Source organism: Halococcus salifodinae DSM 8989, assembly GCF_000336935.1.
GTDB classification, from domain to species: Archaea; Halobacteriota; Halobacteria; order Halobacteriales; family Halococcaceae; genus Halococcus; species Halococcus salifodinae.
In genome coordinates this window covers 122022-177956 of record NZ_AOME01000051.1, presented here as the reverse complement: position 1 = coordinate 177956, position 55935 = coordinate 122022, and the positions used below count along the sequence as shown (strand labels likewise).

General features: G+C 66.0%; 54 protein-coding genes and 1 pseudogene (1 of these 55 cut by a window edge). 21 read left to right on the top strand and 34 right to left on the bottom strand.

Annotated elements, in window-relative coordinates; genetic code table 11:
* Positions 1-3 precede the first annotated feature (3 nt).
* Positions 4-447, top strand: coding sequence for a DUF5518 domain-containing protein (locus C450_RS08135; protein ID WP_005042482.1), 444 nt, complete (start codon positions 4-6; stop codon positions 445-447).
* A 111-nt stretch (positions 448-558) separates the two neighbouring features.
* Here the strand turns inward: C450_RS08135 and C450_RS08130 are convergent, their stop codons facing one another.
* The 5 genes from C450_RS08130 to C450_RS08110 all read right to left on the bottom strand — a co-directional run bounded on the left by C450_RS08130 (position 559) and on the right by C450_RS08110 (position 6793).
* Positions 559-1284, bottom strand: coding sequence for a ribosome assembly factor SBDS (locus C450_RS08130; protein ID WP_005042480.1), 726 nt, complete (start codon positions 1282-1284; stop codon positions 559-561).
* Positions 1285-1339: 55 nt separating this feature from the next.
* A complete protein-coding gene (locus C450_RS08125; protein WP_005042478.1) occupies positions 1340-3052 on the bottom strand; it encodes an acyl-CoA synthetase in 1713 nt (570 codons plus the stop codon).
* Between the two features lie 84 nt (positions 3053-3136).
* Entirely contained in the window at positions 3137-3784 is a 648-nt protein-coding gene (gene tpiA, locus C450_RS08120) for a triose-phosphate isomerase (protein ID WP_005042476.1), read from the bottom strand.
* A 124-nt stretch (positions 3785-3908) separates the two neighbouring features.
* Positions 3909-4688 carry a CDP-alcohol phosphatidyltransferase family protein gene (locus tag C450_RS08115; RefSeq protein ID WP_005042474.1) on the bottom strand — a complete coding sequence of 260 codons (780 nt, stop codon included), beginning with the start codon at positions 4686-4688 and terminating at the stop codon, positions 3909-3911.
* The gene (locus C450_RS08110) at positions 4685-6793 is read right to left on the bottom strand and encodes an aldo/keto reductase (protein WP_005042472.1); all 2109 of its coding nucleotides are present in this window, start codon (positions 6791-6793) and stop codon (positions 4685-4687) included. Before C450_RS08110 ends, C450_RS08115 begins: the two co-directional genes overlap by 4 nt.
* Before the next feature lie 164 nt (positions 6794-6957).
* Here C450_RS08110 and C450_RS08105 point away from each other — a divergent pair, with 164 nt between their 5' ends.
* Positions 6958-7326, top strand: coding sequence for a DUF7475 family protein (locus C450_RS08105; RefSeq protein ID WP_005042470.1), 369 nt, complete (start codon positions 6958-6960; stop codon positions 7324-7326).
* A gap of 96 nt (positions 7327-7422) precedes the next feature.
* Here the strand turns inward: C450_RS08105 and C450_RS08100 are convergent, their stop codons facing one another.
* Genes C450_RS08100 through hisC form a run of 4 tightly spaced genes read right to left on the bottom strand, consistent with a single transcriptional unit; the run spans position 7423 to position 10291 of the window.
* Positions 7423-7950 (bottom strand): multiprotein bridging factor aMBF1, encoded by a 528-nt coding sequence (locus C450_RS08100; protein WP_005042467.1) that lies wholly within the window; start codon positions 7948-7950, stop codon positions 7423-7425.
* Positions 7951-7996: 46 nt separating this feature from the next.
* Positions 7997-8614: a CDP-alcohol phosphatidyltransferase family protein gene (locus tag C450_RS08095; protein WP_005042465.1), complete on the bottom strand. Its 618-nt coding sequence runs from the start codon at positions 8612-8614 to the stop codon at positions 7997-7999.
* Positions 8615-8633: 19 nt separating this feature from the next.
* Entirely contained in the window at positions 8634-9203 is a 570-nt protein-coding gene (locus C450_RS08090) for an adenylate kinase family protein (protein ID WP_005042463.1), read from the bottom strand.
* The gene (gene hisC / locus C450_RS08085) at positions 9200-10291 is read right to left on the bottom strand and encodes a histidinol-phosphate transaminase (protein ID WP_005042461.1); all 1092 of its coding nucleotides are present in this window, start codon (positions 10289-10291) and stop codon (positions 9200-9202) included. The genes C450_RS08090 and hisC overlap by 4 nt, the downstream gene beginning before the upstream one ends.
* Before the next feature lie 169 nt (positions 10292-10460).
* Here hisC and C450_RS08080 point away from each other — a divergent pair, with 169 nt between their 5' ends.
* Positions 10461-11720 (top strand): inorganic phosphate transporter, encoded by a 1260-nt coding sequence (locus C450_RS08080; RefSeq protein ID WP_005042459.1) that lies wholly within the window; start codon positions 10461-10463, stop codon positions 11718-11720.
* A 115-nt stretch (positions 11721-11835) separates the two neighbouring features.
* Positions 11836-12807, top strand: a complete 972-nt coding sequence (locus C450_RS08075) for a deoxyhypusine synthase (RefSeq protein WP_005042457.1) — start codon at positions 11836-11838, stop codon at positions 12805-12807.
* A gap of 103 nt (positions 12808-12910) precedes the next feature.
* Here C450_RS08075 and C450_RS08070 read toward each other — a convergent pair whose 3' ends face one another.
* The 4 genes from C450_RS08070 to C450_RS08055 form a co-directional block, all read right to left on the bottom strand.
* Positions 12911-14200 (bottom strand): HflX GTPase family protein, encoded by a 1290-nt coding sequence (locus C450_RS08070; RefSeq protein ID WP_005042455.1) that lies wholly within the window; start codon positions 14198-14200, stop codon positions 12911-12913.
* A 234-nt stretch (positions 14201-14434) separates the two neighbouring features.
* Entirely contained in the window at positions 14435-16021 is a 1587-nt protein-coding gene (locus tag C450_RS08065; protein ID WP_005042452.1) for a GMC family oxidoreductase, read from the bottom strand.
* Positions 16018-16587: a gluconate 2-dehydrogenase subunit 3 family protein gene (locus C450_RS08060; protein WP_005042450.1), complete on the bottom strand. Its 570-nt coding sequence runs from the start codon at positions 16585-16587 to the stop codon at positions 16018-16020. The genes C450_RS08065 and C450_RS08060 overlap by 4 nt, the downstream gene beginning before the upstream one ends.
* A gap of 87 nt (positions 16588-16674) precedes the next feature.
* Positions 16675-17442, bottom strand: a complete 768-nt coding sequence (locus tag C450_RS08055; protein ID WP_005042448.1) for a fumarylacetoacetate hydrolase family protein — start codon at positions 17440-17442, stop codon at positions 16675-16677.
* A gap of 109 nt (positions 17443-17551) precedes the next feature.
* On the opposite strand from C450_RS08055, the gene C450_RS08050 reads away from it, so the two are divergent.
* Together C450_RS08050 and C450_RS08045 are read left to right on the top strand one after the other, a co-directional pair.
* Complete coding sequence (locus tag C450_RS08050) at positions 17552-18259, top strand: metal-dependent hydrolase (RefSeq protein ID WP_005042446.1); 708 nt, start codon at positions 17552-17554, stop codon at positions 18257-18259.
* 119 nt (positions 18260-18378) lie between these two features.
* Complete coding sequence (locus C450_RS08045) at positions 18379-18771, top strand: OsmC family protein (protein WP_049910011.1); 393 nt, start codon at positions 18379-18381, stop codon at positions 18769-18771.
* Positions 18772-19060: 289 nt separating this feature from the next.
* On the opposite strand, the gene C450_RS08040 is transcribed toward C450_RS08045, so the two are convergent.
* Together C450_RS08040 and C450_RS08035 are read right to left on the bottom strand one after the other, a co-directional pair.
* Positions 19061-21151 carry an OB-fold nucleic acid binding domain-containing protein gene (locus C450_RS08040; RefSeq protein ID WP_005042442.1) on the bottom strand — a complete coding sequence of 697 codons (2091 nt, stop codon included), beginning with the start codon at positions 21149-21151 and terminating at the stop codon, positions 19061-19063.
* Between the two features lie 49 nt (positions 21152-21200).
* Entirely contained in the window at positions 21201-21464 is a 264-nt protein-coding gene (locus C450_RS08035) for a hypothetical protein (protein ID WP_005042440.1), read from the bottom strand.
* A gap of 153 nt (positions 21465-21617) precedes the next feature.
* Here C450_RS08035 and C450_RS08030 point away from each other — a divergent pair, with 153 nt between their 5' ends.
* Both C450_RS08030 and C450_RS08025 read left to right on the top strand, forming a co-directional pair.
* A complete protein-coding gene (locus tag C450_RS08030) occupies positions 21618-22010 on the top strand; it encodes a hypothetical protein (protein ID WP_005042439.1) in 393 nt (130 codons plus the stop codon).
* Between the two features lie 98 nt (positions 22011-22108).
* A complete protein-coding gene (locus C450_RS08025; protein ID WP_005042437.1) occupies positions 22109-23431 on the top strand; it encodes a sulfite oxidase in 1323 nt (440 codons plus the stop codon).
* On the opposite strand, the gene C450_RS08020 is transcribed toward C450_RS08025, so the two are convergent.
* The 3 genes from C450_RS08020 to C450_RS08010 all read right to left on the bottom strand — a co-directional run bounded on the left by C450_RS08020 (position 23432) and on the right by C450_RS08010 (position 25431).
* Positions 23432-24031 carry a YIP1 family protein gene (locus C450_RS08020; protein ID WP_005042435.1) on the bottom strand — a complete coding sequence of 200 codons (600 nt, stop codon included), beginning with the start codon at positions 24029-24031 and terminating at the stop codon, positions 23432-23434.
* 76 nt (positions 24032-24107) lie between these two features.
* Positions 24108-24605 (bottom strand): hypothetical protein, encoded by a 498-nt coding sequence (locus C450_RS08015; RefSeq protein ID WP_005042433.1) that lies wholly within the window; start codon positions 24603-24605, stop codon positions 24108-24110.
* Positions 24606-24849: 244 nt separating this feature from the next.
* Positions 24850-25431 carry an NADPH-dependent FMN reductase gene (locus C450_RS08010; RefSeq protein ID WP_005042432.1) on the bottom strand — a complete coding sequence of 194 codons (582 nt, stop codon included), beginning with the start codon at positions 25429-25431 and terminating at the stop codon, positions 24850-24852.
* A 173-nt stretch (positions 25432-25604) separates the two neighbouring features.
* On the opposite strand from C450_RS08010, the gene C450_RS08005 reads away from it, so the two are divergent.
* Positions 25605-26783 (top strand): MFS transporter, encoded by a 1179-nt coding sequence (locus C450_RS08005; RefSeq protein ID WP_005042430.1) that lies wholly within the window; start codon positions 25605-25607, stop codon positions 26781-26783.
* A 48-nt stretch (positions 26784-26831) separates the two neighbouring features.
* Here C450_RS08005 and C450_RS08000 read toward each other — a convergent pair whose 3' ends face one another.
* On the bottom strand, positions 26832-27749 hold the full coding sequence (locus C450_RS08000) for an A/G-specific adenine glycosylase (protein ID WP_005042428.1): 918 nt from the start codon (positions 27747-27749) through the stop codon (positions 26832-26834).
* 94 nt (positions 27750-27843) lie between these two features.
* Between C450_RS08000 and C450_RS07995 the strand changes: the two genes are divergently transcribed.
* The 5 genes from C450_RS07995 to C450_RS07975 all read left to right on the top strand — a co-directional run bounded on the left by C450_RS07995 (position 27844) and on the right by C450_RS07975 (position 32750).
* Complete coding sequence (locus C450_RS07995; protein WP_005042426.1) at positions 27844-28173, top strand: hypothetical protein; 330 nt, start codon at positions 27844-27846, stop codon at positions 28171-28173.
* A gap of 152 nt (positions 28174-28325) precedes the next feature.
* Positions 28326-28994 (top strand): O-methyltransferase, encoded by a 669-nt coding sequence (locus tag C450_RS07990; protein WP_005042423.1) that lies wholly within the window; start codon positions 28326-28328, stop codon positions 28992-28994.
* Positions 28995-29095: 101 nt separating this feature from the next.
* A complete protein-coding gene (locus C450_RS07985) occupies positions 29096-30751 on the top strand; it encodes a long-chain fatty acid--CoA ligase (protein ID WP_005042422.1) in 1656 nt (551 codons plus the stop codon).
* A 104-nt stretch (positions 30752-30855) separates the two neighbouring features.
* Positions 30856-32001 (top strand): acyl-CoA dehydrogenase family protein, encoded by a 1146-nt coding sequence (locus C450_RS07980; protein ID WP_005042420.1) that lies wholly within the window; start codon positions 30856-30858, stop codon positions 31999-32001.
* 101 nt (positions 32002-32102) lie between these two features.
* Positions 32103-32750, top strand: a complete 648-nt coding sequence (locus C450_RS07975) for a nitroreductase family protein (protein ID WP_005042418.1) — start codon at positions 32103-32105, stop codon at positions 32748-32750.
* Positions 32751-33161: 411 nt separating this feature from the next.
* Here C450_RS07975 and C450_RS07970 read toward each other — a convergent pair whose 3' ends face one another.
* From C450_RS07970 to C450_RS07955, 3 genes are all read right to left on the bottom strand, one after another.
* On the bottom strand, positions 33162-34436 hold the full coding sequence (locus tag C450_RS07970; protein WP_005042415.1) for an NRAMP family divalent metal transporter: 1275 nt from the start codon (positions 34434-34436) through the stop codon (positions 33162-33164).
* Between the two features lie 388 nt (positions 34437-34824).
* The gene (locus tag C450_RS07960) at positions 34825-36237 is read right to left on the bottom strand and encodes a class II fumarate hydratase (protein WP_005042411.1); all 1413 of its coding nucleotides are present in this window, start codon (positions 36235-36237) and stop codon (positions 34825-34827) included.
* Between the two features lie 114 nt (positions 36238-36351).
* Positions 36352-36603 carry a BolA family protein gene (locus C450_RS07955; protein ID WP_005042408.1) on the bottom strand — a complete coding sequence of 84 codons (252 nt, stop codon included), beginning with the start codon at positions 36601-36603 and terminating at the stop codon, positions 36352-36354.
* Positions 36604-36772: 169 nt separating this feature from the next.
* Here C450_RS07955 and C450_RS07950 point away from each other — a divergent pair, with 169 nt between their 5' ends.
* Positions 36773-37309: a GNAT family N-acetyltransferase gene (locus C450_RS07950; protein ID WP_005042405.1), complete on the top strand. Its 537-nt coding sequence runs from the start codon at positions 36773-36775 to the stop codon at positions 37307-37309.
* A gap of 95 nt (positions 37310-37404) precedes the next feature.
* Here the strand turns inward: C450_RS07950 and fen are convergent, their stop codons facing one another.
* Positions 37405-38382: a flap endonuclease-1 gene (gene fen / locus C450_RS07945; RefSeq protein WP_005042403.1), complete on the bottom strand. Its 978-nt coding sequence runs from the start codon at positions 38380-38382 to the stop codon at positions 37405-37407.
* 80 nt (positions 38383-38462) lie between these two features.
* A complete protein-coding gene (locus C450_RS07940; RefSeq protein WP_005042400.1) occupies positions 38463-39038 on the bottom strand; it encodes a GNAT family N-acetyltransferase in 576 nt (191 codons plus the stop codon).
* 74 nt (positions 39039-39112) lie between these two features.
* Between C450_RS07940 and C450_RS07935 the strand changes: the two genes are divergently transcribed.
* Together C450_RS07935 and C450_RS07930 are read left to right on the top strand one after the other, a co-directional pair.
* Positions 39113-39685 carry an SAM-dependent methyltransferase gene (locus C450_RS07935; protein ID WP_005042398.1) on the top strand — a complete coding sequence of 191 codons (573 nt, stop codon included), beginning with the start codon at positions 39113-39115 and terminating at the stop codon, positions 39683-39685.
* A 38-nt stretch (positions 39686-39723) separates the two neighbouring features.
* The gene (locus C450_RS07930) at positions 39724-40149 is read left to right on the top strand and encodes a DUF3054 domain-containing protein (RefSeq protein WP_005042396.1); all 426 of its coding nucleotides are present in this window, start codon (positions 39724-39726) and stop codon (positions 40147-40149) included.
* Positions 40150-40167: 18 nt separating this feature from the next.
* On the opposite strand, the gene C450_RS07925 is transcribed toward C450_RS07930, so the two are convergent.
* The 7 genes from C450_RS07925 to C450_RS07895 form a co-directional block, all read right to left on the bottom strand.
* On the bottom strand, positions 40168-40518 hold the full coding sequence (locus C450_RS07925) for a 2Fe-2S iron-sulfur cluster-binding protein (RefSeq protein WP_005042394.1): 351 nt from the start codon (positions 40516-40518) through the stop codon (positions 40168-40170).
* Entirely contained in the window at positions 40502-41899 is a 1398-nt protein-coding gene (locus C450_RS07920; RefSeq protein ID WP_005042392.1) for a selenium-binding family protein, read from the bottom strand. The genes C450_RS07925 and C450_RS07920 overlap by 17 nt, the downstream gene beginning before the upstream one ends.
* A gap of 138 nt (positions 41900-42037) precedes the next feature.
* Positions 42038-43930, bottom strand: coding sequence for a S9 family peptidase (locus tag C450_RS07915; RefSeq protein WP_005042390.1), 1893 nt, complete (start codon positions 43928-43930; stop codon positions 42038-42040).
* A 703-nt stretch (positions 43931-44633) separates the two neighbouring features.
* Positions 44634-45704: a methionine synthase gene (locus C450_RS07910; RefSeq protein ID WP_005042388.1), complete on the bottom strand. Its 1071-nt coding sequence runs from the start codon at positions 45702-45704 to the stop codon at positions 44634-44636.
* The gene (locus C450_RS07905) at positions 45701-46723 is read right to left on the bottom strand and encodes a 5-methyltetrahydropteroyltriglutamate--homocysteine methyltransferase (RefSeq protein WP_049909949.1); all 1023 of its coding nucleotides are present in this window, start codon (positions 46721-46723) and stop codon (positions 45701-45703) included. Before C450_RS07905 ends, C450_RS07910 begins: the two co-directional genes overlap by 4 nt.
* A gap of 178 nt (positions 46724-46901) precedes the next feature.
* On the bottom strand, positions 46902-47948 hold the full coding sequence (locus C450_RS07900) for a tyrosine-type recombinase/integrase (RefSeq protein WP_005042384.1): 1047 nt from the start codon (positions 47946-47948) through the stop codon (positions 46902-46904).
* On the bottom strand, positions 47938-48336 hold the full coding sequence (locus tag C450_RS07895; RefSeq protein WP_005042382.1) for a DUF5805 domain-containing protein: 399 nt from the start codon (positions 48334-48336) through the stop codon (positions 47938-47940). The genes C450_RS07900 and C450_RS07895 overlap by 11 nt, the downstream gene beginning before the upstream one ends.
* Positions 48337-49325: 989 nt before the next feature.
* Between C450_RS07895 and C450_RS07890 the strand changes: the two genes are divergently transcribed.
* Both C450_RS07890 and C450_RS07885 read left to right on the top strand, forming a co-directional pair.
* Positions 49326-49583, top strand: a complete 258-nt coding sequence (locus C450_RS07890) for a hypothetical protein (RefSeq protein WP_049910009.1) — start codon at positions 49326-49328, stop codon at positions 49581-49583.
* 292 nt (positions 49584-49875) lie between these two features.
* Positions 49876-51435, top strand: a complete 1560-nt coding sequence (locus C450_RS07885; RefSeq protein ID WP_005042378.1) for an aldehyde dehydrogenase family protein — start codon at positions 49876-49878, stop codon at positions 51433-51435.
* 131 nt (positions 51436-51566) lie between these two features.
* Here the strand turns inward: C450_RS07885 and C450_RS07880 are convergent, their stop codons facing one another.
* The 3 genes and pseudogenes from C450_RS07880 to C450_RS07870 all read right to left on the bottom strand — a co-directional run bounded on the left by C450_RS07880 (position 51567) and on the right by C450_RS07870 (position 53958).
* Entirely contained in the window at positions 51567-52679 is a 1113-nt protein-coding gene (locus tag C450_RS07880; RefSeq protein WP_005042375.1) for a FecCD family ABC transporter permease, read from the bottom strand.
* Positions 52680-52969: 290 nt separating this feature from the next.
* A pseudogene (locus tag C450_RS07875) lies at positions 52970-53443 on the bottom strand (helix-turn-helix domain-containing protein); the annotation flags it as partial.
* 200 nt (positions 53444-53643) lie between these two features.
* On the bottom strand, positions 53644-53958 hold the full coding sequence (locus tag C450_RS07870; RefSeq protein ID WP_005042370.1) for an FUN14 domain-containing protein: 315 nt from the start codon (positions 53956-53958) through the stop codon (positions 53644-53646).
* A gap of 191 nt (positions 53959-54149) precedes the next feature.
* Between C450_RS07870 and C450_RS07865 the strand changes: the two genes are divergently transcribed.
* Together C450_RS07865 and C450_RS07860 are read left to right on the top strand one after the other, a co-directional pair.
* A complete protein-coding gene (locus C450_RS07865) occupies positions 54150-55466 on the top strand; it encodes a dicarboxylate/amino acid:cation symporter (protein ID WP_005042368.1) in 1317 nt (438 codons plus the stop codon).
* Positions 55467-55650: 184 nt separating this feature from the next.
* A protein-coding gene (locus tag C450_RS07860; RefSeq protein ID WP_049910007.1) for a DEAD/DEAH box helicase crosses the window boundary here: on the top strand, positions 55651-55935 show its 5' portion. It continues 1410 nt past the right edge of the window; only the first 285 of its 1695 coding nucleotides appear in the window; it begins with the start codon at positions 55651-55653; the stop codon falls past the right edge of the window.

Genomic DNA, 55935 nt, shown 5'->3' with positions numbered 1-55935 from the left:
CGAATGTCCTCGTCGCTCGTTCGCACCCACACTCTCCCACCGGCATGGCGGTACGCAGTGATCGGCGCACTCGCGTCACTTCCCCTCGCAGTCGTCGTGAACTGGTTTCCGTACTCCGAAGGGGATTTCGCGGGCGGTATCATGATTTTCGGCGCGTTCATCGCGGGACTCATTGCCCCAACACGCTCGGCAGAACCGGATGCCGCCGGATTCCGTACTGGTGTTCTCGCTGGAGCTGTCGGAATACTTGCACCCATAGCAGCAGCTGCTGGTACCGCCATCGAGAATGCTGTGTTGGCATGGCCGACGACGGCCGAAATGGTGTTTTTCGTCGGGGCTAGTGCCGTAATACTGTGTCTTGCGCCCGTTTTCGGGTTAGTGTGCGGCCGCGTCGGTGGCTGGACGGCGAAGAGGGTCGCCACGCGATGGACAGCGGACGCGTCGTAGCAACGTTACAGGAACTGTTCACCATACGCTCCGTGTCCGTCACATCGATTACTTCGGGGACCACGAGAAGAGATCCACAACACACTCGCGTCGAAAGCAACACACCGCCGGCTACCGCGTCCGGATGTCCTCCTCGTCCCTGACTTTCTTGGTCTCGCCCTCGCCGCTGGACTGCTCGCTGACGAGTTCGTAGAAGTCGTTCTGGAGGCCCGCCGGGAACTCCACCACCCCGATCCACGAGCCGTCGTTCTGCCACTCCTCACGAACGAGGTCGCCGAACTGCCGGATCTGGGCTTGGGCGCTGCCGGCGTGGTCGGCGGGGATCTGGGCGGCCATCGTGACCTCCTCGAACCGGATCGGGATCACAGGACGAAGCGCGTCGAGCGCCTCGTCGATCTGGTTCTCTACTGTGTCCATCGGATCGATCCGGAAGTCGGTCTCCTCTAGCGCGGACTCGATCCGGTCCGGCGGATGAGGCGCGCCGTCCATCTGTGGGTTGACGGCGTTGCGCGCGATGGTGTTGATGAGCTGTCGTCGCTTCTGTTCTTGCATCTCGCGGCGCTGCTCGGCGGTGATCTGAATCTCACCCTCCTGAATCACCTCGGGGATGATCTCTAGAGGTTCGGTCGTCCCGAACACCTCCTCGACATCGGACTCTGCAGGACGATCCCCGCGGGAAGCGTTCTCGAAGACGTCCTCGGCGGCGATCACGTCCTCCAGATCGCCCTCGAACTCGTCGCGTTTGATCTCGAGCGCGGCGTCGGGATCGATCAGGACCTCGAAGCGCGCGCCGTGGGATTCGAGACGCGCCGTCACCGCCTCGTCAAGCGATATCATGCCCGGCCGTGGGGGCCGGAGCTACAAGTCGTTTCTCCCCGACGGCGAGCGGCGATCAGTCGCCCGCGGTTGGGTCGACAGTTTGATCGCGGAGCTCGGTCCGGCGGATCTTTCCCGTGACGGTCTTCGGGAGATCGTCGACGAACTCCACTTCCCGCGGGTACTCGTGGGCCGAGAGCTCCTCGCGGACGTGGGTCTTCATCTCCTCGGCGAGTTCGTCGCTGGCGTCGTGGTCGTCGGTGAGCACGACGTACGCCTTGACGATGTTGCCGCGCTCCCGGTGGGGTTTCGGGACGACCGCGGCCTCGGTCACTGCGGGGTGTTCGCCCAGCGATGACTCGACCTCGAAGGGACCGATCCGGTAGCCCGACGAGAGGATCACGTCGTCGGCCCGGCCCTCGAACCAGAAGTAGCCGTCCTCGTCCATGTGCGCGAGATCGCCCGAGAGATACCACTCGCCATCCGATCCGTCGACGAAACACGCGTCGGTTTTCTGCTGGTTCTCCCAGTAGCCCGCGAAAAAGCACGGGAACTCGCCGCGATGGGCGATCTCGCCAGTCTCACCAGGTGAAAGCACCTCGCCGGTCTCAGGATCGACGATGGTCGACTCGACGCCCGGCAGGGGTTTGCCCATGCTCCCCGGCCGGAGCTCCATCGTCGGGTAGTTGTTGATGACCATGTTCCCCGTTTCAGTCTGGCCGTAGGTGTCGAGGATCGTGACGCCGAGGGCGTCCTCGCCCCACTCGACCACGCCAGCGGAGAGTGGTTCGCCGATCGAGAGCGCGTGGCGGAGGTCGAGATCCACGCCGTCGAGCAGGCCCTCGTTCGTCCGGAGCATTCGGTAGGCCGTCGGCACGCTGAAAAGGACGGAGATCGGGAACTCGTCGAGCAGGGTGGCCCACTCCTCGGGATCGAACTCGCCCTCGTAGGTGAACTGGCTCGTACCCCAGAACCACGCCCCGAGGACGTTGATCGGGCCGGTCAGCCAGCCGAGATCGGCGGTCGACCAGTACAGGTCGTCGTCGGTGAGATCGACCGCGAACCGCTGGGTGGCCGCGACCCCGGCGACCCACCGGTGTTTGTGGCGGACGCCCTTCGCGGGGCCCGTGGTGCCGCTGGTGTAGTAGAGCAGCGCGTCGTCCTCCCCGTTCGTTCGGACCGTCTCGTACTCCGCGCTCGCGGCGGCCATTGCGTCGGCGTACCCTACGTCGCCGTCGGCGATGGCGTCTTCGTTCCCACCAGCACTGCCGTCTCCCTCGCCGTCGTCCCGATCGACCGTGATGACCGTCGCCACGGAGGGGGCGTCGTCGAGCGCGCGCTCGACGGTGTCGCGGTTGGCTGCGGTCGTCAGCACGGCGGTCGCGTCGCAGTCGTCGAGCCGGTAGGCGATACCGTCGGGACCGAAGCGCTCGTTGACGCCGCCGAACACCGCCCCGTGCTTCAGGGTGCCGATCAGCGCGACGTAGTGGGCGGGAATTCGGGGCATGTACGTGAACACCCGATCGCCCCGCTCGACGCCCTCGTTTTCGAGCACGTTCGCGAACCGGTTCGACCGCTCCGCGAGTTCGTCGAACGTCACCGTCTCGCGCTCGCCGTCGGTGCCGGCGTACTGGAGTGCAACTCGCCCAGTACCGTCGGCGTATCGGTCGCAGACCTCGTGGCCGACGTTCAGTTCGTCGGGTGCGTCCCAGTCGGCCTCAGCGTAGATGTCGCCCCACGCGAACTCCTCGCGCGCGGCCTCGTAATCGGGCAGGTTGTGTGCTGCCATGTGCAGCACCATCGCACACCAACGTTATCAATCATGTTGTTACTCGGAGGACACGCCGTACGATCGAGGAGTAGACGGCGAACCCTATGCGAGCGGTTCGACCAGATCGGTGAGTGCCGCCCGCGGATCGTCGGCCTTCGCCACGCCGCTCGCGAGCAGAACGCCGGACGCGCCGAGGTCACCGGCGGCCGCGAGGTCCTCGCCCGCGGAGATGCCTGCGCCACAGAGCACGTCCACGGAATCGTCGACTGCCGCGGCGGCCGCGACCGCGTTCTCCACGATCCCGGGATCGGCCTGACTCACCGAAACGTCGCCGCCGATGAGTGCGGGTGGTTCGACAGCCACGCCATCGGGCCCGAGCGCCGCCGCCGCGCCGATCTGGTCGGGGTTGTTCGCACAGACGATGGTTTCGAGCCCGGCGCGGTCGGCCGCATCGAGCGCGCCGTCGATGTCGGCGAGCCGCAGCCGGCGCTCGGAGTGGTTCAGGAGTGTGCCGACCGCGCCCGCGTCCGCGACCGCCTCGGCGAGCGTGCTTCCGGTGTGGCTGCCGTGTTCGACGGGCGAAACGTGTTGGGCCCACGTCTCGACGCCCGTCTCGGCCACTCGTCCGATGTCTGCGGCCTGGGGCGAAACGGCGATCCGAACGCCCGACTCGTCGGCGACGTCGCGCGCCACGGTGGCGATCTCGACCGGATCGGACGGGTACGCCTTCAGGTTGACGAGAACGAACATACCCGGTTGGCGCTCGCCGCGGACAAATAGGTTGCGAGACTACCGGGCCGACGCTACCCGACGAGGCGGGCGACGTACGGCGGCAGCCGTTTTCTGACCAGCGCGTACGTCGCGCCGACGCCGATCACGGGGAGCCGTCCGTCCGAAGCCGGCCGGAGACGACGAGATAATCCCGGGCGAACACCGCGAGCGACGGGACGAGGGCGAGCGTGGCCGCAACGTGGACCGTCGGCGCGGGGAGCACGGGGAGCAGCGCCAGCGTGATGAACGCCATCTGGCCTGCCGCGAGCGGGCGGCGAGCCCGACTCTCGGGGAGGTCGTACACCGGCCGTCCTCGGTGTCGCCGCCCGGCCCGTGCCGCCTTGAAGACGTACCGTGCGAACGAGAGCGCGAGATACCACACGGGAAGCCGTCCCCAGACGACGCCCACGAGCGGGGCGACGAGGAACCCGAGCGTGTCGAATGCGTGATCGAGCGTCGCCCCGAGCCGCGTCACCCGTCCGATCGTCGTGGCGATCCGGCCGTCGATCCAATCGAGCGCCGCCCCCACGCCGTAACAGACGCCGGGCAGCCACGCGACCGCCGGCGTTGGCGGAACGAACACGAACCCCGCGACCGCCGCGTACAGCCCGCCCCGCACCAGCGTCACGGCGTTCGCAGGACCGAGCGTCTCACAGAGCCGCCCCTCTGCGGTGCGGTTGCGGTCGAGGTGACGCGTCAGAAACCACAGTTCGAACCCGAGCACCGCCGTCGTCGGCAGCACCCACTGACGGGCGATCGCCATGTCGAACTCGCGGAGCGCGTCCCAGCCGAGCACGACCCCGACCGCGGCACAGACTGCGGCCAGGAGCCACTGCCGCCGGAGTCGGACGGTCGGCCCGAGCGTGCCGCTGCCTTCGCTCACCGTTCGTCCCCGGCCAGCTCGTCCCCGCTTCCGTCCCCGGACAGCGCGTCGAGACGGTCGTACTCCGCTTGCGAGAGCCGGACGGCGGCAGCCGCGGCGTTCTCCACGATGTGCGCCGGTTCCGTGCTGGACGGGATGGGAACGACCCCGTCCCCGACGTTCCACGCGAGCACGACCTGGGCCGGCGACAGCCCGCGCTCGTCGGCGATCTCCTCGACGACCGGCTCGGTGAGCACCGACGCCGGGAGTGGCGAGTGGGCGACAACCCTGATGCCGCGGCGGTGACAGAACGCCACGAGGTCCTCGCGGGGCGTGTGTGGATGGTGTTCGATCTGGACGAGCGCGGGCGGAACGCGGGCGAGCGAACACACCGATTCGAGCTGCTCCATCGAGACGTTACAGATCCCGATCGTCCGCGTGAGACCGCGATCCACGAGACGTTCGAGACTCCGCCACGCCTCTTCGAGCGTGACGGCCACGGTCTCGATCTCGCCGTCGGCGTCGCGGGGGAACGTCGCTTTCTCTTGGGCCTCGATCGAACGATCGGCGAGGTTTTCGAGGGGCCCTTGGTACGCCCACGCCTCGGGCCAGTGGAGCAGGTACGAATCGAGCGCGTCGAGACCGAGCGCGTCGAGCGTCGTTTCGCAGGCCTCCGCGACGTGGCCGTGGTTCGTGTTCCACACCTTGCTCGTGACGTGGAGCGACGACCGATCCGGCGCGCCAGGCGCGGCGAGGAGGTCGCCGATCCGCGCCTCGTTCCCGTAGAGTTCGGCCGAGTCGAGCAGCCGATAGCCCGCATCGAGCGCCGTCGCGATCGACTCCCGCCGGTCGACGTACTCGTCGCCGCGGTAGCGCGAACAGCCGAACCCGATGGAAGGCAGCCGTATCGCCGCGTCCGTCCGTGCGCGATCCGGCCGGACGACGGGCGCGCGCCGACGAGTCGTCGCGGCTCCGAAATCCGGACCGCCGGCCGGGTCGTCCCGACGGGCGGCCCTCCCGCCGCCGTCGACCTCGATCGTCTCGTCCCGATCGGCAGGTGTCCCGACCACTGCTCCGGCGGCTGTCCCGGTCACCGCTTCGGCGGAAGGTTCGATCACAGTTCTGCCGGCTCCAGCACCCCCGGCCACATCCTCGATGGCGTTGCAGGCGGCGACGACATGTGCGCCCCGGCGGGCGCTTTCCCGCGGCGTGCATCCCTCACGGATGGCCGCCGCGAGCCGAGCCGGCCCGTCGATGTGGCTCCTGTCCGCCGCGGGGGACTGTGGCGGGACAGCCGTGTACCCGCGTCCGACCCGGCCGAACGCCACACCCTCGTCGCCGTCGACGAGGGCACCGGCGTCCCGGAGGTACACCGAGCCGTCGTCGCCGTGGAGTTCGAGCCCGTAGAACTCGCGACTCCGGTGTGGGACGTAAAGGCTCGCGGTGAGTCGGACCAACGGTCCCGCCGCGAACGAGAGCGTCGCCTCGACGTGGGTCGGTTTCTGGGGTTCCGCTTCCGAGCGATCCGGCCACGGCGCGGCGGCGTCGGCGCTCCGAACACGCTCGACGGGGCCGAACCACGCGACGAGCAGCGAGAGTGGGTACACCGCGCCGTCGTACAGCGGTCCCACGTCGAAAAACGACTGCGGACGGTCGTGCCAGTCGGTCACCCGGCCGACGTGGGCGTGGGCAGACGCCATCCGCACTGGCCCCGTCCGCCCGTCGGCCAGCATGGTGGCGGCCCGCCGCTGTGCGCCACACCGGTGGTTGATCGGGGCGCAGGCGAGGCCGAGACCGCGCCGTTCGGCCAGCGCGACGAGGTCGGCCGCGACCGCGGCGTCGGTCGCCAGCGGTTTCTCGCTGAAGACGTGGCGGCCGGCGTCGAGGGCGGCCCGGGTCACGCTGGCGTGGGCCGCGTGGCTCGTCAGGTTCACGATCAGCGGGCTCGGCTCACGGTCGAGCAGCGTTGCCACGTCGCCGTAGGCGGTCGCGTCGTGGGCATCGGCGACCGCTGCGGCACGGTCGCGGTCGTGGTCGCAGACGGCGGCGAGCGACAGCGACGTGTCGTCGATACCCGCGAGGTACTCCCCCGCGACCGAGCCCGCGCCCACGAGCGAACACTTCATGATAGTATGGAGTGATGTGTCGACAAAAACCGTTCGCCGTCCACGAAAACCGCCGCCAGCACGTTCTTTTCTGTCCACGGCGAGGCTCGTGGAACCCACACGACGGTGGACATCGTTGCCCGAGCGAAGGATAGGTTTACGGGCCGGAGGCCACAGCATGTACTATGGGAACGAGCACCGATACGGATACTGGGATCGGCTCGCTTGCCGGCGCTCCGCTTCGGTCGGTCGGGATCGTTCTCGCGGCGATCACCGGCGTCATCCACCTCTATCTCGGTGTGAGCTTCATCGATTCCCCGCTCGGGTGGAGCTTCCTCGTCGCAGCAGCGGGGTTCGCGGTCGGCATCGTCGGGGTGCTCTACGGCTATCGCCGCACCCTCCTCTACGTGCTCGGAATCCTCTTCGTCGTCGGACAGATCGTCGTGTGGTACGTCGTGAACGCCCCCGATTTCGGCACGCTCGGGTACGTCGACAAGGCCATCCAGGCCGTGTTGATCGTCGTCCTCGTGTTACTCTATCGTCGTGCCGCGTGAGGATCGCATCGTCGCTTCCGGTGTTGATGGTCTCCATCCAGAACGTTCGCCGTTCGCGAGCCGCGGTCGTTCGCGATGTCCGCGCCGAATGCGGAGTCAGGAGTCCTTTCGCTGCACCACGTCGCCGAGGGTGTACTCGCCGCTCGCGGAGCCACCCTCCCACTCGGTGTCATCGACGCCGCCCTCGGTGAGCGTGATGTCGAGCCGGCGTTCGAGTTTGCTCTGGACGCTGTCGCTCGGCAGCATCGAGCCGTGTTCGAGCTTCCGGATGAGGCTCGCCTTCTCGTTCAGTTCCTTTGCGAGATCTTCTTGGCTCATGTCGGTCGCCTCGCGCGCGCTCCGGATGCGCTCGTCGTAGTCCTGGACGACCTCCTCCATGTCGTCGAACATGTCCGGTCCGCGCGAGGTCGAGCCACCACCGCTCGATCCGCTCCCACCGGACGACGCACTCGCCCCGTCCTCCGAGGAGTCCGTCGAGTACTTCGTGGACGTGCTCTCGGACGCGGGCTGGCGGACTTCGGTCCCGAACTCGGCGCAGTCGTCACAGACGTCGATCTCCGCGCCTTCGATCTTCACCGTCGTCGGAGAATCGGTCTCCGCACCGCACATCTCACACTGGACCATATCGCAGCGAAGGCCGTCCCTGCGTATAAAACGTCCGCCACCCGCCTCACTCCTCGGCGGCGAGCGCCTGGAGTGCGTAGTAGAGTCGCTGGAGTGCGGTCAGATGGCCGACGACCGCAAAAACGACCAGCAGCCAGCCGACGGGCCCCAGCCCCGCGACCGCGGGCCGGACGAACGCCGCGATCCCGGTCACGATGCCGATCAGCGCGAGCCGGTCGGCCCGTCCGAGCAGGCCACCGTACACCCGATCGAGGTCGACGGCCTGGGCCTGCGTGCCCAGATACGAGGTCAGCAGCACGCCCGTCACGGCGGCGAGACCGAGCGTCGGGCGATCGATCCCGAGCGCGAGGCCGACCACCAGCAGGACGTCGGCGTACCGATCGAGAACGTGATCCAGCAGGTCGCCCGCGCGCGAGGCGGTGTCGAGCCGGCGCGCGAGCGCGCCGTCGAGCAGATCGAGCGAGCCGTTGAGTCCCACACAGACCGCACCGGCGAGATACCACAGCGCCTCGCCGCCCGCGAGGACGTACGCCACCCCCGCCGCGACCGCGAACACGAACGCGACGACGCTCACGACGTTCGGCGTCAGCCCCGCCCGAGCCGCGAAGCCGACGAACGGCTCCAGCAGCCGGTCCGCGGTCGAGCGGTACCCATCAAGTGTCATGGCTGATCGGGATACATGGTCAGAGGTACTCGACGAACGAGACGGTTCCGGCGCTCGGCTCGCGCTCGCCGGCGACGACCGCCCGAATCGCGCCGGCGACGCCCTCGGGCGTGCGATCGGTTGCGTCGATCTCGTACACCGCGTCGCGGCCGTGGCGCTCGACCGCCTCGGCGAGGATCACGTCGAGCGCTTCGCTCTCGGCATTTTCAGCCACGCTGGCGTCGGACTCTCCGCGGGCGGCGAGCCGGTCTTCGAGTTCTTCGGGGTGACATCGGAGGACGACCACGCGATCGGCGTCGAGCCGGTGGGCGAGGTGGGATTCGACGAGGGTGACTTCGGCGCTCGTCGGACGATCGTCGAGCCAGTCCTCGACGCCGTCGAGGTCCGCCACGAGACTGTCGCGATCGGTGTCGGTGCCAGTCGACAGTCCCTCTTCGCGGATCACCTCGTTCAGGTGGACGACATCGAGAGTCCCCTCGACACCGCCAGAACTCTCAGGGGCGCTGTCGGCGTCTCCGCCGTCCCCGACGAGCCGGTCGGTCGCGGTCGTCTTGCCGGTGCCCGGCGTTCCGGTGACGGCGACTCTCACCCCGCGAGCACCTCGTTCAGCACGGAGACCGCGCGCTCGGTCTCGGCGCGGGTTCCACACGAGATTCGGATACACTCGGGGAGGCCGAAACTCGTACAGTCCCGGACGATCACGCCACGGCGTTGGGCTGCGCTCGCAACCGCGCTCGCATCCCCCACCTCAGCGAGTACGAAGTTGCCCTCGCTCGCGTGGGTTCGGGCATCCAGTTCGCTGTCGAGATACTCGCGCGCCCACACCGCCGACTCGACGGTGCGCTCGACGTGCTCGCGGTCGTCGAGCGCGGCGAGGCCGGCGCGACAGGCGACCGTGCTCGCTGCGAACGGCGTGTTCACCCGTGTGTAGGCGTCGGCCCAGGGTTCGGGCACGACGGCGTAGCCGAGTCGGAGCCCCGCGAGACCGTAGGCCTTCGAGAAGGTGCGAAGCACCGCGATATCCTCGCGGGCGTCCCATCCCTCACGTCCTTCGACCAATCGGACGGCACTGGGGGTTTCGGCGAACTCGCCGTAGGCCTCGTCGACGACCACGAGCGTGTCCTCGTTCGTTTCCGCGGCGATCCGTTCGACGGCCGCGAGGTCCACCGTCGTGCCGGTCGGGTTGTGCGGGCTGGTGAGGTAGACGATCCGCTCGCCGTCGTAGACATCGAGCACCGCGTCGGCGCTCTGGGTGAACCCGTCCTCGGTCCGAAGCGAATAGCTGCGAACCTGGCCGTGGTGATAGCGCGCGCTCATCCCGTAGTAGGCGAAACCGGGCTCGGGAACGAGCACCGCCGCGCCGGGATCGAGCAGCGCGCGTGAGAGGTAATCCAGCGCGCCGTCGCCACCGTTGGCGAGCCACACCTGGGCCGGCGCGACCTCCCACTGGTCGGCGATCGCGGCGACGAGATCGGAGTGGGCCGATTTGGGATAGACGTGGACCTCGCTTGCGGCCTCACTGATCGCCGTCATCGCTGCCGGACTCGGACCGTGCGGGTTCTCGTTCGAGGAGAGCTTCACGAGGTCGTCGGGATCGAGTCCCAGCTCGCGTGCGACCTCCTCACTCCCCTCGCCGGCCCTGTAGACGGCGTGCTCGGAGAGATCGCGTGTCTGCATACCGGGACGAACGGTCGCCGGGGCTTAAGCGTGCTCACACGGCCACAGCCCGCGGTCGACTGTGTTCGGGTGACGCGACGACCGCGGCGGACGTTGACGACCGTGGAGGCGGGTGCGGGCGTGAGTCGAAAGCGGCACTATTTAGTCTGAAGGGCTCAATAAGTTATTCATGGTTGCTGCCGTTCTTATCATTGGGCTTGCGGTCGCGGTCTTCGTCGGGTTCAACATCGGCGGCTCCTCGACGGGGGTCGCGTTCGGCCCCGCGGTGGGGAGTCGACTCGTCTCGAAGACCGGCGCTGCCGCGCTGTTTACGGGATTTGCGCTGCTCGGCGGGGCGACGGTCGGCACGGAGGTCATCGAGACGATGGGTGGTCGGATCGTCCCCGCCGATCAGTTCACGCTCGCGGCGAGCGTCGGCGTGCTCTTTTTCGTCGGGCTCGCGCTGTTGATCTCGAACCTCTTTGGAGTTCCTGCCTCGACCTCGATGACCGCGGTCGGCGCGATCGCGGGGCTCGGCGTGGCGAGCGGGAGCCTCGATTACGCCGTGATGTTCGAGATCGTCTCCGCGTGGATCGTCGCCCCGGTGCTCGCCTTTTGGATCTGTGCGGTCGTCGGCCGCTACCTCTACCCCTATCTCGACGCGTGGTTCGGGATCGATCGTTCCGACGGCGCGCTGTTCGTGATCGATCGCTCAGGTTCGATTCCGCTCCCGCGCCTGGCCGAGGACACCACCCGAAAGGAGGGGTTCTGGAGCGCGGTCGTACTCGCGATCAGCTGCTACATGGCCTTTAGCGCGGGTGCGTCGAACACCGCGAACGCGGTCGCGCCGCTCGTCGGCGGTGGCGCGATCAGTATCACTCAAGGTGTCGTCCTCGCGGCGGTGGCCATCGGTCTCGGCTCGTTCACGATCGCGCGACGCACCCTCGACACCGTCGGCAACGATCTCACCGATCTCCCGCTGCTCGCGTCCCTCGTGGTCGCCATCGTGAGCGCCACGATCATCACCGTGCTCTCCGAACTCGGGATTCCGGCGAGTCTCGCGGTCAGCGCGACGATGTGTATCGTCGGTCTCGGCTGGGGACGGGCGACCCGCACGACCACCGTCGCCACCGCGGCGACGGCCGCCATCCAGGGTAGCGAGGAAACGACGACCATCTCGACGAACGCGCTCGCCGCCGACGCACCTGCCGAGACCGCTGCCGGCGACGTGGCTGGTGACGCCACCGACGATACCGCGAACGGTGGCGTCGCCGGCACGGAGAGCGTACCGGGCATCGGTGAGGAAGAACCCGACGAACTCTCTGCCAACGACTTGTTCGACCCCGCGACGACGGGACGCGTGATCATGCTCTGGATCATGACCCCGTCGCTGTCGGCGGCCGCCTCGTTCGTCCTATTTGAACTCTTCCCTGTCTACGGCGGCGCGTAGCCGCTACCGCGACACCGCCAGTCCAAGCGAGGGTGAACTCGATTCGCGAACACCCAGCCGACGCCGCGAGCGTCCGTTTCGAGCGATTCAAACCCCGCCTCGGTCTATCGGTGGTATGGACGAGGCAGATTCACACGAGAACGTCGTTCCCGGCAGCGACGAGGAGCTTTCGACGCCGGACGTACACGGCTACGAGTTCCGCGACGGGTTCGATTTCGGGGAGCTGTTGGAGTCGTACGCCACGACGGGGTTTCAGGCGAGCCAGCTCGCCGAGGCCATTGACATCGCCGAGCAGATGCGAGCGGCCGACGCGACGATCTACCTCACCTGCACGTCGAACATCATCTCCTCGGGGCTGCGCGAGGTCGTCGCGGCGCTCGTCCGCGAGGGTCACGTCGACGTGCTCATCACCACCTCCGGCGGGCTGACCGAGGACGTCATCAAGACGGCCAAACCGTTCAAAATGGGCGAGTGGGACGCCGACGAGGCCGCACTCCGCGAGCGCGGGATCAACCGACTCGGCAACATCTTCGTACCCTCCGATCGGTACGTCTGGCTGGAGGAGTACCTGTATGACTTCTTTGAGGACTTCTTCGCCGACGAGTCGCTGCGGACGCCGACGGCGTTCGCGCGCGAGCTCGGGGCGACCCTCGACGACGAGAACTCGGTGTTGAAACAGGCCGCCGACAACGACGTTCCCGTCTACTGCCCGGCGCTGACCGACGCCGAGGTGGGCAACTTCCTCTACTTCTATCGCCAGCAGCACGACGCCGACATCGATATCACGCTGCTCGACGACTACGAGCGCCTCATCGACGGCGGACTGGCCGCCGACACGACCGGGCTGATCGCGGTCGGCGACGGCGTCCCCAAACACCACGCGATCATGACCAACCTCTTCCGGGGCGGAGCCGACTACGCGGTCTACATCTCGACGGGGATGGAGGGCGACGGCTCGCTCTCGGGTGCGCCCCCCGACGAGGCGGTGTCGTGGGGGAAGATCAAGGAGGCCGACACCAACTACACCCAGGTCGAGGCCGAGGCGACGCTCGTCTTCCCGCTGCTCGTCGCGGGCGCGTTCCAGTAGCACCCCGACCGCCTGACTCCCGGTCTCCGTCGCCGATTCGCGCACTCTCGCCGACTCACGCGCTCTCTTCGATCACGTGCTTTCGATGTCGATCGACCCCCAATCAGTCATCGACACCGCCGACGGCCGCCGCCTTCGCTCGCGCCCGCTCGACGACCGACGGCCGCGCCGCGAACGCGACCGTAACCCGATCACCCGCCGCCCCGTAGCTCACGTCGGCGACGTTCGCGTGATCGTAGAGCCACGACACGACGCTCATTGCCTCGTCGACGTTCGCCATTGCGACCGTGGTGCGTTCGGTCGGCAGTCCGTCCTCGATCCGTCCTACCAGTCGATCGAGGTTCGTGCCCTCTTGGACGCTGATCGGCAGCGGTGACGGGGCAACGTCGGCCGCGGCCGCCAGCCGCTCCTCGCGCTCCTCGGCGTCGAGCAGATCGATCTTGTTGAGAGCGGTCACGATCGCCTCGCGCGGAACGTCCTGCGCATCGAGCACGTCGAGCGAGACACGGAGCTTCTCGCGGAGTTCGTCGGGCGGGTCGCTCGCGTCGGCAACCAACACCACGCGATCGGCCGCCGCAGCCTCCGAGAGCGTGGCGCTGAACGATTCGACCAGCCAGTGGGGGAGGTCCGCGACGAACCCCACCGTGTCGGTCAGCAGGACGGGACGGCCGTCGAGCGTCGCCCGTCGCGTGGTGGTTTCGAGGGTCTCGAACAGCCGATTTTCGATCGTTGCCGTCGCGTCGCGGTCCGCGTGGTCCGGCTCGGTGTCCGCGAGCGTCAACTCGTCCGCGAGGCGGTGGAGCAGCGTCGACTTGCCGGCGTTGGTGTAGCCCGCGATCGTCACGAGATCGAACCCCTCCTCGCGCCGGCGCTTGCGGAACTCCTCGGCGGGGTCGGGGAGGTCGTCGAGCTTGGTTTCGAGCCGATCGATCCGGTCTTCGGCGTCGTACAGCGGCGATCCCTTCTCGGCGCGTTTGTTGAACCAGCCCGCGTCGGCCGTCTCCCGCATCCGTGGGAGGTCGTAGCGGAGTCGCGCCAGCTCGACCTGGAGCTGTGCCCGCCTCGTGCCTGCCTGATCGCCGAACACGTCGAGGACCAGTCGGTAGCGGTCGTGGACGCGGGTTCCGTCCGGTAGCGATTCTTGGAGTCCGTGACTTTGCGATGGCGTGAGTTCGCCATCGACGATGACGACCTCGGCCCCCGTTTCGGTGACCCGGGCCGCGAGCTGTTCGACTTTCCCGCTGCCGAGATGCGTCCCGGGGTCCTCGGCTCGAACCTGCGTCACCTCCTCGACGATCGTGTAGCCGGCGGCTGTGGCGAGCGCTCGTATTTCGTCGGTCGCGGGCGTGCCGCTATCGACGCGCTGTGCAACGATTGCGTTCGTGTCTGTCATGTGTAGTGATGGTGTGTCGTCTATGAGCGATACGGCCGGCTCGGCGGTCACCGAGCGCTCGATGACGGAGCCGCCAGCCGACGCTGTCGAACCAACGACAGGTCGGGAAGCGGCGGCCCGGTCAGAAAACGAATTGGGTGGTCATCGGTCGACCTCTGTTAGCACTCTCACGAACCAGGGACAAAAGCGTTGTCCCGAAGCCACTGTCGACCGCCGCGCCACCGCAACCGCACCTCAGAGCGCCACATCGACGTGGTCGGCCGCCTTCAGCGCGAGTGCGGCGATGGTGAGCGTGGGGTTCATCGCGCCGCCGGTGACGAACACGCTGCTGGAGGCGACGTGGAGATTCTCGACGTCGTGGGTCCGTAGTTCCGGGTCTACGACGCTCGATGCCGGATCGGTCCCCATCCGTGTGGTGCCCATGTGATGGAACGCCGGCCCGGTGTTCTCGGGGCCGACGGTCCACTCGATTTCGGCCCCGAGTTCGTCGAGGATCGATCGCTGGATACAGTTCGCCCGCCGGATGCTTTTTTTCGTACGGTCGCCGATCGACCACCGGACGTCGGGCACCGGATTGCCGTGATCGTCGGTTTTCGTGCGATCGAGCGTCACGCGGTTTTCCTTTCGTGGCACTTGGCCGATCAGCCCGCCGACGGTGACGTGGGTTCCGTAGGCGTCCCGGAGCGAGTCGAGGAGCGCGTCGCCCCATTCGTCCCCCGAGAGCGCCGTCTCGACGGGCGACGGGCCGGCGTAGTTGAAGAACTCGAGCTTGATCGGGTTCGTTCCCTCGGCGTCGTAGAACTGGTGGCTCTCGGTGGTGTTGAACCCGACGTGCTTCTGGCGGGTCGCCCGATCGAGCCGGCCGCCGACGCCCGCGAAGCAGTGTTCGGTGAAGTACCGGCCCACGAGACCGCTCGAATTGGCGAGTCCATCGGGATGGTCCGAGGAATCAGAGAGCAGGAGGAGGCGAGGCGTCTCGACGCCGCCGCAGGCGATCACGAACCGGCGTGCCTCCTGGCTGTGTTCGCCGTCGGGCGTCGCGTACACCGCGCGCGTCACTCGTCCCTTGCCGTCCGTTTCGAGGCGCTGGACCGGAGCACGGTCGATGACGCGCACACCCGCCGCCTCGGCCTTCCGGATGTGGACGGTCGCGTCGTACTTCGCCCCCGAGGCGCAGACGGGTTTACAGGTGCCGTAGCCGACACAGGCCGACCGGCCGTCGTAGGGCTCGGAGTTGCGTGCGTTCGGTACCGAGTGGGTGGTGATTTCGAGCTCCTCACACGCCTCGGCGAAGATCGAGTCGCTGTAGGAGGGCGGGAACGCCGGGAGGGGGTACGGCTCCTCGCGCGGCGGCGCGAACGGGTTGTCGACGGCCCCCGCCACGCCGAACGCGCGCTCGGCGGCCGCGTAGTACGGCCGGAGGTCGGCGTAGTCGATGGGCCAGTCCGCGGCGACGCCGTCGCGGCTCCGTCGCTCGAAGTCGGCCTCGTGGAGGCGCATCACCATCCCCTGCCAGTGGAGGCTCGTCCCGCCGACGCCCTTCACCCGCGAACGGTTCAGCGGGTACGACCGCGGGCCGGTCGAGGCGTAGGCGTCGCGCTCGCCGCCCATGTCCCAGACGCTCCGGTCGTCGTCGCCAGGCCGGATCGCGCGCTCCATTCGCTCGGGGCGATCTTCGAACGAAAAGCGGGGCCCCGCTTCGAGGATCACGACGTCGTGACCGCGCTCGGCAAGTCGATGAGCGCAGAGCGCGCCCGCGGGGCCCGCCCCGATCACGCAGACGTCGGGCGCGTCCGAGGGCGTCCGGTCCGCATCGCTCATCGTGGTCCGTGCTGGTAGCTCTCGTGCCCGCCGGGATGGCCCTGAGGGTTCTCGATCCCGACGAGCTCCCCGCCCGCGGGCGAGGTGTAGAGCGCGTATAGCAGCTCGTTCACCACGTAGTACCGCACCCGTTCGGCGGCCGACCCATCAGGAACGGGATCGGCGGTGTCGGTCCCCATCTCGCGCAGCACCGCGTCCCGAGTCTCGGCGTCGAGGCTCGCGTATCGCCCGCCGTACCACGATTCCGCGCGGTCGTCCATCGCGGCGACCGCCCGTTCGACACCGTTTCGATACTCAGCTCGCTCCTCGATACGCCCGAGTGCGTAGGTTTCGACGAACGTCTCGATCCCCGTGATCTCGTCGGGGTAGACGACGTGCGCGACCGCGACGAGAGGGTCACGCACCGCCGAAAACGACGCATCCGCCACGTTCGACGATCCGTCGTCCGTCTCCGTTTGCGCCCCACTCGTCGCTTCTCCGTTCCGTCCGATCGCCGCCGCTCCACCGCCACCGACGACGCTGCCGCCGGCGAGCGCCGCGAGCGCGTCCCGGCGCGTGAGTTCCATGTACGGCGCGCGTTAGGCAAGCCTAATCTTAGGGATTGGCATCCGCACCGACCGAGTTCGTGGCCGACTCTGGATCGTCGGCGTGGCTCAGGGGATCGTGACCGAGTGCGAGAGCGTGCCGATCCCTTCGATCTCGACTTCGATCTCGTCACCGTCGGCGAGCGGGCCGACGCCAGCGGGCGTGCCAGTCGAGATCACGTCGCCGGGTTCGAGGGTCATGTACGTCGTGATCTCCGCGATCAGTTCGGGCACCGAGAAGATGAACTTCTCGCGCGAGGAGCGCTGTTTCGTCTCGCCATTCAGGCGGAGTTCGATCGCGGCGTCGGCGGGAACTTCGTCGGGCGTCGCGAGCACGGGTCCCATCGGCGCGGCCCCGTCGAACGCCTTCCCACGGACCCAGTTCTGCTCGATCCGCTGGTCGTCGCGGTTCGAGAGATCGTTCACGCAGGTGAACCCAGCAACGACGTCCATCGCGTCGTCGACATCGACGCCCCGGCACTCCCGACCGATCACGACGCCGAGCTCGGCTTCGTACTCGATACGTTCCTTCCCGGCAAGCAGTTCTACCGTCTGTTCGTGGCTCGCGACGGTGTTTGGTCCCTTCAGGAAGAGCAGCGGACGGTCGGGGAGCTCCTTTCCTTGTTCGGCAGCGTGGTCCTCGTAGTTCAATCCCACACAAACGATCTTCGTTGGCTCCGCTGGCGCGAGCACGTCGACTTCCTCGGGCGAGAACGTGTCGTCGGGGAACGCGACGCGCCCTGTCGGCCCGGCGTTCGCGCTGATCGTCGCTTCGTCCGCAAGCCACTCGCCAGTACGGAGCTCGCCGTCCGGATCACGGAATCGTACGCGGTGCATGCTCGGGTGTCGTCGCCACGTCGGATAAACGTACACGAACGCGCTATTGCCTCTCTTTCGCACGGCCGCCTACACAACTAAGTACGCGACGCGAGTACGACGAGATGCAATGGAACTCACCTGGCACGGTCACTCGACGTGGTTCGTTGAAGTCGGCGACACCAGCCTGCTGATCGACCCGTTTTTCGATAATCCGCACACCTCGATGGAGCCCGCGGACATCGAGACGCCCGACTACGTCCTTCTGACCCACGCCCACTCGGATCACATCGCCCACGCGGGCGAGTTCACCGATTCGACGATCGTCGCGCCGGTCGAGGTCGCGGCCTATGTGGAAAACGAGATGGGCGCGGATGACACCGTCGGCATGAACATCGGCGGTACGGTCGAGTGCGGTGACGCCCACGTCACGATGCATCGGGCCGACCACACCAGCGGCGTCGATCTCGACTACGAGTACGAACTCGGCAATCCTGCGGGATTCGTCGTGAGCGACGAGCAGCCGGGCCCCGACGGCACCGGCACCGCGTTCTACCACGCTGGCGACACCGGACTGATGTCGGAGATGAAAGACGTGATCGCGCCGTACCTCCAGCCCGACGCGGTCGCGCTCCCGATCGGCGATCACTACACGATGGGCATCTGGCAGGCCTCGATCGCGGCCGAGTGGCTCGATGCGGATCACGTCTTCCCGATGCACTACGACACGATGCCGCCGCTCGAAGCCGATCCCCAGGAGTTCGTCGATGCGGTCGGCGAGCGCGCACCCGACTCCGAGGTTCACGTGCTCGACGACGACGGTTCCTTCGAGCTCTGAGATCGGGACCGAAACGACGACTCGTTGTCGATCGTTCCGGCGAGCACTCGACCGCGATGGCAGCCTCGACACACGAGTGGGCAATGCTTAGGGGCGTGGCGGTCGTCGATCCGATCGCAATGGCAGATATCGAAGTCAGTAGCACGTCCGAGGAGGGATTCGTCACCCGAAGCCGCGTCGGCGGCTTCGAACTCACCGTCGACGCCACCGACGAAGAGGGACCGAACCCGAACGCCACGCTCGTCGCCGACTACGCCTCCTGTTACATTCCGGCCTTCCGCGTCGGGGCCCAGCAGCGCGACTACGACGACCTCGGGAAAATCGAGATCGACGCCGAGGCCGACCTCGACGACGATGACGATCTCTCGGCCATCCGGTTCGACATCCGCGTCGAGGCCGACATCGCTGGCGACGAGGACGAACTCGTCGAGCGCGGCGAGGACATCTGTCACGTCCATGCGGCGCTCCGCGAGGAGCTCCACGCCGACATCTCGGTCGAAGGCAACGCCTAAACACCCACCTTTTTACTTCGGGGGTTCGCGCGCTCGCTCCGCTCGCGCGCTCAACCCCTCGTAAAAATCTGGACCAAAAACACCCGCTCGCTCGGCCTACGGCCTCGCTCGCGGTGGGGTCACTGGCACTCTACGCACCACGACCGCACAGCACCGTCGAAGCCCTCGGCCCGCAGAGCGGGCCTCGCCCTTCATCCGCCAGGAGAGCAAAGCTCTCCAGAGCCTCGACTCGCTACGCTCGTCGAGACACCAGGAACCGCACCGCCCAGCAACCGCTACAACCGCAAAATCAGCCGAACTGCTCGCCGACTGCTGCGACCGCGGCATCGAGCACGGCGTCGCGCTCGCCGAGCAAGAATTCGATCCGGTCGTCACGGGCCGCTCGCGGAGTCACACCCGCTTCGGGGGCGCGCTCGGCGACCACATCGGCCACGCTATCGAGATCGAGATCGCCGGTGTGTCGAAGCAGGAGTTCGTCCTCGCCGAGCCCGAGGAGCACAGGTGTGTCCTCGCGGGTCCGGCGATGGAGTTCGTCACACAGCAGGTCGGTCGGCGGGAAGTCGTAGCGGTGGGTGAACGCGTCGGTGTCGAGCACCGCCACGGTGACGCCATCGGCCTCCCGGTGGTCGAGATGAGCCTCGGCAGTCTCGATCGCCGCGTCGAGCTTCTCGCGGAACTGAGTCGCGAGGCGCTCTGCGAGCGACTCACTGCCGTCGAACAGCAGGTCGGCGATCAGCTCGCGCTTGTCCTCGTAGGCCTGGTAGTTCGCCACCAGTGCGATCGCCTCGCGGACGTCGCGCGTCCGGTCGGCGTCGGCACCCGCCTCGCTCGCGAGGTCGGCGTACGCGTCGGGTGCGTCCTCCCAGTAGCTCACCGCAGGGAGACCAACGAGATCGTCGCGAACGTCGGCGTTAACTCCTGCCGCGACGTTCGCCGCGAGCGCGGTCGCGGTCGTCGTGGCTGTCCCGGCGTCGCGGTCGGCGGGCGTGACGTGTGCCGCGAGATCGTCCGCGTCGAGTGCGCGAGCGCCGATCGCTGCCCGCTCGGTCCCGTAGATCGAGAGCAGCGAGAGGCCGTCGCGCGACTGGGCGCTCCCGACGCCGCAGAACACGAACAGCGGGAACTTCTCGTCGTGGCGCTCGTTGGCGTCGAGCATCGACGTGACGTCGCGCGTCGCGGCATCCATGTCGTAGATCCCGTCCTCGACCGGCCGGCGGTCGAAGTAGTGGTACTCGGCGTCGTCACGGGCGTGCTCCTCGCGCACCAAGGGCAGCGTGGCGCGCTCGATCGCCGCACCCGCGACGTAGCCGTCGACGCTCGCGTCGTGACGCACGACGACGGGCCGGGATTCGAGCACCGCCCGCCGGATCAGCCCCGCGAGGTCGTGAATCTCTTCGCTGAGATCGTCGATCGCGGGATCGTCGGCCAGCGGTTCGATCGTGTCGGGCGCAGCCTGCTCGGCGAGTGCGTCTTCGAGTCGGGTGGTGACCGCATCCCGCTCCTCACCGTCGAGCACTGCGAGCCCCGCAGTCTCGACCTGGAGATCGTCGCGGTGGCGTTCGACCTCGCCATCGATGGCGACGACCGCATCCGTCTCGACGTCAGGGTACGCGCGGACGCCCGCTTCCTCGAACGCCGCACAGTCCACCGTACCGGATTCGTCGCGGAGTTCGAACACCGTCGGGCCGCCGGTCTGACGAACGCTCACGACCGTGCCCTCGATACGGACGTGATCACCGACGCGGGAATCGAGATCCGCGATCGGGACGCGCTCGCGTTCGGACTCGACCAGCGACGCGCTTCCCGCCTCGGACGGGACGGCCGTCCGGGTGTCGTCGTCGTTTACCGAGGCGTCGCCATCGGTCCGCGCTCCGGTGGTCTCGTCCGTGTCGGGCTCGTCCGCGGTACCGATGTCGGTCACGGGTTCGGCCGCCGACTCGGCGGCCGCGCGCTCATTTGGGTCGGTCGCCTCCGCCGCCCCGGATTCGGAGTCGGCCTCTGCCTCAGCGAGCCGGTCGCCCTCGGGGTCGTCGACGAGCTCGCCGCGGAAATCCGACGGTTTCTGACGGATCGACCACGCGAGATCGACGTTGCCGTTGTCGTGAACGTCGGTGACCTGGACGTAGACGGTCTCGCCCGAATCCCAGTCGAGACTTTCGAGCCGGGTGTCGAGCTCGCTCCGGTGGAGCAAGCCGGTGACGCTGTCACCGACATCGACGAACACGCCGAACTCGGCGAAGCCGTCGACGGAGCCGCGGTAGAAGCGACCGGGGGTGAGCTGATTTGCGCGCGATCCTTCGAACTCGAAAACGACGTCCTCCTCGTGACTCCCACAGATGTGGCCGTCGACGGAGGTGCCGCAGATGATACAACTACCCATTACCGGACCGAACGGCCGGGGACTAAAACGGTTGTCGAAACGCGGACGCTTACTCGAACACCGGACTGTCGTCTTCGAGTGCCTCGATATCACGCGCAACCTGGCTCGCATCGTCGGGAAACAGCGCGACCTGGACCTCGTTGCCCTCGTCGTCTTCGAACACGAGCTTCACGCGCTTGTCGCCGAACGCGCGCGCCTCCGCCGAGGCGACATCGAACAATTTCGCTTCCGCGGACTTGTTCGCGGGACCCACGTTCTTGAGCGCGCCGTCCTTGAGTTCGAGCATGAACTCGTCGATGTTCAGGTTGAGCACGCCAACGCTACGCTCACCCGGAGGGTTAACCCTCCGACTTGGCGGCAGCGAACGGGGCCTCCGACTGTCACGACCGAACGAGACGTACTCGAACGTCACTCGTGGTGTGAACTATGGAAACACTTATTTGTTCTGCCAGTATAGCTGTCGAGAATGGGGCGAACCGTTCCACTACTCGGCGGTCTCGCACAGGCGGCCGTCTTCGTCGTTCTGCTCGTCGCCATCCAGCCCCCGACGTATCTCTATCTCGCGACACCCGCCGTCGCCGGCCTCGTCGGAGCCCTGCTGAGCGATCGGTTTCAAAAGGAGTTCGTCGACGCCGGTGCAGCGGGGCTGATCGGCACACTACTCTCGCTTTGCCTCGCTCTCGTGATCGTCTGGACCAACACGGCGTCGCTGCCGCTCGACGTCCAGATCGATCTGGCCTTCCTGACGCTCCTGCTCGGACTGTTCGTCGTCATCGTTCTGCTCCCGGTGGCGATGGGTATCAGCGTCGTCGTCGGTCAGCTAGCCGTCATCGCCGTGGACGGGCAGACGAACCCCTGACGTCGGACCGCCGGAGAGTCAGTGACGATGACGTTCGCTAGTCCGTGGTATCGACACGAGCGGGAAACGGTTATGCGGAATCCGCACGACTGGCCCGTATGAGCGAAACACGCGAGGGACGACGCGAAGAGATCGATGCGATCCTCGACCGCAAACCGGGCGCGAGCGAGGCCCGCGACGAGGCCGACCGTTACACCGTCGTGGGGGCGGCGAGCCGGGAGACGTTCGCGAACTGGCTGACGCCGATCGAGGAGCATTTCGTCTGCCACCGGAACCCGATGCCCGATGGCGACGCCGACGCGTGGACGATCGACGTCGCCGGAACGGCGGGAGACGAGGCCGAACTCTCCCTCACCGACATCGTCGAGGACCTTCCCACGGTCGCTGTCGCACACACGATGGAGTGTGCGGGCAACGGCCGCGGCCAGCACGACCCCGAGACGGGGAGCGTCCAGTGGGACTGTGAGGCAGTCGGGACCGCCGTCTGGACCGGGACGCCGGTGCGGTCGGTGCTGCGAGCGGCCGGTCTCGATACGGGCGAGGCAGTGGGCGACGCGGACAGCGGGACGGCGAACGACCCGACGAACGACGAGGATCGCTGGCTCACCGCGATCGGCGACGACGGCACCGAGGAGGAGACGTTCGCCCGATCGATCCCGCTCTCGAAGGCACTCGACGATTGCCTCCTCGCCCACGGAATGAACGGCGAGGCGCTCCCCACGGAGCACGGCCATCCGGTGCGGCTCGTTGTACCGGGATGGTACGGCGTGAACAGCGTGAAGTGGCTGTCCGAACTGCGCGTGATGGATGGAATGGTCACCGAGGGCTCGCTCGACCGGCCCGGGACTCACGCCCGGTGGCAGCAGGACGACTACCGTATCCATCCCGCGGGCGCGACCCCGGAACACGCCGACACCGTTCCGACGGCCGATACGTGGGACCAGCTCGAACCCTCGGCGGTCGATCACCCCTACACCTTCGACGAAACCGTGATGTCGCTGATCGGTCGGCCGACCGGCGAGGAGCCTGTCACGCCTCACGAGGGCGGAGAGAACGACGAGGACGGGGTCACGGTGCGCGGCGTCGCGTGGGCGGGCGACGACGAGATCGCGGGTGTCGAGATATCCACTAACGGAGGCGAGACGTGGCACGACGCGGAGCTGTTCGGCCCCGACTACGCCGGTGCGTGGCGGCTGTTCGAGTACGACTGGGAGCCGGAGCCGGGAACCTACACCCTTGCCTCGCGCGCGACCGACGAGCGCGGACGGGTGCAGCCGGCGTCCATCGGAACACCGGAGGACGGACTCGACGCTGTCGAGAGCGGCCAGTTCCCCTGGAACGAGGGTGGATACGCCGCCAACGCGTATCTGCCGAACGCGATCGAGGTCGAAGTCACGAACGAGGACGACGGCGCGGCGTGATCAGCCGAGCACGCCGAGCGCTTCGATGGCTGCAAATCCGCGGAACGTGTAGGCGTAACCGAAGACGAACGCTGCGGGGAGCGCCCCTGCGACCGCCGCGCGAACGAGGCTCGTCCCGTGTACTTCGGCGATCCCGACGACGAGCAACACGGCACCGTAGGCTGTGCAGACGACCTGGAGTGGAGGGAAGGGTACGCCGGCGAGAACGCAGGGTGCGGTCGCGTAGGCGATCACCTGCACCGTCTCGCTGACACCGGCGCGATCCTCGACGAGCGGGACGAGTCCGAGAGTCGCGATCGCGGCCGCGAAGTGGAGCGCGAGCGGCGCGACGAACCCGGTCGCGACGACGAGCGCCACGACGCCCGAGACGAGTTCCTGATCCGCGACGACTGGGTATGCGCTGGGGACGAGCGCGAAGCGAGTCGCCTCCTCGATGGCGACTACGGCCATCACGAACACCAGTCCAGGAGCCTGATCGCCCGGTGCGACCCCCGCCGCGAAAAACCGGCGTGGACGCACCAACACTTCGAGCCACGCGCGGGCGAGCGCTATCGGTCCTCTGTCGCGCCCGCCGGTCGGGTTCTCGACCCACTGCGTCACTGTCGTCGGTAGCAGAGCAGCCCCTATCTCGGTTTCGACACGCCGGTGTCCGGCAGCTTCCGTCGATCGGTGACAGCTACTGACCGGCGCGATCCAGAGCGATGGACCCGTTCACGACGTCGTCGGGAAGACGGGACAGGATCTCGTCGAACGCAGCACTCTCCTGCCGAGTGAAGAACCGGTACCAGTCGTCGTTGGCCCGGATTTCGAGGACATCGAGCGTCCCTCGCTCCATTCTGTAGAACATCACGAACCCGTACCAACAGAGACCGGCCGAAAGGAACGATCCGCCGGCAATGGGGGTGAAGAGCACGCCTGCCAGCACGAACGGAACGATCATGAACGAGAACACGAGCCCGAACGCTGCGAACGCGTAGCCGATCCGTTCGAAACCTGCTTGAGACTTGTCGACATCTCGTCTGATCTCCGAGATTTCGTCGATCAGGATCGTTTCGATCGACGGTTCCGCCCGTTCGCGATTGACGTGGCGGAGCTCCTCGTCAGTGCAAGTGATCCGCTGTTTGTCGCTCTCGCTGGTGTAATCACCGAGATGGACGTTAGTTGCTTCGTACACGGGCCACCAGCCTCATAGAAACAGTTGCTGATGACGATACTTCAAATTCACACACACACACACACACCAACCGTCTCGGTCACCACCTGTTTCTCAATCAACATCATATCGATAGCTATGCCAAAGATATCTCACGATCCCTCGTGGTCGGCGGGCTGACGAGAACTGTACTGACACTAGCCGAATAGCCTGAACGGTAGCAAAGACGGCCCTTCGACGCTGTTCGACGCGATCCCTCCAGCGATCAGTCGTCCGCGCCGACGTTTTCGGTGCTTTCGAGACAGGGCGGATCGGGTTCGATAGTGGCGTACTCGACAGCCCGCTGGCCCAGCGTCGCCACACGCTCACACGAACTCTCGTCGGTGAGTTTTCCGTCCTCGAACTTCCCGCTCGCTTTCGGGACGGCGGCCTGATGCGGGATGACCCACGCGTTGAGCGCTCGGGCGACCGATCGGAGGTGATCGAGTGGGGTAATCGGGAACGCCCCGCCGGAGACCGACAGCAGGCCGACGGTGGTGTTTTCGAACTCGTCGAACCCGCAGTAATCCAGCGCGGTCTTCAGCACCGAGGAGTACGAGCCGTGATAGGAGGGCGTCCCAAGAAGGACGCTGTCGGCCCGCCGGACGCGTCGCGTGAGTGCGAGCGCGTCGCCGACCTCGCGTGCGTCGGCGTCGAACACCGAGAGGTCGAGATGCCGGAGGTCGATCAGGTCCGTGCTTGCGCCGCGTTCCTCGGCCTCGTCGAGTGCGTGCTGGAGGGCGATCCGGGTGTAGCTATCGTCGCGCAGGCTGCCGGCGAGCGCGACGACGTGGGGTCGATCTGGCATAGCCGTTTCGAGAACAGCGACCCCCAAAGCACCAGCGGTTCCGGCCGGAACACGCCGGTCTCCCGGTAGTGTCGTCCACCGGCCGCGGGATTGCCGCTTCGCAAAGGCTTGACCCACCCTGCCCCGTCCGCCCGGTAGTGTCACGCCAGCAGCTGTTCGGCTCGATGTGTACGATGGTGCTGTTGGTCAACCTCGCGCGGGTCGTCTTCGCACCGCTGCTGGAACCGATCCAATCCGCGTTCGGGGCGTCGGCGGCGGCGATCGGACTGCTGGCGACGCTCGCGTGGCTCGGCAGCGCGCTGCCGCGGCTGCCGACGGGCTACCTGCTTACCTTCGTGCCACGGTACGCCGTGATCCTCGCCGCTGGGACGATCCTCGCGGCCGCGCCGCTGCTCGCCGCGACCGCCACCTCCCTTCCGGTGCTCTGGGCGAGCGCGTTCCTGATGGGGATCTCAAGCGGTGTCTACTTCATCGCGGCGAAGCCACTGCTGAGCGACCTGTTTCCCGGCGCTATCGGACGCGCCGTCGGCATCCACGGGACCGCGAGCCAGCTCGCCGCAGCCGGTGCACCGCTTTTCATCACCGGCGTCCTCTGGATCGAGGGCTCGGCGATCCTCCCGGTCGAGGGATGGCGGCTCGCGTTCGGTCTCATCAGCGCGTTCGCAGTCGTGGCGACCATCGTGTTCGGGGCGATCGCCCGAACCACGACCTTCCCGCCCGGCGAGGAACTCGACCGGGAATTTCTGGGGGCGGCACGCCGGCAGTGGCCCGTCATCCTGAGCGGGGTCGCGCTCGCGGGTCTCGCCGGCCTCGCGTGGAACGGCGTGTTCAACTTCTACGTCTCGTATCTCGTCGCGACGAAGCCGATCACGGCAAGCACTGCGCGCGAACTGCTCACGGTGGTCTTCGCTGCTGGCGTGCCCGCCTTTGCGATCGCCGGACGCCTCGCCGACCGGGTGGCGTATATCCCGTTGCTGCTCGGGATCGTCGGGGGGTTCGCCGGCTGTCTGCTCGCGCTCACGCTCGCCTCGGGATTCTACGGCCTCGTCGCCGCGAGCGCCGCGCTCGGGTTCGTGATCCACGGCCTCTTCCCCACGATGGACACCTACGTGCTCGACTCGCTGCCGGACGCCCACCGCGCGAGCGCCTACGCCGTGTTCAGCGCGGGGATCATGCTGCTCAACGCGCTCGGGAGCGTTGTCGTCGGCACGCTGATCGATGTGGGGTACGGCTACACCGTGATCTTCCGATCGTTCGCGGTCGGGGTGTTGGTGCTCGCCGCGCTCCTGACGGCCGTCCACCTCACGATCGGGTTCCCGACCGGCCGGCGGTCGGCCCAGCAGGGGGCGTGACCGCCGTGAGCTGAGTCTGCGCGATCGATTCGGGCGGCGAGCGCACGATCACCGAGACAGTCGGACGACGGTATCGTTGTCGCGTTCCTCGACCGCGACCAGTCCGTCGTCGTCGAGATCCGAAACGAGTCCTCGGAGCCACTCGCGACCGTGCTCGCCGTCCGGCGTGTAGTCGACGCGCACGCGAGGCCCGAGATCATCGAGCACGAGTTCGTCGTACTCCCCGAGTACGCGCACGACGCGCCCGCGGAACTGCCGGCGACTCCCCTCGAACGGCGACTGGGTAGGAACATCTGGAGCGGAGAAGTCGCCGGTCGCGTAGGCGTCACACCACGTGCGCCAGGGGCATTCGGCCTCGTCGCACGACGGTGTCTTCGTACACGCAACCCCGCCGAGCTCCATGATCGCGTTGTTCCAGACCCGCGACTCGCCGGTGGGCATCATCTCCTCGGCCGCTTCCTCGAACGCTGCGTCGTCGTCCGGCACGTCGAACGCCCGGTAGAGCACTCGCTTGACGTTGGTATCGACCACCGCATTCCCCTCGTTGAACGCGAAGCTCGCCACCGCGTTCGCGGTGTAGGGGCCGACACCCTGCAACTCCTGGAGTTCGTCGGGCGTCTCTGGGAACTCGCCGTCGAACTCCGAGGTGATCTGACCGGCAGCCTCGTGGAGGTATCGGGCACGGTTGTTGTACCCGAGGCTGTGGTCGCTCCAGAAACTCACTACCTCGGCCCGGTCGACAGCCGCGAGCGTCGCCGCGTCGGGCCACCGTTCGACGAACTCCGCGAACGCGTCGACGACGCGATCGAGTTGGGTTTGCTGACTCATCACTTCCGATACGAGGATTTCGTAGGGATCGGTGGTCTCACGCCACGGAAACGATCGATGGTCGTCCTCGTACCACTCGACCAGCGCCCGGCGGACGGCAGCGCGGTCGTCGGGGGACGAGAACGCGGACTCGCTCATCGAACGAGGTAATCCTGCGCTCGGCATACGCGTGGCGGTCCACGCCGGCAGAGGAGCCGAAAGCGGTTTCCCGAGTCGCTCCCCATCCCGGCGCATGAGTCTCGACGACCTTACGGAGGAAATCGAATCGCGCTACGACGATCTCGGCGACGAGACAACCGTGGGTCTCGACCGCGAAACCCGCAACGAACTCGCCCTCCTCCAGAGTGCGTTCGACCCCGACGACGCCGACGAACTCCTCCGTCGGGCGGTCCACCAGTTCTTCCAGACCACCGTCGAGACCGGCCGGCTCGACTTCCACCTCCGGAGCGGCTACGACGTCACCTACGACGAGTATCTCTCGGGGATGACGTACGACGAAATGACCGGCGATGTCGGGCTCTCGGACCAGGCTCAAGACGACGTCCAGCGCTACCAGTACTGAAAGCCCTCGCTCACGCTCGGACGCGCTCACGGCCACCGCTTCGCACCGCTACTGCAACCACACCGCTCCGTAACCCCTACGCAGACCGCTCCGACCTGAGCCGGATCGAGCAGGGGAGAAGCCTTTACTCGCCCCCGTACGAGGCGGCTGGTATGTCCGAACTCGTCTCCGACGACGTCACTGACTTCGTCCGCGCGGTCGGTCCTCAGCCCGACGAGGTTCTGACAGAGATGGACGAATACGGCGAGGAGATCGGCTTTCCGACCGTGGGCCCCGCAGTCGGCGGCTGGCTCGCCACGCTCGCGCGCCTCGTCGACGCAGAGCGGGTCTTCGAGTTCGGCTCCGGCTTCGGCTACTCGGCGTACTGGTTCGCACGGGCACTCCCGCCCACGGGCGAAGTCGTCCTCACAGAGATCGACGCCGACGAACTCGACCGCGCCCGCGAGTACTTCGACCGCGGCGATCTCACCGAACGCGCGACGTTCGAACACGGCGACGCCATCGAGACCGTCGACGACTACGAAGGACCGTTCGACGTCGTGCTGATCGACAACGAGAAGGATCGGTACGAGGAGGCTTTCGACGCCGTTCGCGAGAAAGTCGCTCCCGGTGGCGTGGTGATCGCCGACAACGCCATGACGAGCACCTCTGTCGACTTCGAGACGGTGCTCGAACTCGTCGAAGGCGAGACGGTCAAGGACGCGAACGAGTCGACCCGCGGCGTCGCGGCGTACCTCGAACGGGTCCGCGCCGATCCCGACTTCGAGACCGCCGCGATCCCGCTCGGCGAGGGGATCGCCGTGAGCCACCGCACCGAGTGACGTCGAACCGTCACGACGAGACACTGAGATGCCGACGAGGCACGGGTGAACGATCGCCGTTGGTGGGAAGAATCATTACGGACCGGCCATTGTGAGATTGTATGCCACGAGGCACACCACAGACCCTGCGACCGTTCCGCTGGCGCGCGGAACGACTCTACCCCGATACCGAGATCGTCTCGCGCACCGCCGACGGGATCGAACGGTACGATTATTCGGAGTACGGCGACCGCGTCGCCCGTCTCGCGAACGCGCTCGATGACGCCGGCATCGATAACGAGGCCCGCGTCGGCACGTTCTGCTGGAACCACCACCGTCACTTCGAGACGTACTTCGGCGTTCCCGACTCGGGCCGCCAGCTCCACACCATCAACCCCCTCCTGCCCGACGAGCACATCCAGTACATCGTCGAGAACGCGACCGACGAGCTCCTGTTCGTCGACCCCTCGCTCGCCGAGAAGCTCGCCGGCGCGTACGACGCCGATTCGTTCGGGAGCGTCGAGCAGTTCGTGGTGATGGCCGACGAGGTTCCGGAAATCGACCTCGATCCCGTCACGGACTACGAGTCGTTTATCGCCGAACAGGGAACCGAGTACGACTGGCCCGCGATCGAGGAGGATCGCGAGGCCGGGATGTGTTACACCTCCGGCACCACCGGGCGGCCGAAAGGCGTCGAGTACACCCAGCGAATGCTCTGGTCGCACACGATGGCCACGGTGACGCCCCAGGGCCTCGGCATCGAGGATACGGACGTCGTGATGCCGGTCGTGCCGATGTTCCACGTCAACGCGTGGGGGATGCCCTTCTCGTCGACCGCCGCCGGCGCGAAACATGTCTACCCCGGCCCGTCGCCCGATCCGGCCGACCTCGCCAAGCTCATCGAGGAAGAGGGCGTCACGATCACTGCTGGCGTCCCCACGGTGTGGCTCGGACTGCTCGAATACGTCCAGAACAACGATGTCGACCTCTCCTCGCTCGAAGAGGTCGTCATCGGCGGGAGCGCCGCCCCGAAGTCGGTCATCCGTCAGTTCGACGAGCTCGGCGTAGATGTCCTCCACGCGTGGGGAATGACCGAGATGAGTCCGATCGGCTCGGTCGCACGGCTCAAGCCGGGCATGGACGAGTGGGACGCCGACGACCGGCACGAAAAGCGCGGCAAACAGGGGCTGATGGTGCCCGGCATCGAGTTCAAAGTCATCGACGAGGACGGCAACGAGGTGCCGTGGGACGGCGAGGAGTTCGGCGAGCTCTGGGTCCGTGGCCCGTGGGTCACCACCGAGTACTTCGAGCGTCCCGAGGCCAACGAGGAGGAGTTCGAGGACGGCTGGCTCAAGACCGGCGACGTGGTCTCGGTCGATCCTGATGGGTATATCCAGATCGTCGACCGCGCGAAGGACGTCATCAAGTCGGGCGGCGAGTGGATTTCGAGCGTCGAACTCGAAAACGCACTGATGGCTCACGACGACGTGGCCGAAGCCGCCGTCGTCGGCGTCCCCCACGAACGCTGGCAGGAGCGCCCGGTCGCGTTCGTGGTGCCTGGCGACGACGCCGACAGAGACGCACTCGCCGACGAACTCCTCGGAATGATCGCCGAGGAGTACCCGAAGTGGTGGGTTCCCGACGACGTGGAGTACATCGACGAGGTGCCCAAAACCGCGACCGGGAAGTTCTCGAAGAAGGACATCCGTGAGGAGTACGCCGACGCCTCGCTGGTTGAGGGTGCGGCACCCGCGGAGGCCGCTCCCGAGGACGAGTAGCCGTCACCGCGGTGACGGAGCAGCGGAGCAGCAACCCGAACAACCCTCGGCGCACGGTTTCCGGTTTACGCGACCTATTTGGGCGTCGCGCTCCCATCGAGGGTATGGAGCTACTCGACGAGTCGATCGTGCCCGAGCACGCACGCGAGGTCAAAGCCGAGGCCCGTGAGTTCGCTGACGAGCACATCGCCCCCAACGCCGAGGAGTACTTCCGAACCGGCGAGTACCCGTGGGAGATCCTCGAAGCCGGCCAGGACGCGGGCCTCGTGGCCCAGGACATCGGCGAGGAGCTCGGCGGCCGCGATCTCGGCCTCGAAGCAATGCTCGCGATCGCCGAGGAGTTCTATCGTGCGGACGCCGGGATCGCGCTCACGCTCCAGCTCGCGAGTTTCGGGGCCGAGATCGTCGAGAAGTACGGCAACGACGACCAGCACGAGGAGTTCCTCCGCCCGGTCGCCGAGTGCGACCAGATCACCGGACTCGCAGTCTCGGAACCCCAGACCGGCAGCGACCTCGCGGGGATGACCACGAGCGCGGAAAAGGACGGCGACGAGTGGGTGCTGAATGGCGAGAAGTACTGGGTCGGCAACGCGGTCGAGGCCGAGTGGCTCACTCTCTACGCCAAAACCGGCGACTCGGACGATCGCTACTCGAACTACTCGATGTTCATCGTCCCGACCGACGCACCCGGCTACGACGCCGAACACATCCCCGAGAAGATGGGCTTTCGCGCCTCCAAGCAGGGCCACATCGAACTCGACGACTGCCGGATCCCCGAGGAAAACCTCGTCGGTAACGAGGGCACCGGCTTCTACATGCTCGCGGAGTTTTTCAACCACGGCCGGATCGTCGTCGGCGGCCACGGGTTGGGTCTCGCTGCGGCCGCCATCGAGGAGGCGTGGGAGTTCGTCCACGACCGCGAAGCGTTCGGCCGGGACGTGAGCGAGTTCCAAGCCGTCCAGCACGACCTCTCGGACATGCTCATCGAATTCGAGCGCGCCCGCGCACTCAACTGGCGCGCCGCCGGCAAAGTGGCAGATCAGGACAACGCAGGCTACTGGGCTGCGCTCGCCAAGGCCAACTCCACCGAGGCTGCCGTCGAATGTGCCGAGCGTGGGATGCAGCTCCACGGCGGTCGGTCGGTGCTGACCGAAAACCGGATCGCTCGTGTCTACCGCGACTGTCGGATCCCGGTGATCTACGAGGGCGCGAACGCGATCCAGCGCAACCTGATCTACCGCCAGCGCTGACCGCTGATTCGTCCTGTCTCGCGAAACTGCTGTCATCCATCGAGCACTCGATTTGCCGTTCGGTAGGTTTGTCCGTGTGTGACGTCTCTTGTCGTATATCGATGCAACAGCAAAGCGATAGCGACAGCGAGTTCGACGGTTCGACCGTCGACGGCCTCCGCGACCCGGTCGACGAACACCGCGATCCCGCATACGATATCGATCCGCTGTTCGTCAACCGGTGGTCGCCGCGGTCGATGACCGGCGACACGCTGCCGGAGGACGATCTCCTCGCGCTGTTCGAGGCCGCCCGGTGGGCCCCGTCGTCGTACAACAACCAACACTGGCGGTTCGTCTACGCGACGCCGGACGACGATCCGTGGGACGATTTCGTGGATCTGCTCGCCGAAGGCAACCGCGAGTGGGCGACCGACGCCGCGGCGCTCGTCGTCGTGCTCTCGAAAACCACGTTCGACCACAACGGCGAGCCTGCGCCCACCCACTCCTTCGACACCGGCGCAGCAACGGAAAATCTCGCGCTGGAGGGGGCGCGCCGTGGTCTCGTCGTCCACGGGATGCAGGGGTTCGACTACGACGCAGCCGCCGAACTGTTCGATCTCACCGACGAGTACGCGGTCGAGGCGATGACGGCCATCGGCGAACGCGACGAGGACGCGATCGCTCCGGGCGACGCCGATGACGGCGAACACCCGAACCAGCGCAAGGATCTCGACGAGATCGTCTTCGCTGGCGACTTCACACCGAGCTGAATCTTCGGCGTAGCGTGCCGTCATCCGGAACGCTGTTTCGACGGGACGGAAGGGACGATGCCGACGAGAACAGAATGTATCGGTTGAACCGGCCGCCAGAGTAACTCTCACCGAGCAATAGCAGGCTGTTTCCGAAATCCCGACCCGTCACTGTCCATCGCTGCCCACTGCCAGAACGTTCAAATGTCCGCACTCAGTACGCAGCGGACGTCGACCAAGAGAATGATTGGAGCCGACCGCCACGACGGAACAGTCGCTAACGCCGATCGAAATAACGATACCGACGCCACCGAATCGAGAGCACAGCACGTTCTCAAGCGGGTGCTCGCCCGCATCGACGCACCCATGATCGATTCCGCATACCAGCTCTCACGAACCGGGACACGCCCACGACCCGAGCGCGAGCGGTGGTTAAAGCCCCCCGGAGAGGAGTGCGTCGACGACGCCCGGCAGCGAGGTCGTCGCTGACACGACCGCTAACACGACGAGTGCGGCGTTGAGAACCGAGAGCAAGCGTGTGTTTCGGTGCTCGCCCATCGTGTTCTCGTCGTTGACCGCCCAGAACAGCAGTGCGGCCGTGATCGGGAGCCCGACGATGGCGTTGTACGCCGGGAAGAGGATGATCATGTCGATCACGCCGAGACCGAAGAATATCGTGATCAGCGGCGAGAGGCCGCTGATACTGACGAGAAGTGCGTAGATGGCTTTGAAGCTCCGGGAGGCCGAATCGGCCTCGGTTCCGCGGGCGTGCTGGAAGAGATACGACGGCGTCCACATGATCGGGATGATGCTGTTGAACGCCGCAGCGACCGCGCCGACCAGGAACACCGTTCGCGCCCACTCGCCAATGACGTTCCCGAGCGCGCGTCCCGGGGTGAGAAACGTCTCGAGTTCGGTGTAGCCCGCCGGCCGGAGGACGGCGGCCGCGAGGACCAAGATTGCGATCGTGGTGATCCCGCCGACCGCGTAACCGATCCCGAGATCCCGCCGCATCGGGGTGATGTCCGATCGTCCGGACCAGCCTTTCTCCGCGACGAGGTTCGATTCGAGGAAGAAGTTGGGCCAGAGCGCGGTCGTGCCGAGAATCGACGCCACGAGCGTGAGCGCGCCGACACCGGGAACGCTCGGCACGAACCCGGTGGCGATCGCCGATAGCGGCGGGGCGGTCGTGCCGGTGACGAAGAGATAGACGACCAGCAGTCCGATCATCATCGCAGTCATCAGCTGCTCGATGCCCTCGTAGTTCAACAGGCCGACGGCGACGGCAGCAAATCCCGTGAGGACGGCGAGCGGCATCCAGCCGACCGCGCCACCGACCAGCAGCGAGAGTCCTTTCCCGACCGCAGCGGTCAGCTCGAACGCCCAGAGCAAACAACCGCTCGACAGGACGACGGCGAGCACGGTCGCGATCCGTCCGCCGAGCTTCTTCCGCACGAACACCATCAGCGGCTCGCCGAAGATGCCGAGCCGGGCGCTCATGTCCTGTGCCATGAAGCCGAGCAACGCTGCACCGACGACCGCCCACAGCAACGCATACCCGAACCGGACGCCGGCCGAACTGGCGATGAATATCGATCCGGAGCCGAAGTAGCTAGCAACCATCACGAACGCCAGCCCGTACTGCTGGAAGAAGCCGGACGTCGTGTCACGAACCCGCTCTCGATACGATGTAGTAGTACCTGACATGTTTTCTCCAAGAACGTCGATCGCTCGCACTACAGTCCGCGCCGCAACCGGGATTTTCCGCCATCCATCGCCGCAGTGACTCTGACAACAGTATGGCAGGTCGCTTGCCACCTAAGGGCGTTGCTTGCAGACGACTCGTTCCACGGCGATGTGGTGGTTCAGTGTTCGTCGAACGACGACGGAAACTACCGTCGACGAGGTGTTTCTGTGGAGTGCGGAGCGAACGATACCGGTGAATCGCCGGCCATCGCCGGAGGAGGACGCTCGTCCCGAGGCTCCGCTGTGGAATCGATCCTCGTCATCGCCGATACTGAACGGGTCTCGTCACCGGCCACTGGTGGATCGGTCGCGGACGGCAACCGATAGTGGGGACAGAACCGAGAGCGCGCTACTCTTCGCGGCCCGGAATCCCGCGTTCGGTCATCGCGCGCGCATCGAGGACCTCGTCGGCTTCTTCGGTGTCGAGATACCCCTTCTCGACGACGACCTCGCGCACGGTCTTGTCCTCTTTGAGTGCTTCTTTCGCCACCTCGCTCGCCTTGTCGTAGCCGATGTGGGCGTTCAGCGCGGTCGCGAGCGCCATGCTCTGCTCGACCTGCTCCTCGCAGTGCTCGCGGTTGGCTTCGAGGTTATCGACGAACTTCTCGGCGAAGGTCTCGCTGGCGTTCGCGAGCAGCGCGATCGACTGGAGGGTGTTGTGAGCGATGACGGGTTTGTAGAGGTTCAGATCGATCTGGCCGTTCGCCGCGCCGGTCGACACCGCGGCGTCGTTGCCGACGACCTGGACGTGAACTTGATTCACGGCCTCGGCGACGACGGGGTTGATCTTCCCGGGCATGATCGACGAGCCGGGCTGGTTCTCGGGCTGGTCGATCTCGCCGAGCCCGTTGCGGGGGCCCGACGCCAAGAGTCGGAGATCGTTGGCGATCTTGTTGAGCGACCCCGACACCGTGCGGAGCGCGCCGTGGGCTTCCGCCATCGCGTCGTGGGCGGCCTGGGCCTCGAAGTGGTCGGTGGCCTCCTCGAACGGTAATCCTGTTTCTCCGGAAATGCGTTCGGCCGCGCGCGCGGGGAACTCGGGATGGGTGTTCAATCCCGTGCCGACCGCGGTCCCGCCGAGCGCGAGCTCCGAGAGATTGCGCGTGGTCTTGTTCACGCGGGTGATTCCCTTGTCGATCTGGGCCCGGTAGCCGCCGAACTCCTGGCCCAGTCTGACGGGGGTGGCATCCTGAAGGTGAGTCCGCCCCGTTTTGACAACGGTGTCGAACTCGGCTTCCTTCTCGCCGAGCGCCGTCCGGAGGCGTTCGAGCGCGGGCACGAGATCGCGCTCGATCGATTCGAGCGTGGCGACGTGCATCGCCGTCGGGATCACGTCGTTCGAGGACTGGCCGAAGTTGACGTCGTCGTTCGGGTGGACCGCCCGCGATCCAACCTCGTCGCCCTGGATCTCGCTCGCGCGGTTCGCGATCACCTCGTTGGCGTTCATGTTCGTGGAGGTCCCCGATCCCGTCTGGAAAATATCGACCGGGAACTGGCCGTCGTGCTCACCGGCCATGACCTCCTCGGCTGCCGCGACGATCGCTTCTGCGGTTTCGTCGTCGATCAGATCGAGGTCGCGGTTGGTCTGTGCGGCGGCCTTCTTCACGATCCCGAGCGCGCGAACGAACCGCCGATCGAACCCGATCCCGCTGATCGGGAAGTTCTCGACCGCACGCTGGGTCTGTGCCCCCCAGTAGGCGTCCGCGGGGACGTCCATCTCGCCCAGACTGTCTGCCTCGGTGCGGGTGTCCTGATCGCTCATGCACCCCGCTTTGCGCCGGGGTTGGTAAAACTCACGGGAAGCGGTCACGCGCTCGTCGTGACCACCCGACTGCCGTCACCGCTGGTACGGATCCGTCTCGGCAGTCCGTCCCGATCAGGCGCTGCGTTCGGCGTACTCCTCGGGAGTGTAGGTCTTGAGTTCGAGCGCGTGGATATCGGTCGTCATATGCTCGCCGAGCGCGTCGTAGACCTGCTCGTGCTGTGCGACGAGCGTCTCGTCCTCGAAGGCCGGTGCGACGACGACGGCGGCGAGATGGTCGTCGTCCTCGCCGCGTGGCTGGGTGACGGTGGCGTCTGCATCCTTGATCCCGGATTCGATGAGTCGCTCGACTTCGGTGGTGTCCATGTCCGAACGGGCGTGAGCCAGCGGCAAAACGCTTCAGGTCGCTCGTGGCGAGATCACTGCCGGCGACCGACGTCTCGTGACGAGTTCGAAGCGGGGCTGTCGAGCGCTTACAACGCTGATTCTGGCGATCCACGACGTATATACCTCGGCGATCGCTCGATGGGTACACATGAAACTCCGCCGGCTTCCAGCCGACGAACCCGCCGTCCGTCGCTACGTCGAGGAGCTGTGGATCCCCTTCCACCACGACCTCGAAGCGATCGTCGACCGCCACGCGCTCGCCGAGGACGTCGATCTCGTCGCCGAGGAGACGGCGTTCCGACTCGACCGGCTCGACGAAGCGGGCTACCGGGCGTGGGTCGCCGTCGACGACTCGCCGACCGACGGCGCGGGCAACGACGCCGACCTCGCCACCACCGACGGCGACTTCGTCGGTTTCGTCACGACCGAGATCGACGAAGCATCTTCGGTCTTCGATCGTCCGGATCGACTGGTCGTCGGGGATATCTACGTCCGCGAGCCCTACCGCGGTACGGGTCTCAGCCGACGGCTGATCGACCGCGCCACGGAGCGAGCACGTGAGGCAGGCTGTGCGGAGCTCGCCCTCGATGTCGATGCCGACAACGAGCGCGCCATCGGCTTCTACGAGAATCTCGGCTTCGAGACGCACCGTCGTCGAATGACGGTTTCCACTGCCGATTTGTAGACCACACTTCGTCGTGGTCGGTTTTCACGAGTACTGACGGGCTCACTCACACGCGGTATCGATAGCCCGACTGGCGGCACTTGCCACAGCTGGTTTCAGGTCCAGCGGTCGAGTCCCGACTGCACGACGCTCTCCTCGATCCGCTCGAAGCCGCGTTCGACCTCGTCTTCGGGTATCTCCCACTCGCCGGTCACGTACTCGCGTGCCGCGTCGAGGTCGGGTTCGATGTCGGTATCGAACGCGGCGTCGGTCACGTCGGGGTCCAAGAACAGCTCTCGGATCAGATCGCCGTTCTCGACGTACCTATCCTCGGCCTCCAGCGCGGCCCAGAGGTCGCCGTGCTCGCGGACGAGTTTGACTGCGGTCTTCGGACCGACGCCCGAGACGCCCTCGTTGAAGTCAGTGCCACAGAGGATGCCCACGTCGACGAGCTGCTCCCACGTGAGGTCGTGCTCTTTGAGGGTGGCCTCGAACTCCATACACTCGGGGTCGCCCTTGCCCGTGAGCCCCCGGAGAGTGTGTGGTGCGCCGAACAGGAGGGTGTCGTAGTCCTCGCTGCCGGCGTAGTCCACGGTTCCAGAGCGAGCCATGTGGGCGGCCTGGGCCTCGCCCTCGGCGGGCGCTTCCACGACCGGAACGTCGAGCAGGCGGAGGAGTTCGCGCGTGGTCTCGTGGATCGTGTCGGTGAGGCGCTGGGTGCGAGCTTCCAGTCTGGCAGCCTCGACCGCGTCGCCCGCCTCGCGCGCTTCGGCAGCGCGTTCTTCGGCCTGCTCGCGCTGTTCACGCCGGCGTTCGACCTCGTCGGTCTTGAGGTCGGTGACGCCACCGTCGAAGACGAACACCGGGGTGATGTCGTGTTCGAAGAACTTCGGGAGGCCCTGGACGACGCCGATCAGATTGGCGACCTCTTCGCCCGCGGCCGTCGTATAGACCGCGTCGCTCGTCCACTTGACTGTCGTGGTGAGATACCGGTAAAGCCAGTTGTGAGCGTCGATCGCTACCGTTGCACCCGAAAGATCCGCGAAGGCGATCGGCTCGATCGCGGCGAGCTGGCGGAGGTCTGCGTTTCCCATTGCCGTCGGTACGGGTGAAGGTCGCTTGAAACCCCCGACAGCCGGTCAGCGATCGAGTGGGGGCGGAAACGAGCGCGCGATCACGCGGGTGGTTCGATCACTGCCGGCGGCTCGGCGTCGCTCCGCGATGCCAGAAACCGCTGCTCACCATCCGAGAGATCGCGATCGCGGTAGATATCGAGCCCTGTCTGGTAGGCCGTGCGCGAGCGCTCGGCCGGCCGGCCGGCGGGCCGTTCGAGGACGAGCTCGGCGATCCCGGTTTCCCGGCCGGTGTAGCCGAACCCGGCCTTGTGGAGCGCTTCGTAGGCGAATGGGTTGTTGACCGCGATCCGGAGGCGCTCGTAGCCGCGTACCGCGGCCCGCTCGGCGGCGAACGCCGCGAGTCGTGCGCCGATCCCCTCGCCACGACGGTCGTTCCGGACGGTGATATACCGCAACCACAGCGTGTCCGGGTCGGTGCGGTCCTCGTTGAACGCGACCGCTGCAACGACCCACTCGTCGAACTCGCTGCTGCCCGCGTTCACGGCTGCGTCCGTCTCGCGGGCAACGGCCTTTCCAGTCGAGGACATCACGAACTTCCCGGCGTAGCTGAACCGCCGGTAGTCGAGCCGGAGCGTCGGGCCGTCCTCGGGCCAGCCACACACGACGTACTCCATGTCGCCATTGAACGGGCGCGAGGGATGTGTCCTCCGGGGTGGTTTTTAAGCCATCGGCGGATCTACGACGAGGTATGCACACGCCCGGCGACGTCGCGTACTTCGAGCGGTTCGCGCGCCACTACGAGCGGTTCATGCCCTCGACCGACGAGCGCGCGCTCCGGGCGGGGCTCGCGCTCGCCGAGCGCGACATCGAGCGCGTCGTCGATGTCGGCGGCGGCACCGGCCGGGCGGTACGCACGATCGACGTTCCCGAACGAATCGTGGTCGACGCCGCCCACGGAATGCTCGGCGAGGCGCGACGGCTGGGACTCGACGGCGTCCGTGCGGACGGCGCATCACTCCCGTTCGCCGACGAATCGATGGATGCGGTGCTCATCGTCGACGCGCTCCATCACGTCGCCGATCGGACGGGGGCACTCACCGAGGCGAAGCGCGTCCTCCGGCCAGGCGGCGTGCTCGTCTGTCGGGAGTTCGACCGCGCGACGCTACGCGGGCGCGCGCTGGTCGCGGCCGAACATCTCGTGGGGTTCGATTCGGAGTTCTTCACCCCCGAGGAGCTCGCTGCGGGCGTCGAGAACGCGGGCCTCGACGCCGCAGTCCCCTCCCGCGGGTTCGGCTACACGGTCGCGGGCGTCAAACGCTGATCGACGGATACATTCTGCCGCGCTTCGAACCGGAATGCATGAGCAGCGCCGTCGCGTCGCTCCGCGCGCGCACCGACTCCTCGCCGCGAACGCTCGCGCTCGCCGTCGGCGATCTCCTCCTGATCTCGCTGTTCGTCGTCCTCGGCGAACTCCAGCACGGCTACGATCTCGTGGCCGATGCGCCGCGAGTTGTCGGCACCGCGCTCCCGTTTTTCCTCGGCTGGGCGCTCGTCTCGATCCTCGCCGGTGTGTATGCACCATCGACCTCCCGATCGGTCGGCACCGCCGTCCGCCGGACCGCGCTCGCGTGGATCGGAGCGGCGCTGATCGGTCAGGCACTCCGCGCGACGCCGGTTTTCCCTGGCGGGTTCGCGATCGCGTTCGTCCTCGTCTCGCTCGGTGTCGGCCTCGTCCTGCTGGTGCCGTGGCGCGCGGCGGTCGCGTACGTCAGCAGTCGGGGCTGAAGCGGACGACCGAACGGTTCACTGCCACGGGTTCGACACCAGCTCGGCCTGGACGGAACTCCCGACCACGATCCGACAGTCCGACCGCGGTTCGGCGATGCAGAGCAGGACGTAGCCCGCCTCGCGGTGGCGCTCCTTCAGCGCCCGTGGCGGACGAGCGTGTTCGATCCGTCCGTCGAGGAGTTTTCCGGTGCAGGTCGCACACGCGCCGGTGCGACAGCCGAAGGGGAGTGCGACGCCAGCGCATTCAGCCGCCGTGAGGACGATCTCGTCCTCACCGACTGACAGCCGCTCTTCGCGTTCGTCACTTCCTTCCTGGCCGTCCTGCCACACGAGAATGACGTCGTGTGCGCTACTGCCAGACGTCACTCGTGCAGTCGCCGTCTGGCCATCGGATCTCGTGGGCGCGCGCCGGACCATCCGGAAGGTCGCCGAAGTCCACGAGGAACTCCTCGTCGAGGCTCATGGAGCCGTTTCGTGGATCGACGTCGGCTTTGAGCATCACCGATCCCTGCTCGGCCTCCTCGGGGTAGAACTGGTTGTCCCAGCTCGAAAACAGCGAGGTGGTCCAGTAGAGGCGCTCGCCGTCGAGGCTGAGCTGGAGCATCTGTGGCCCGCCAGCGAGCTCGCGATCCTGCACTGGGGCTGGGTCGCCGAAGTGGCCACCGGCCCAGATTCGATCGGCGAGCCGTGGATTCGCCGGATCCGAGATGTCGTACATCCGGACGTCGCCGTGCAGCCAGTTCGAGAAGAACAGGTACCGATCGTCCATCGACACGAGGAGGTCGGTGACGAGACCAGGCACGGGCATGTCCCAGCCGTCGTGCTCGCGCGCCTCGACGTCGATGACCGGCTCCGCACGCCACTCCTCACCGGCGTCGTGGAAATGAAAGACGTTCGATGAGAGTGCTGCGCCGACGTAGCCGTGGGTCGCCTCGGGGCTGTGGAGGAAGCGGACTTCGAGCGGAATCAGCCCCTCCTCGCCGAGATCGATCGTCTGCTCCACAGTCTTGTTCTCCCAGTCCCAGACGTGGAGTCGCTGGCCGTAGTTGCCCGCCTCGACGTCGTCCATGTCGAACCCCGGATAGTAGGTCTTCGGTGCGGCCCACTCCGAGGAGACCATGACGTTGTGCCGGGGCTGATACCAGTAGTCGTAGTTCATCTCGATCTCGCCCGGCGGCTCCCACCGGCCGTCGACCTCGAAGTTCTCGTCGAGCGCGAGGAACCCCCCGGGAAGGTCGCCGTCGGCATCCCCGAGCATCGAGATCAGGATCTGGCCATCTGGGATGCAGTGGGTAGTGTGCGGTGCGGAGAGGTCGTGCTCGAACACCTCCTCGGGTTCGATCACCGATTCGAGTTCGGGGTTGCGTCGATCCTTCGTGTCGACGACGTGGATGCGCGAGGAGCGCTGGCCGGGGATCACGAGATGGCGGCGCTCGAGGCCGTCCATGTGACACGACGACGAGCAGGCGTTCCAGCCGAAGTGGTGGAGCTCGTCGCCCCGGTTGGGCATCTCGACCCGGTCGATTATCTCGGTGTAGGTCTCCGAATCGGGATCGATGTCGACCACGCCGAGGAAGTCGGGCGCATCGACGTCCGTGCCGACGTACAAACCCATGACGTACGCAATCTTTTCAGGTTCGGACTCTTCGATCGCGGCCTGGGGCGTCGTATAGCCTGGTCCTTCGGTGTCGTGCCCTTCGTGATCCGCATGCGCCGTCGTATCGTCCGGCTGTTGTGCGTCACTCATGCCCATACTACACTCGTGGGCAGCGGTATCATCCGCCCGAAAGCGGCAACATAAACCTCTTGTTTCGATGGCCGGTTTCACAAGGAACCGGGACGCCGTCGGCGTGCGGTGCGATCGCTGCTCGAATAGTGCCGAACGTCAGTCCGTTGTTCCCTCGGCTTTCGCGCCGCCGAGCCGGCGGTCGAGGAAACCGTCGAGCAGTTGGTACGTCCTGATCTTCTGGTCGATGTCCGAGGAGCCGTGGCCCTCCTCGCCGAGCTCCTCGTACTCGTACTCGCCGTCTTCGCCCTCCTCGAAGCCGAGGTCGTCGAGCGCGTCCCGGAAGATGCGGGCCTGCGAGACCGGCACACGGCGGTCGTTCACGCCGTGAACCATCAGGAGCGGGGCCGAAAGATTCTCCGCGTAGTTGACGGGGCTGCGCTCGTCGTAAATTTCAGGACTCTCCTCGGGCGTGCCGAGGTTCTTCTCCATGAGTTCGGTCCGGAAGTGCGGCATCGTGCTCTCGTACATATCCTCCAAGTCTGTGAGTCCGACCGACGCGATGCCGGCGTCGTAGAGGTCGGGATACATCGTCATCTGACAGTAGGCGCTGTAGCCGCCGTAGGAGCCGCCGTAGACGGCGACGCGGTCGTCGTCGATCCAGTCGTACTCCGATGCGAGTCGAGTCGCCGCCGCGATGTCGGCCTGCTCGCCGCCGCCCCAGTCGTCGTAGAGGAGTTGGGCGAACTCGCGGCCGTAGTGAGCCGAGCCGCGATAGTTGACCTGGAGCACGCTGTAGCCGCGTTTGAGCAGGAACTGGGTCCGGGGGTTGAAGCGTTTCACGTCCGCCCCGCGCGGGCCGCCGTGGGGATTGACGATCAGCGGTGAGGGGCGTTCGCCCGAGTCATAGAGCAGCGCACCGATCTCCAGAGTCTCGTTGTCGCCGGTCCACGCGGCGGCCGGCCCGGATTCGGTGTCGCCAGCGCTCTCGAAGGTGAAATACTCCGCATCGGCGAACCCATCGAGGTCGAACTCCCCGTACTCTCCCTCGAGGAGAGTCTCGTACGCATCCGTTTTGAGGTCGTAGGCCACCAGTTCGGGACGCCGGTCGGACGTCGTGTGTACCACGAGGACGCGATCGTCGTCGAGCACCGCTTCCCCGGGGAAGGTTGCGACGCCGTCCGGTAGGTCGAGTTCGCGCGATTCACCGGTCTCGCAGTCGTACACCAGCGGCATCACCGCCGCCTCGCGGATCCGGAGCGCGAGGAATCGCTCGCCGTCAGGCAGGAAACAAACCGGTGACTCCTCGGCCGTGAGGTCACCGTACCATGTCACGTCCTCGCTCTCGAAGTCGTACACCCCACACCGTCCGACGTCCTCGGTGTTATCCGAAACCAGTAGCGACTCGCCGTCGGGCCCCCAGTCGGCGTGGACGGACTCCGCGCCGGTCTCGCCGATCCCCAAATTGCGGGGGTTCGATCCGTCGGCGTCGGCGACGTAGGCGTCCATGTTGTCGAAGTCGTCGGATTCGTTGGTGGCGTAGGCGATCCGCTCGCAGTCGGGTGAGAGGAGTCCCCCGAACGCCGCGCGCTCGTAGTCGGTGATCTTCTCGGTTTCGTCGGCCGCGAGGTCGTGGCGATAGAGGTTCATCTGGCCGTCGCGGGTTGACCCCAAGAGGAGCGTGTCGCCGTCGTCGCCAACGTCAGCGAGAGATACCTGGCCGTCCATCTCGACGACCGGCTCGGTCTCGCCCGCAGTAGCTCCGCCCACGTCGATGGCGTGGATGTCGTTTTGCTCGTTGCCGTCCTCGTCGAGGTGAAAGAACACCCGGTCGCCGTCGGCGCTCCACTCGACGCCCCATCGGGCGTTGCGCGGCACTTCACCGTCGCTGATCTGGCGATGCTCGCCAGTCTCGACGTCGAGAATGTGAAGTTCATTCCGGCCCGATTCGTCGTAGTAGAAAGCGACCTGATCGCCGTCCTCGGTGGCGATCGGGTGGTGAAAGCTCGGGAGACTGGCGAGGGATTCGAGCACGTCGTCGGGGTCGGTCATCGTTCATTATCGTTTCGCCACTGGGTTAAAAATCTTCTCGGCAATCCGGCAAGAAACTCTGCTATCGTTCTTGATCCGTGTGGCCATGAGCGATGGCTCACCGAGAAACCGCACGGAAGGGAATGAAAGGGGCGACTGGTTCAAGAAACCCGGAGGACGTTCCCGTGAGCGACGCGATCGGGAGCCAGCGAGACGGGGGAGCGAGTCTCGTCCGGCAAGCACCCCAGCCGAGCGAGTGCAACGAGCGGGGTGAGGGGCGTGGTTCGAGAGACGTCGGAGGTGTCTCTCGAACGATAGCGAGTCCCGGGCAGAGAGGTTCCTTCGGAACCTCTTGCAGCCGGCGCTTCGCGCCGGCGACAGCGAGGGAGCGAAGCTCCCTCGGGCCGTGCGAGCGGGCCTACGGCCCGCGAGCAGAACCTGAGCCAGTCGGGGCTTTCGAACCGATCACGGCCGCAGTTGCGGTTGTTTCGGTAGCCGTCGCTGTCGTCGTGACCGCTGCGATGCCGACACCAATGAGAAACAGCACAGCACCCCAACCGTCCACACGCCTCCCCAACCCACTCGCTCGTTCACTTCGCTCACTCGCTCATCCCTCGCACGCCGATCCGCGCTCGGTGCTCGTTTCACTCGCACACGAGCGCGAGCGCGCGCCAACCGCGAAGGGCAGGAGTCGCCGATCAGCGGTGACAGAATCCTTGATCGGTCAGTCGTCGGCGCTCGCGGTCGCACCCTCGCGGAGCGCCCGCGCGTCGATCTCGCCGTCGTCGAGTTTGCGCTCGACGTTCCGGGTGGCCTCGACCATGTTCGCCATCTTGCCGTAGGCCACCTCGCGCGGGAGGAGCTTCACGCCGCAGTCGGGGCTCACGGTCAAACGCTCCGGTGGCACGATCTCCAGACCCTTCTCGATGTTCGCCTCGATCGCCTCGACGGACTCGACCTCGGCGACGTGGACGTCGGTGACGCCGAGCGCGAGATCGAGGTCGAACTCCGGCTCCTTGAACACGTCGAGCTGTTCGTAGTCACCGTTGGCGAGCTCGACATCGAACTCGTCGATCGGGAACTCGAGGATCTCGGGATAGATCCGGGAGTAGTCCCCATAGCAGACGTGGAGCCCGATTCGGACGTCGTCGGGCAGTCCGGCGACGATCCGATCGAGGCAGTCGCCGACGATCGCGTGGTCGTCGGGCGTGGTGGCGAGCGCGGGCTCGTCGATCTGGATGTAGCGCGCGCCCGCCTCGACCAGCTTCCCGATCTCCTCGTTCACGAGGTCCGCGAGATCGAGCGCGAGCGCCCGGTCGTCGTCGTAGCTCTCGTTGAAACACCAGCTCGCGAGGGTGTACGGTCCGGTGATCGGGACCTTGACTGGTTTGGTGGCGACGTCGTCGGTGAACGCGAACTCGTCGACCAGCCACGAGTCGTCGTACTCGACTTCCTCGACGACCGAGGGCTTGTCGAAGTAGTTGTGCCCCCAGACTTTGACCGGGCCATTGAACTCGTAGCCCTCGATCCGCTCGGCGAAGTATTCGACCATCTCGTTTCTGCGCATCTCGCCGTCGACCACGGCGTCGAGCCCCGCGCGCTCGTGCTCGTGGGTGATGAGCCGCGAAGCATCGTCGGTCGCCTCCGCCCAGTTCGCGTCGTCGAAGTCGTCGGACTCTTCGTAGCGCTCGCGCACGCGGTCGAGCCACTTGGGCTTGGGATAGCTGCCGACCACGGTCGAGAGGATGAACTGCTCGTTCGGGTGGTCGTCGGGCCGGAACTGCTCGCGAGTCATGCGTTCACCTCCTCATCGGCGTCAGCGCCAGCGAGTGCGGCGCCCTCGGCGAGCGCTGCGAGCTTCGCTTTCGCCTTGTTCACCGGCAGGTAGAACAGCTCGGTGTTCGTGGTGGCGTAGACCGTCTCGAACTCCGCCGCAGGGACGTTCTCGGTGACCCACTCGATCCGCTCGGTGATCGTCTCGCCGTCCTCGATCTTGGTGTTCTGGCCGTCGGCGAGGCCGAGCGCGATCGACTCTTTCGTGCCGTACTCGTTGATGTTGTAGAGGTTCTCCTCGTGGTTCGTCACGAAGTCATACCCCACGGCGTCGATGTCGGCGTCGAGCAGGTGGGCGTGGACCTTCTCCTCCAGCGCGCCCCAGTAGGTCTGCACCACCACGTCGGCGTCGGTCGCCCCTGCTACCCGGTCGATCGCGTCGCTCGCGCGCTCGTCGAGACCGTCCGCGGGCGGGTTCGTGACCAGCGACGGTTCGAGCACGAACAGGGTCTCACAGTCGGGAAAGGCCCGGATTTCGCCGGTGAGGAACTCCGCGGTCGCGTCGAGAAACGCCGCCCGGTCGCCGTAGAACTCGTCGGTCGCGAGATCCGAGAGGGTGTACGGACCGGGAACGACCGCCTGGCGTGACTCGGACACACCGTCGAGCGCCGCGAAGTGGTCGAGGTCGTCCGCGAGGTCGCCGTCGAAGGTCAACTCGCCGGTGACCGCCGGCTCGCGGTAGAAGTTGTTGTTGTCGTAGTACCGGACGATCCCGCGAGTCTCGACCGCGTCGTGGACACACAGCGGATGGGCGAGCATATCGTCCCACCGGAGCTGCCCCTCCACCACGCGATCGAGGCCGGCAGTCGCCTGCCAGTCGGCGACCTCCGCACGCGCCTCGTCGTAGGCGTCGGCGATCTCACCGGTCTCCTCGCCATCGATCAGATCCTCCTTCTGGTGGCCTTTCAGGCTTCCCAGCCGATCCTTCGCCCAATCGGGCAGCGGAAACACGCCTGGCGTCGTCGCCACAAATTCGGACATACACAGCCCACGGAATGACGCTGCTTAATATTTACTACTCTATTTAATGCTCTGCAGTAATCATTCGTCTCGGCCTACGGTGGACAGGAGCGGCGGATGGTTAGCTCACCCCTCTAGATCAATATAGCGGTATAGAATTTATGCGTTGTTCGCCAGGCACGTTGAGGTCGAAATTCGTTCACATGATCTGATAGATGTTCTCCTCGTAGACCTCGCGAACGCGATCGCCCCAGTTGTGGGTATAGGTGTCGATGATATCGTCGGCGACGTCGCCACGGAGGTATTTCACGATGCCGCGGTCGCCGGTGCGATCCCGGAGGTGCGTGGTGAAGAAATGCCGGAAGTAGTGGGGTGTGACGTTCTCGGTCGCGCCACCGCCGGTGTGGTACCAGTCCATCGCGCGCGCGTACTTCGAGACGATCGAGCGTACCATCGGTGGCGTGAGACGGTGCCCCCAGTCGTCTCGCGTGCTGAGAAACAGCGGGTCGGCATCCGAGACGGCGTCGGGTCGAACGGCGAGCCACCGACGGAGGGTCCCGTGGAGTTCGTCGTCGACCGGGAGTGTCGTCGCGCGTCGCCGTTTGTTCGCCGCACGCCGTCTCTCGCCGTTGATGATGTCCCCGCGGCCCACGTCGCTCGCGACGTAGATCGATCCGGCCCGTCCGTTCAGCTGCCCTCGTCCACCGAGGGTGTGGACTGCTTCGAGATCCTCGTCGTCGATCGCGAGGTCTCGTAGATCGAGGTTACAGAGCTCACCGACGCGCATTCCGGTTTTCAGCAACGTCACGATCACCGTCCGATCGAGTGGGTGAACGATCTCGTCGACGAATCGGCGCATTTCGGACACCGACACGTCGCGTCGCTGGGGGTCTTTCTCGATGGTTTCGTCCATCTCCTCGACGACGAGCGCCATCGGGTTCGATTCGAACACCTCGACCTGTATCATGTAGGTGTAGAACCGATGCAGATACGATGCGTAGGTCGCTATCGTACTCTGCCTGTGCTCGGCGCGGATCGAGTGCACCCAGGCCATACACTCGCGCTGTCCGGCTTCGTCCGGTGTAAATGGACCACCCGGGCACTGGTCGGAATCCGCGAGAAACCCCTCGAACTGCCGGAGAACACGCTCGTAGGCCTCCTGTGTCCGTTCCGAACGCCCGTGGTACTCGAGGTCCTGGAGAAAGTAACCGATCGGATCGTCCACACCGGCAGCCTCAGTCGCCATCGGTGTTCGTGAGGCTGTAGCCACCGTGGCGTCCGCTGTACTCGACTCGATTCTCGCGTTGGAGGCGCTGAAGTGTGGTTTCGAGGCGTCCCTCGATGTCCTCGGTGAGCGCTTCGACGAGCTCGTCCCACGAACAGTAGTCGTCGTCGAGAACGTCGAAGACCCGGTCTTCGAGGCCATCAACCCCAGGGGTTTCGTCCTCAGAATCCGTTCGTTCGGCTTCATCGGGGCTGACGGTGAAGCCACGCCGACCGGCCTGTGTCATCGTCCGAACGAACTCGCTTTGGTTCATACCCAACTCATCGGCGTGCTCGCGCCACCGCGCTTTCTGGTGTGCCGAAACGCTCACTCTGACTTCTTTCCGGTCGGTATCCGCGCCATCGGTCATTGGCCAAACAACGAATCCTTTCGCCATCAATGTTCCGCCGCTCAGTCGATAAAGTCTCTTATCTCTCAGAGGGTGGAATGGCCAACCCCTCCGCAGTACAGCGATTTTCGCGCGCCCTTGCAGGCCAAAAACGATTCCCCTTGCAGCAAATCCTTGCAGGCTTGCAGGATCATGTGTCGATTCGCGGTGGGCGTGTCGTGGAGAGTCACGGGATGCTGAACATCCAGTGTTTTAAATCACACGGTTTTGGAATCACTGACGTTTGGATACTCGGCGCTGGTCGAAGGGACCGTGCCGAGAGAAGTTGAACGGAGCGACACGACCGAAGATCGTGATCAAAGGGACGCCGGAGATATCTCTCGTCATCTCGGGTGACTGGAGGTCTTCCGACGAATCGTCGGAAATACATCACGGTTTCGAGATCACGAGTGGACATCACTCTCCCGAGCGGCAGCGAGTCTCTGGCATCGAGGGTGCGAAGCCCTCTCATTACTCTCAGCTTACCTGGACAGCACGGAGGTCGAGAACCTTCGAGAGCTCCTACGGGTCCCAACGAGTGATTCACGAGTTCATCGCATCCTCGCGGGCTCCCTCGGGTTTCGGGACCAGGTGCCGCCCTGTGGATCGCGGCGAGTTGCTCGTTACGATCCCTGACTGGAGCAGCACTCGTATGACAACACCCCGATCCAGAAGTTCACAGCGGAGTCCTGCCCCCGCGGCCGACGCGGTGATCGACTATCTAATACGGCTCTACAACATCGGGTGTAGCCGCACCACCTGATGTTCACGATTGTTCGTCCACTCGAAGCAATCATACGACTGGTTCACCCGAAATAGCCCGTGAGCTTGCCGTGGCTCGTCGCGTTCACCGCTGGCACGTGGATCGCCGAGAGCCCGTGATTCAATGGGGCTGTCGGGATCCGATTCCAGATCTGTGTCTTCGAGACTACCTTCGGAGGGATTTTCTCCCTGTGGATCGCTCGGTCGACATGGCGAGCAACGACGGTACCACGATCGGCGTCTGGATCGGGTCGGACGACGATGTTCTCGACGAATTCGACGATGCACTCTACTGTGGTCCCGAACACGCTGGTTCGCGCTCGGCGGCGGTCAAAGACGCGCTCGCGCTCGCGACCACGGTCGAGGCAACGCTCGACGACCTCGACTACGAGTTCGACTCGCCGGTCTCGAAGCGTCATTTCGTCACCCAGGCGATCCTGAACCAGTCCCAACGAGAGTCAGAGTAGCTCCCGATTCGATCCACGAGTGTTCGAGCCACAACTCATGAATCTTATACCGCGATACAAAGTCCTCGGCCACAGATCGTCAATCTTCACTCACTTCAGCCCGACAGAATCAGCACCGACCAACGATGGGGAAACGAGCCCGAACAGTCACGTACACCACTCGCGAGCACAGTTCTAGCGTCGCGGGGGCGACGCTGCTCTCCGTTCGAGCTGGACGCAGCGATCCGAGTCGGAACGAGCAACACGGACCGCATTCCGCCGGTACATCCACGTCAAGCCCGTAGACGATTCCATGTCGCAGTCGACACAGGCAGAGCAGTCTGACATTTCGGTCGATGCGGAGTGGAATCGACTCTATCTCGACGGCGAACACTCGCCGACCGACCACGATTCGCTCGTGGTCGAAAACCCGGCAACACACGAACAGATCGCCACGGTGCCGAAAGGAACCGTCGATGACATCGACGAGGCTTACGAGACCGCCACAGCTGCTCAGGCGGAATGGGCGGAGCGGTCGCCCGGCGAGCGCGCGGCCGTCGTCTCCCGTGCGGTGGAGGTACTTCGGAACAATCGCGAGAGCATCATCGAACTACTGGCCGTCGAATCCGGGGCGGCGAAAATAAAGGGGGCGAGCGAGTTCGAGAGCGCCGCCGGCATCACACAGGAGGCCGCGAGCTTTCCAACGCGGATCTCCGGCGATCACCGCGCATCGAACATCGACGGCAAGCAGAACTTCGTCAAACGCGAGCCGGTCGGCGTCGTCGGGGTCATCTCGCCGTGGAACTTCCCGCTGCATCTCTCGATACGGGCGGTCGCGCCGGCGCTCGCGGCCGGAAACGGCGTCGTTCTCAAGCCCGCATCCGACACGCCGATCACTGGCGGCTTGCTCATCGCGCGCGTCTTCGAGGCAGCCGGGCTTCCCGATGGGCTCCTCAACGTCGTTCCGGGACGCGGATCGGAGATCGGCGATCGGATGGCTGGCCATCCCGCCGCTGGCGTCATTGCGTTCACCGGATCGACGGCCGTCGGCCGTCGGGTCGCAAAGCAGGCGGTCGATCACCTCGCGTATCCCGCGATGGAGCTCGGTGGGAACGGTCCACACGTCGTGCTCGACGACGCTGACGTCGAGAAAGCGGTCGACGCTGGCGCGTTCGGCACGTTCCTCCATCAGGGGCAGATCTGCATCTCGATCAACCGCCATCTCGTCCACGAGTCGCTCTACGATGACTACGTCGACGCACTCGCCGAGAAGGCGAACTCCCTCCCCGTCGGCGACCCCACCGTGGAAAACACGGTCATCGGACCGATCATCAACGAGAGCCAGCGCGATCAGATGCTCGGCTACATCGAGGAGACGGTCGAGGCAGGTGCAACGCTCGAAACCGGCGGTGCGGCCGTTTCGCTCGACGATATCGAGGGCACGACACGGGCAGGAGAACTCGACGCGGAGACCACACTCGGCGACGCCACTGGACCGTTCGTGCTCCCGACGGTGCTCTCGGGAGCGACGAACGAGATGGCGGCAGCGTGCAACGAACACTTCGGACCGGTCGCACCGGTGATTCCGTTCACCGCCACCGACGACGCCATCGAACTGGCGAACGACACCGAGTACGGGCTCGCCGCGTCGGTGTACGGAAACGACGTCGGTCGCGCCCAGCAGATCGCCGACCGAATCGACGCCGGAATGGTTCACGTCAACGATCAGCCGGTGAACGACGAGCCGCACGTTCCGTTCGGCGGCTACAAGGCCTCGGGCATCGGTCGGTTCAACGGCGAATACGTGCTCGAAGAGGTCACTCGATCGAAGTGGATCTCCGTCCAGAACGAGCCCCGGGAGTACCCGTTCTAACACGCCTCCAGTCGAGGGGTACTCGGGACAGCGTTCTCGAACCGACGGCTACGAGGGGATCTCGGGCTGAGACGAGATGCGGATGCAACCGAGGGTGACGTGATTTCGTTCTCGGGACTGTTCGGTTGCGGTCAGAGCTCGCCGAGTTCCTGCTGTTTTCGCATCAAGTAGAGGAAGTACGGGCCGCCGACCAGGCCGGTGACGATCCCGACGGGGATCTGGACCGGATTCAGCGCGAGCCGCGCCCCGACATCGGCGGCGACCATCAGGGCTGGACCGGCGAACACACAGCCGACGACGAGACGCCTGTAGTCGCTGCCGACGATGTTCCGAACGACGTGGGGAACGATCAGCCCCACGAAGCCGACGATCCCTGCGACCGCGATGCTCGCCGACGCCGCGAGGATCGCGACACCCGAGAGCGCAAAGCGGACCTTCTCGACGCTCATGCCCAGCGATTTCGCGGTCCGCTCGCCGAGCAGGAGGACGTTGAGCTGGCGTGCGCTCGCGAGCGCGAGCACCATCGCCACCACCGACCACGGCAGCGCCATCCGAACCTGCGCCCAGTCGGTGCCCGTGAGCGATCCGGTGGTCCACGCGATCGCCTCCTGAACCACGCCGATGTCGTCGGCGAAGAAGAACATCGCGGTCTGGAGCGAGCCGAACATCGTCGAGACGATCACGCCCGCGAGCACCAGCCGCACCGGTGAGGTCCCACCCTTCCACGCGATGGCGTAGACGAGCAGGAACGCGACCGCCCCGCCGAGCGACGCGATCAACGGCAGAAACGCCGACAGTCCGCTGAACACGACGAGCGTGAGCAGGATCATCAGCCCCGCACCCGACGAGACGCCGAGAATGAACGGGCTCGCGAGCTCGTTCCGGGTGACTGCCTGGAAGATCGCGCCAGAGACCGCGAGGTTCATCCCGACGAGCACCGCGACCAGCACCCGCGGCAGACGGATGTTCCAGACGATCAGGCTCCGTCGTCCCATCTCTGGCACCTCGCCGCCGAGCAGGAACGCCTCGAGCGCTGCCGGATTCAAGATTACCTCGGGGTTGAAGACGGCCCCCCACGCCTGTGCGATCGTCATCGAGTACGCGCCGAAGCTGACCTGAACGAGCCCGGCGACGACGACGATCGCGATGCTGCCGAGGATGAGCGTGGCGAGCGAGCCATCGATCCACTCCAGCCACTGCCGATCGCCAGCCGCATGATCGTCCTGACGCGTGTTCTCGGTCATACGAACCACCGATCACCCGATCCACCCGAGCCCACTGTGTCGTTGCCGAGAAGGACACGCGAGCGCTCGTCGTTCATCATACGGTTTAGGCTGCCCTAATCAGATATAACGCCTTCGGGTTTCGACGACGGTCGAAGTCAACGACGGTGTAATGATCGATGCAGCCCGGTAGAACTAATCACATCGTGCGACACGCACCCGAATCGACCGCACCTCGTGGAGAGATCGATTCGCTCAAACAGTCGTCGGGCCGAAAGGAACTACGGCGTCCACTGTCCGCTGCCGCGATCGTCGGATTCATCCTCCGATCCTGCCCCGGCGGGCGGCCGTGGCGGCACGCGGTATTCGAGGCCCGCCTCTTTCATGAGTCGGCGGCAGCTCGGTTCGGAGTACTCGACGCCGAACGCGTCGTGGACGAACCGGCCGACGAGCGCCGGCGTCCACGCCGGTTCGTCGTAGCCGACTTCGGTGGGAGACTCGTGGAGGGCAGCCTCGAACTCCTGGCGCTGCTTCGTGGTGAGCTTCCGCGGCCGGCCGGAGCGTGGCGCGTCGACGACGGCCTGATCGAGTGGCCCGTCGTCGAGGCGCTTGAGCCAGCTGTAGATCGTCCGTCGCTGGACGCCGTACCACTCGGCGAGTTCGGTCTGGGTGATCCCGTTCTTGTACGCGATCGCCGCGAGGAGGCGCTGGGCCGGCTTCGCGGCGTTCACCTCGTCGAGCGCTTCCTGGAGTTCTTCGATCGAGATGTCGTCGAGGTGGTCCATCGATTACGACTTCAAGCTCCGGGTAGAAAATTCTGACGACAGAATTTCGATGATACAGATTCACGGTCGGTAGTACACGAGGGGCAGATGCTGGACGATCTCGTCGGTTCGACCGTTCTTCGCGAAAACATCGACGACTGCCGATGGGTTCTCAGGACAACGGTGTGCGAGATAGGTCCAGAACGTTGGCTTTCGGTCGCTTAGGCGCGCTTGAATCCGAGGAAGAAACCGCCGACGAACCCCGCTCCGACGGGCAGCGTCGTGCCGAGCGCCGTGAGCCACGGTGGAACCGTCTGGAGGCTTTGCTGTGCGCCCGCGAGCGCGTGGTCGAGCGCCGCCCACTGGACGTCGAGCATGCCTTGGTGGTCGAGATACGTGACCACCGCCAGCTGTATCCCGACGATCGCGACGGCGATCTTGGCCAGCTTTTTCGCGGCGAACCCGGTGACACCGCCCGCGAGCGCGCTCCCGCCGAACGCCGTGCCGAGATTACCGAGCGCGGTTTCGAACCCCATCACGTGTCTTCGTCTCCTCCGTCGTGACGGGGGCACTTATAATCCGTCGTTCGACAGGTCACGGGAGAGTCATCACGATCGACTCGACTGAGTCGGTCGATTCGATCGATTCGGGCCGCTGCGTCAGAGATGGCGGCGGATTCCGACGAAACCGACAGTGGTTGGTGCCCGGATCGACAACTGTTGATATCGTGAATCTGGCTCCGCTTCGTCGTATCGCGAAGACGTATCGATCGATCCCCATCGTCTACCGCATCGCCGCCGGGTTCGTTCTCGGCGCGATCGTTGGGCTGGTCGTCGGTGAACCGGCGACGCGCCTGCAACCACTCGGGGATCTCTTCCTCTCGCTGCTCAACATGCTCGTCGTCCCACTGGTCGTTTTCACACTGCTCGCCGGCATGAAGCGTCTCTCGCCCGCACGACTCGGCCGCGTCGGCGGGACGGTCGTGGGTCTCTACATCATGACGACCGCGATCGCGGCGACCATCGGTCTCGCGGTCGCGAACCTCCTCCAGCCGGGTGCTGGCCAGGAGTTCGTCCCTGGCGAGGCCGAGTCGGCGAGCGCGCCCTCGATCGCCGAAGTCGTGCTCGGGATCGTGCCCGACAACCCGGTCGGGGCGATGGCGGAGGGCGATCTCCTCTCGATCATCTTCTTCGTGGTGGTGTTCGGGCTCGGCCTCGCGTGGGTTCGTGATCGAACCGACGACGAGCGGGTGCGAGCGGGGAGCGAGACGTTCTTCGAGTTCGTCGACGCCGGCACCGAGGCGCTGTTCGCGATCGTCTGGGGCGTGATGGAGTACGGCGTTCTTGGCGTGTTCGCGCTGACCGCGGCGTCGCTCGCGACCAACGGGATCGCGGGGATCGTCTCGCTCGCGTCGCTCGTCGGCGTGGTCGCGCTCGGAATCGCGATCCACATCGGCGTGACCTACCTCGGACTCATCACCGTGGGGCTGCTCGGCCAGTCGCCCGTCGCCTTCCTCTCGGGCGCGAAAAACGCGATGGTGACCGCCTTTTCGATCCGGTCGTCGAGCGGCACGCTCCCGGTGACTATTGCCGACGCCCGCGACAACCTCGCTGTCGACGAGTCGGTGTACGGGTTCTCGCTGCCCCTCGGCGCGACGATCAACATGGACGGTGCGGCGATCCGGCAGGCCGTCACGGCGGTCTTCGCGGCCAACGTCGTCGGCGTTCCGCTCGGGCTCGGCGATCAGGTGACGGTGCTCGCGACGGTCGTCCTCGTCAGTATCGGCACTGCAGGGGTCCCCGGTGCGGGGCTCATCATGCTCACGATCATCCTCAATGCGCTAGGGCTCCCCCTGACCGTCGTCGGGTTCGTCGCCGCTGTCGACCCGATTCTCGGCCGGATCGCCACGACGAACAACGTGACCGGTGACCTCGCAGTGACGGCGCTCGCGGCGAAGTACAACGACGCGATCGACTTTTCGGAGGGTGTGTGGGCCGACGATCGATCCCCGCCGGACGCGCCAACTCCCAGCACGAACGACTGAGGCCGATCGAGGAACGGACTCCATCGCGAGCGCGATCGAGACGCAAACCGTTTGTTCACAGTCGTCCTTCCTTCGAGTAGTGACCGACGCGAACGACGATTCGCCGGGTGAGAGCGAGACAGCGGTCGAACCAGCGGTACGGGCGGTCGACGCCGAACCGACGGCAAACGACTCCGCATCGGCGATGACGGCGGCGGAGTTCCGGGCGGCGCTCGAAGATCTCGGTCGGCCCGTCGCGACGGCAGACGAGATGGCACGAGCCCTCGACTGGTCGCACGCCGAGGCAAGCGACGCTCTCGACGAGCTGGCCGAAACGGGTTGGATCGAGCACGCGGACGTGGAGGACGACCCTGTAGTCTGGTACCCGACCGAGTTCGCCGCGTTCGTCGACCGCGAGCACGTCGTCGTCTTTCCGGAGCGCCGCGAGATCGTGGTCGAACATCCCGAGCAGTTCACCCGCGCTCAGCTC

What these genes read in the sequence shown, in the direction of transcription:
- C450_RS07975 (WP_005042418.1), top strand. Translation starts at nt 32,103, where the DNA reads ATGCAACAGCAAAGCGATAGCGACAGCGAGTTCGACGGTTCGACCGTC.
- C450_RS08075 (WP_005042457.1), top strand. Translation starts at nt 11,836, where the DNA reads ATGGACGAGGCAGATTCACACGAGAACGTCGTTCCCGGCAGCGACGAG.
- C450_RS07910 (WP_005042388.1), bottom strand. Translation starts at nt 45,704, where the DNA reads ATGACTCGCGAGCAGTTCCGGCCCGACGACCACCCGAACGAGCAGTTC.
- C450_RS08045 (WP_049910011.1), top strand. Translation starts at nt 18,379, where the DNA reads ATGGCAGATATCGAAGTCAGTAGCACGTCCGAGGAGGGATTCGTCACC.
- C450_RS07935 (WP_005042398.1), top strand. Translation starts at nt 39,113, where the DNA reads ATGCACACGCCCGGCGACGTCGCGTACTTCGAGCGGTTCGCGCGCCAC.
- C450_RS08060 (WP_005042450.1), bottom strand. Translation starts at nt 16,587, where the DNA reads ATGGAACTCACGCGCCGGGACGCGCTCGCGGCGCTCGCCGGCGGCAGC.
- C450_RS08000 (WP_005042428.1), bottom strand. Translation starts at nt 27,749, where the DNA reads ATGAGCGAGTCCGCGTTCTCGTCCCCCGACGACCGCGCTGCCGTCCGC.
- C450_RS08130 (WP_005042480.1), bottom strand. Translation starts at nt 1,284, where the DNA reads ATGATATCGCTTGACGAGGCGGTGACGGCGCGTCTCGAATCCCACGGC.
- C450_RS07960 (WP_005042411.1), bottom strand. Translation starts at nt 36,237, where the DNA reads ATGAGCGATCAGGACACCCGCACCGAGGCAGACAGTCTGGGCGAGATG.
- C450_RS08105 (WP_005042470.1), top strand. Translation starts at nt 6,958, where the DNA reads ATGGGAACGAGCACCGATACGGATACTGGGATCGGCTCGCTTGCCGGC.
- C450_RS08040 (WP_005042442.1), bottom strand. Translation starts at nt 21,151, where the DNA reads ATGGGTAGTTGTATCATCTGCGGCACCTCCGTCGACGGCCACATCTGT.
- C450_RS08135 (WP_005042482.1), top strand. Translation starts at nt 4, where the DNA reads ATGTCCTCGTCGCTCGTTCGCACCCACACTCTCCCACCGGCATGGCGG.
- C450_RS08095 (WP_005042465.1), bottom strand. Translation starts at nt 8,614, where the DNA reads ATGACACTTGATGGGTACCGCTCGACCGCGGACCGGCTGCTGGAGCCG.
- C450_RS07995 (WP_005042426.1), top strand. Translation starts at nt 27,844, where the DNA reads ATGAGTCTCGACGACCTTACGGAGGAAATCGAATCGCGCTACGACGAT.
- C450_RS07980 (WP_005042420.1), top strand. Translation starts at nt 30,856, where the DNA reads ATGGAGCTACTCGACGAGTCGATCGTGCCCGAGCACGCACGCGAGGTC.
- C450_RS07900 (WP_005042384.1), bottom strand. Translation starts at nt 47,948, where the DNA reads ATGGCGACTGAGGCTGCCGGTGTGGACGATCCGATCGGTTACTTTCTC.
- C450_RS07940 (WP_005042400.1), bottom strand. Translation starts at nt 39,038, where the DNA reads ATGGAGTACGTCGTGTGTGGCTGGCCCGAGGACGGCCCGACGCTCCGG.
- C450_RS07920 (WP_005042392.1), bottom strand. Translation starts at nt 41,899, where the DNA reads ATGAGTGACGCACAACAGCCGGACGATACGACGGCGCATGCGGATCAC.
- C450_RS08005 (WP_005042430.1), top strand. Translation starts at nt 25,605, where the DNA reads ATGGTGCTGTTGGTCAACCTCGCGCGGGTCGTCTTCGCACCGCTGCTG.
- fen (WP_005042403.1), bottom strand. Translation starts at nt 38,382, where the DNA reads ATGGGAAACGCAGACCTCCGCCAGCTCGCCGCGATCGAGCCGATCGCC.
- C450_RS08080 (WP_005042459.1), top strand. Translation starts at nt 10,461, where the DNA reads ATGGTTGCTGCCGTTCTTATCATTGGGCTTGCGGTCGCGGTCTTCGTC.
- C450_RS08100 (WP_005042467.1), bottom strand. Translation starts at nt 7,950, where the DNA reads ATGGTCCAGTGTGAGATGTGCGGTGCGGAGACCGATTCTCCGACGACG.
- C450_RS07890 (WP_049910009.1), top strand. Translation starts at nt 49,326, where the DNA reads ATGGCGAGCAACGACGGTACCACGATCGGCGTCTGGATCGGGTCGGAC.
- C450_RS07955 (WP_005042408.1), bottom strand. Translation starts at nt 36,603, where the DNA reads ATGGACACCACCGAAGTCGAGCGACTCATCGAATCCGGGATCAAGGAT.
- C450_RS08030 (WP_005042439.1), top strand. Translation starts at nt 21,618, where the DNA reads ATGGGGCGAACCGTTCCACTACTCGGCGGTCTCGCACAGGCGGCCGTC.
- C450_RS07880 (WP_005042375.1), bottom strand. Translation starts at nt 52,679, where the DNA reads ATGACCGAGAACACGCGTCAGGACGATCATGCGGCTGGCGATCGGCAG.
- C450_RS08050 (WP_005042446.1), top strand. Translation starts at nt 17,552, where the DNA reads ATGGAACTCACCTGGCACGGTCACTCGACGTGGTTCGTTGAAGTCGGC.
- hisC (WP_005042461.1), bottom strand. Translation starts at nt 10,291, where the DNA reads ATGCAGACACGCGATCTCTCCGAGCACGCCGTCTACAGGGCCGGCGAG.
- C450_RS07985 (WP_005042422.1), top strand. Translation starts at nt 29,096, where the DNA reads ATGCCACGAGGCACACCACAGACCCTGCGACCGTTCCGCTGGCGCGCG.
- C450_RS08010 (WP_005042432.1), bottom strand. Translation starts at nt 25,431, where the DNA reads ATGCCAGATCGACCCCACGTCGTCGCGCTCGCCGGCAGCCTGCGCGAC.
- C450_RS07905 (WP_049909949.1), bottom strand. Translation starts at nt 46,723, where the DNA reads ATGTCCGAATTTGTGGCGACGACGCCAGGCGTGTTTCCGCTGCCCGAT.
- C450_RS08055 (WP_005042448.1), bottom strand. Translation starts at nt 17,442, where the DNA reads ATGCACCGCGTACGATTCCGTGATCCGGACGGCGAGCTCCGTACTGGC.
- C450_RS07885 (WP_005042378.1), top strand. Translation starts at nt 49,876, where the DNA reads ATGTCGCAGTCGACACAGGCAGAGCAGTCTGACATTTCGGTCGATGCG.
- C450_RS07915 (WP_005042390.1), bottom strand. Translation starts at nt 43,930, where the DNA reads ATGACCGACCCCGACGACGTGCTCGAATCCCTCGCCAGTCTCCCGAGC.
- C450_RS07870 (WP_005042370.1), bottom strand. Translation starts at nt 53,958, where the DNA reads ATGGGGTTCGAAACCGCGCTCGGTAATCTCGGCACGGCGTTCGGCGGG.
- C450_RS07895 (WP_005042382.1), bottom strand. Translation starts at nt 48,336, where the DNA reads ATGACCGATGGCGCGGATACCGACCGGAAAGAAGTCAGAGTGAGCGTT.
- C450_RS08070 (WP_005042455.1), bottom strand. Translation starts at nt 14,200, where the DNA reads ATGACAGACACGAACGCAATCGTTGCACAGCGCGTCGATAGCGGCACG.
- C450_RS07950 (WP_005042405.1), top strand. Translation starts at nt 36,773, where the DNA reads ATGAAACTCCGCCGGCTTCCAGCCGACGAACCCGCCGTCCGTCGCTAC.
- C450_RS08065 (WP_005042452.1), bottom strand. Translation starts at nt 16,021, where the DNA reads ATGAGCGATGCGGACCGGACGCCCTCGGACGCGCCCGACGTCTGCGTG.
- C450_RS07970 (WP_005042415.1), bottom strand. Translation starts at nt 34,436, where the DNA reads ATGTCAGGTACTACTACATCGTATCGAGAGCGGGTTCGTGACACGACG.
- C450_RS07990 (WP_005042423.1), top strand. Translation starts at nt 28,326, where the DNA reads ATGTCCGAACTCGTCTCCGACGACGTCACTGACTTCGTCCGCGCGGTC.
- C450_RS07930 (WP_005042396.1), top strand. Translation starts at nt 39,724, where the DNA reads ATGAGCAGCGCCGTCGCGTCGCTCCGCGCGCGCACCGACTCCTCGCCG.
- tpiA (WP_005042476.1), bottom strand. Translation starts at nt 3,784, where the DNA reads ATGTTCGTTCTCGTCAACCTGAAGGCGTACCCGTCCGATCCGGTCGAG.
- C450_RS08110 (WP_005042472.1), bottom strand. Translation starts at nt 6,793, where the DNA reads ATGAAGTGTTCGCTCGTGGGCGCGGGCTCGGTCGCGGGGGAGTACCTC.
- C450_RS08125 (WP_005042478.1), bottom strand. Translation starts at nt 3,052, where the DNA reads ATGGCAGCACACAACCTGCCCGATTACGAGGCCGCGCGCGAGGAGTTC.
- C450_RS08025 (WP_005042437.1), top strand. Translation starts at nt 22,109, where the DNA reads ATGAGCGAAACACGCGAGGGACGACGCGAAGAGATCGATGCGATCCTC.